The organism is Fervidobacterium sp. (genome assembly GCF_059913585.1).
This window is the reverse complement of the sequence record NZ_DBOLZL010000009.1, coordinates 1-57,671: the sequence shown is the minus strand read 5'-3', so window position 1 is coordinate 57,671 and position 57,671 is coordinate 1. Positions and strand designations below refer to the sequence as shown.

Below are 57,671 nucleotides of genomic sequence, written 5' to 3'. Positions count from 1 at the left end.
TATAAGGTATTACCCAAGTCCTGTAGTAAATATATCAAAATTAAACAATCAGATTGTTGTTTTTCACTTTAACGGAACAGTCGCCGTGTTCGATGGAAAAGTTTGGGAAGTTCAAAGAAGTGATGTCTTTCCACTCTACTCAGGCTTAGTTATCGACTCACAGATTATCATGGGGGGCTCGAAATTGAGAATTGGTAACAAATCCAAAGAATTTGAAGCCTTTATTGTGGATTTAGCAGAATTTCGAAAAACAAAAAACAACATTTTCGCAAGCTTATCAAACGGTATGGTCGTTCAAATCGAGGACAGTAATGTTGTTCGTAGGTTCTCAAGTCAAATAAGCACTATTTCAACAATTTACGCAGATGATTTAGTCATTTGCGGACACGAAGATGGAAAGGTGAGTTTGTGGAACTACAATAAAAAACAAGGTAAATTTGAATTATCAATGATTTTCGACGACCATACAGATGCAGTAAAGAGTATTGCAAGATACGAGAAATATATAATATCCGCATCAAACGATAAAACCATTAAAGTATGGGATTCCAAAACCGGAAAGTTGCTGAATATTTTAACCGGTCATATTGGTTACGTATGGAGCATATTTGTGGTTGGTGATATACTTGTAAGTGGCGGCTGGGACGGCAAAGTTATATTGTGGAATTTAACGAACTTTCAAAAAATAAAAGTCTATGAGCTCCCAAAGCTTTCCATTACAGGTATTTTTGCATTTTCAAGTGACGAGATATACTTAACAACTTTGGAAGGTTTTGTGGTAAGCCTCAAAAAAGATAAAGTCACAAAAGTCAAAATCTCTGAGCAAACTCTCTGGTCTGTAGACAGTAATTATTCTGAAAACTCAAATCCTTCTCAAATCAAAATATACGTTGCTGGATGGGATGGAAGAGTGTATGTATTAGACAGAGAACTTAGAAACATTGGACAATTTAAAGGGCATAATTCAACTATTTTCAAAATTATGTTTTTTAACGGCAAGCTTTTTACCGCCGGAACGGATAATTTGATAAAGGTATGGAGGATAGTCAACGATAAACCAGAAAACATCGGTTCATACTCAAACTTTCGTCAATCAATTCTTTCTGTAGCAATTTCAAAAACGCTTGGTAAACTGATAACAACAGATGGGAAGGGCCTAATTTCTATCGACTTAGAAGAAATGTATAGATAGTAATAAATAGCGAGCAAAAATACAAAATCACAAACGCAAATTAGGGGAGGTAAAGAAAGCTATGGAAAAGACGATAACAACAGAGGTAGTATTCAACGGTATGCTATTAACAGTTCTAAGAGATGAGGTACTTTTGGAAAACGGCGCCATGAGTATTCGTGAGCACGTACTACACCCCGGTGCCGTAGCAGTCGTTCCAATAACAAGTGATGGAAAGATTATCCTGGTTGAACAATATCGGTATCCGATAAAACAAAAGCTATTGGAAATTCCTGCTGGAAAATTTGATAAACCAGGTGAAGATGCTTTGGAATGTGCTAAGCGCGAACTCTGGGAAGAAACAGGTTACACAGCAAGAAAATACACATATCTGGGATACATCTACACAACACCTGGTTTTTCCAACGAGATTATCCATCTATACCTAGCGCAGGATTTAGTTCCCGGAAACTCTAACCCAGATGAAGATGAAATTCTCGAAGTTCGAATTGAGGATTTTGATACAGTTGTGAAGAAATGTATAAATGGGGAGATAACGGATGCCAAAACAGTTGCTGGAGTCATGCGAGCATATTTTAAGTTAAGAGGTGAAAAGTGATGGTAAAAGTTGTCGTAAACGGCGAAGAAAAACTTTTTAACGCACAGGACTTTGAGAACTTCAACGCTTTACTCAAAACTATCGTCACTGAAGGGAAAGTTTTGAAAAGTTTGAAGATTAATGGCAAAGAAATTCCTGTTGCTTACGTAGAGGAACTCAAAAGCGCAAAGTTAGATGAAGAATTACTAATAGAAATTGAGACGCAAGATGCGGTTTCTTTTTTAAAAGAGACACTACAAGATGTACTGGGTTACATCCAACATGTTAAGGAACTCTTGCCACAAGTAGCAAGTAGCATAATAACAGGAAATGAAGCTGGATGGAAAGCAATAAAAGACTTATCAGAAGGTTTAGCAGCGATTGAAAACTTGAGAAGTTCGACAAATCAGATTACGAAATTAAACGAAAGCGAATTGGCTCTTGCAATAGATAGAAATGAAGTATCGAACATTCTCAGAGGAATGTTGGAAGCGCTTGATAAAAGGGATGTTTTTGAAATTTCCGATGTTGTAGAAAATAAAATACCAATGGTCTTAGACTACTATATAGAGTATTTCACAAAAGTATTGGAAGCAATAGCAAAGGTAAATTGATTTTGTTGTTGAGCAATTCACGAAATAGAAAAGGGAGGTATTGTGAATGGACTATATTGAACAAATGGTTTTAACTGCAAGCCCTGCTAAGCTTATAGAACTGCTCTTGCAGAAAGCAATAAGTGTCATAGATGAGGCAAAGAACTACATAGATGAAAAAGACTATAACAATGCGAATGCAAAGATTGTTAGGGCTCAAGATATAGTGATGGAGCTGAATTTGGCGCTCGATATGGAAAAAGGTGGAGAAATAGCTAAAAACCTCAGAGCACTTTACAACTACATGTACAGAACATTAGTTGAAGCAAACATCAAAAAAGATAAGAAGATGCTTGACGATGTTAAATCGCTGCTTGAAGATTTACTCTCAACTTGGAGAGAAGCTATGAAATTGGCAGGAAGCACCGCCAGTCAGATAGATGTTAACAAACCGAGGATAAATCTAACTTACTGATTTTCCGGAGAACCTGTTATCAATACCAAAGGACGGTTGTGAAAATGAAGATATCATATATTCTTTCAAACGTGCTTTTTTTAGGGTTTGTTGTTAGCCTTGTCGTAGCTATCGTATTTTTCGAAATCGGATTAAGAGCTTTTAGGAATTCGAACGAAAAGAAATCAAAAGAAAGCAATTCTCTAGGATTTCGCTGGCTTTTTTACGCTGGAGTACTACTCACACTTTCTATTCTATTTTCTTTAATTTAAGTTCAGGCTATAGTTGTTTGTAAAACTTATGATATAATAGAATAGCAGTCAACAGAAAACTTGGGGGTGAATCTATGGAGCTCAAGTTTCTTACTTTTTACTTAGGCGAAGAAGTTTTTGCAATTAACATCATGAAGGTTGAGCGTGTTAAAGAGTATGAAAAAACAACAAAAATACCAAACATTGCAGATTTTGTGGAAGGAATTATTAATCTCATGGGAGAAATCGTTCCTATTATTAATTTGAGAAAAAAGTTCTTGATGGATGACTTTGCAAACAAAGAAAAGTCTAAAATTATTGTCGTCAAACTTGAAAATGGTAAGAAGGTCGGGTTACTTGTAGACGATGTCAGAGAAGTGTTAACGGTCACCGAGGATATGATTGATGAACCTCCTGCACATGTAGCAGGAATGGCTGGTGCAAAATTCATATCGGGTGTTATAAAGTTGGAAAACGAGATGGTGTTAACCCTTGAAGTTGATAACTTGTTAACAACCGAAGAAAAAATTGCTTTGGCAAATATAGGATAAAGCATTCTAATTTATTATCTTAAATATCTCAAAATTCTTTTTGGTTTAGCCCAGGACTTGAAAAAATACAAAGATATGATAAAATCTATCATGCACATTTCAGAAATAAAAATGGGTGTGTAGCTCAGTGGAAGAGCACTTCCCTCACGAGGAAGGGGTCGTAGGTTCAATTCCTACCACACCCACCACTATCAAAAAGAGCGGCTTAAAGCCGCTCTTTTTCTATTCATGCGTTTTTATTCGTTTTCTTCATTTTTTGTTTGTCCACACGAGCCAAAGGTTTCTCATCACAGAGAAGATAAGATAAATAACCAATGCAACAAGGATTGTTGTAATTTCTCTATAAAATACTATATAAATTGGGGCTTTTATGTGACAGAACGAATTAAAAATAGATATGAACCCGAACGTCCCAAAGAATGTTAATATGCCACTAATAAATTCATTCTCGATATCACCAGCGATAAAAAACATTGGTAAAAACAGGAGTTCTTTTATCCTTGGTCTTATTATAAATAAGTTCTCGAGCGTAAGACGTATCTTTTCCTCAAGGTCAAGGACATAGCCGTAATTACCGCTACGCATAAGCATATACACTATAGCAATTCCACCAACGATACCTGTGGTAACAATATGCCAACGTTTAATCGAACTTTTTTGATAAAGTTCTCTAAATGTAAGTAATCCAACCAATAATGGTAACATCACGAGGGAGACTTTAACACCCCTATAGACTTCCAAGTCGTTCAAATACTCGAATGAATATAGCGAAAAGTTAGTGAGTAATCCTAGTATAAAAACATTTGATACTCTTGTAAATCGGTTATTGGATGAAAAGTAAGCAGCTAACGTTCCAAAAATGCTGACGATTGAAACAAAGAGCCAGTATTGTTTGAAAAGTGCGAATCCAAGAATTGTAAAAGGTGCTTGAAGAGCAACAAATACACCCAGAAGTATTCCTGAGATTTTTGCATTCCAGTTTGTGTTATCAGGCATCGGGATTCCTGACTGCACCTGGAAAAAATCACCAAACAATTCTAAAGCTTCTTTTGTGATTTGTGATTTTGGTAAAACGATGACATCAATACTTCTTTCCATCACTGCTCGCCAGAGTCGTTTGAAGAGTGAATAAGAGTTATATCTGGACAGCTCTTTTGGCTTCACGTAATGAACTTTGACAATTTTTTTGTAGCCTGTTGCTTTGTAAAAATTTCTGACAAACTCTGTGTCCCCGTAAAACTCCATAATTCCTACGTACCTGGTTCCTATCTTCTTATGAAACTCTTCTGTTCTTTCTTTAATCCCTTCCAATGGTATGATAATTTTTGCCTCATCATTAATTTCTTCACTTCCAGTATAAAACAATATTGATGGGTCATCATCAAAAAAAACGGAAACGGTTAAGTTATTTCTATCATTCGGTATCCTGACAAATATAAATACCGATAGAACAAGGGTAAAGACAGTGAGAATTATATTAATATAAGTCTCATTTTTTGCAAATAATGGAAGTTTCAAAACTAATCACCTTCCGCTTCCAAAAGTTTCAGAACGGTTTTTAAATCTTGGCTCAGGGATGCTTCAAATCTATAATGTTTCCCATGAAAATCAAAAACCATCTCTTTGCAATGCAAAAAGTGCCTTTTCAAACCGTACTTTTTTGAAAAGGCTCTGTTCAATCTAAAATCACCATAATCGTTGTCACAGACTATTGGAAACCCTTTCATCGAAAGATGTTTTCGTATTTGATGTTTCCTTCCAGTTTCTATCTTCACATCAAGTAACGTTAAATTGATATCTTTTCCATCGAGTTTGGTCGTAAATTTACGGACTGGTCTTATATGAGTAAGTGCTTCCTGGTCGTCAATTGGCAGGTCTATTGTCATAGCCTTTGGGGAGCCAAACACCAAAGCCGCGTAATTCTTCTCCACATCACGAGACGAAATCATTTCACTGAGTTCTCTTGCTACTTGCCTGCTTTTTGCAACAACCATGACACCTGAAGTTTCTTTGTCCAACCTATGCACAAGAAAAGGTTCAAACCCTTTTGTCGTGCCATAATACTTTAAACCTTCTATCAAAGAGGGTTTATGAACATTCTTTCCAGGGTGTACAGAAACACCGGCTGGTTTATTGATAGCTATAATGTTTTCGTCTTCGAATATGATATCTAAGTTCATTTTCGCTGGTTTGATTTCTTTATATTCACGTGTATATTTGGACAAATCCTCGTTTCTGATTTCTATCCTATCTCCAATTTCTATCTTCACAGAAGGTTCTTTAACCCTTTTCTCATTAAGATAAACTTTCCCAGTTCTTATGAGTTTGTATATTGCACTCAAAGGCACGTTTTTCAGGACATTCCTCAAAAATTTATCGATTCTTGAGTAGTAGTTATCTTCGTTTACTATCCATGAGTTCTTTACTGCGACGTCTGGTAAGCCATCTTTTTGGGTTCCATTTCCCATGTTTTCATTTGCTCCTCTCTACACAGTTACAATAGATGTTTATCGAGCAGTTCGGAAATTATTGTTGATGGTAAACTTGAAAACTTCCTGAAATTTTGTTCGTATTCAATTTGTGCGTGTTCTTCACTCGTGTCAACTATAACCTTTAGAGCACAGAATTCCACACCGTTTTGATGGCATACTTTCGCTATTGCGGCACTGTCCATATCAACAGCAAATGCTCCGTATTTTTCAAATAGTTTTCTTTTGAGGTCCTTATCACTAACTATAAGGTCTCCACTTACGATAGGTCCGAAATTTATCTTGTCGTAAACATCCGCAATCTTTTCCAAAAGTTTCGAAGAGCTTTCTATCCCAATTGGATTAGAAGCTTGAAAATCATGTTCGTAGAAAACACTACCACAAACTAAATCTCCAATTTTCAACTCCGGGTGAATCGCTCCGGCAGAACCACAATGAATTATGTAGCTGGGTCTAAATCTATCAATTATGGCTTGAGCTATCATAGCACTCTCAACTTTACCAACAAAACCATATATTGTGACTACTTCGTTACCTCCGACAATTCCCCTTGAAAAATTTCTCTTCACAAGCTCACCATTTTCAAGTAGGGGTAGCATTTCTCGAAAAACTCCAATTATCTCTTCTTTCAAAACACCGGTAACAACAACCATAAAAATCACCTCAACAAACAACTGACCTAAAAATTTTAGGTCCGGTTTCTGATAATCCCTTTGACCTACTGAATCTAATCCTTCCATCAAGCCTTTATTTTCCGCCCCTAATAGCTATGTGGAGCTCCACATCTTCGGCAACGAACAAACTAACTGGGAGTTTTATTATCAAACCTTCCGCAGTAATTTTCATGTCCTTACCGGTAATCACCGTTGGAGGTGTGATATCGATTTTGTATCCAAGCTTTTCAAGGTTCATAGCAATGCTTCCAGAAGTCATGTTACCTAGTTCGCCTATAGCACTCAGCGAAAGTTCATCAAGAGTGTTGTATTCCATTCCCATCATTTTTGAGACAATTCCTAGAGCAGTTTCTTCATTAAATGCGTAAACAAAGTTTCCCTCTATGTCACCGAGAAAACCAATCACTGTAACTATGTTGTACTTTGGAGTTATATCTTTTACAGCTTGAGGTTTACCAAATTGTGCTTGCATTTGCAAGACAGCCTCGTAAGTTCCCTGTGCTGCTGCCAAAACTGAGTTAACAATCCTCACATCAACCATTTTTCAACACCTCCCAAAACTTTTCAAACTCAATATCATACGTTAACTTACCATGCTTACCCTCTGAAACTTCTTTGAAAAAGAGGGTCTTTGCTTTTTCATAATCAACTTGTCCACCTTTTTTCAAAAGACCTCGAGAACGTCCGTATTCCTCCAGAAATTGAACGATATCTTTCTGAACCCCTGCTGCAGAAGCATAAATTTTAAAAGCGTAATCAAAGATTTCATCATCAACGTTTTCAATAGGTAAAGAACCTATAAGCAGCAGTTTTGCTGCTATATCCTTTGAAAATATCTCTGAATACAATATCCCAGGTGAATCCAAAACCGTAAACCCTTCGACATTGACCCATTGGACACCACGAGTAATACCAGGCTGGGCTCCTGTTTTTGCTTTGTGCCTGCCAAGTATCTTATTTATTATTGTTGATTTTCCAACATTCGGAACTCCAACAACTGCTATCCTTGGATTCGCATACTTTGTGGGAATAGATTTTAGAAATGTCAGCAGTTCTTTTCTTTTCGTATCCTTATTAACAAGAAGGGTCGGATATAACTTTGCTATTTCACAAGCCCATTTCTTATTGTATTCGGAATCCGCTAAGTCTGTTTTATTAAGCAAAAAGACACGCTGCTTATCTTTGAAAATTTTCATCTCAAAACTCGTGGTTGCAACAGGTGCGCGTGCATCAAGCACAATAACAACGATATCTATCTTTTTCAGATTTTCTCTGATTTGTCTTTTAGCTTTTTGAACGTGACCCGGATACCAAGCTCTGACATGTTCACCAGACTGATTGCTCACTTACTTAAACCTCCATTTTCTATAATCTCATCGCTTACTTATCTACTTATTTGGGACAACGAGGGTACCTACATTTTCACCACGGATAGCCCTAAGTAAGTTATTGTCCTCGAAAAAGTTCATAACAAGGATTTTCATTTGATAGCGTTTGCAGATAGAAAATGCTTCCGTGTCCATGATTTTTAAATCCTTCTCGATGGCCTCATCGTAGGTTATTACATTATATTTTACAGCATCGTTGTATATCTTCGGGTCTTTGTCGTAAATTCCTGAAACCTTCGTACCTTTTATCAACAATTCCGCTTTCATCTCAACCGCCCTGAGTGCAGCTCCAGTGTCGGTCGTAAAGAATGGGTTACTTGTTCCACCAGCAAAAATAACGATATACCCCGCATCAAAATAAAGGTCAATGTCGTCGTAGTTTATAAATTTTACACTTGGTAGGGTAACAATTTGAGAAACCACCACGGTTCTGATACCTGCATTCTCAAATCTATCTTTCAAATATAGTGCGTTAATTACCGTACCTAACATTCCAATCTGGTCTGATATCGTTGGTCTTACACCTTCGAAATCCCTTCCCCTAAAAAGATTGCCCGCACCAATCACAATTCCCAGTTTCACTCCATATTCAGAAACTTTCTTTATCTCCCTGATAAGATAATTGACATGCTCTTCGCTAAAGCCTTTCTGTGCTTCTCCACTGAGTACCTCACCACTTAGCTTGAGAAGAACTCGTTTGTACATTCATCATCCCTCCAAGAGTATGACGTTCTTTTTATCTCTGAAAAATTCGAGCACCCTTCTATCACTTGTCATCAATATTATCTGCCTCAGTTCCGACTCTTCGTTTAAGTATTCACACACTCTTTTCAATCTATCGTCATCCAAACGGATCAAGGTGTTATCTATAACCAAAGGCAAACTACCATCATAGAATGTCTTATAAAGAGCATTTTTAATGCAGAATATCAATAAGTCCTTCGTGGAACCGCTTAAAAACTCGTCAGGGTCCTTCATATCTCCTTCAACAACCAGTCTCACAGACAAATCTGGCAATATGACAAAATTCTTCTCGGCACCGGAAACCTTCGTAAAGAGTCTTGCAAATTCGTCGCTGAATATTTTATGGTAACTTTCGATAAAATTTGCAAGCCTTTCGTTGAGGAACTTACTTATCTTTGGTATTTCGTTAATCAAGTTCGATATTATCTTCGCCTTCAACTTAAACTCGTCCAATTTTTCAAACAACGCCTGGAGTTGTTTGAAGTCAACTTCTATACTATCATAAAGTTTTTTCATCTCTTTGAGCTCGTTCAAAAGGGCATCTTTAGTAGAATAAAGTTCACGAAGTAGAGCTTTCGTTTGATTTATGGAAGTATCAAGGTCCTCATTTTCTCTCTCTTCAATGACTTTTTGCAATTCAACACTTAACGTTTTTTTAGCATTCTTTAATTCTTGATAGTGTTCAAAGTGAGATTTAAAAGTTTCAACCTGTTCCTTGGTTATGCCAAATTTACTTAAAATCTCGTCCAAATTCTCGGCTATAGTCTTATATTCTCTTTGAACAGACAAATATTCCCCACGAAGTTGGGATAATCTTCTCTCGAGCGATTCCTTTTCGTAAAGTAACTCTTGAACTTCTCCAAATGTTCTTTGCAAATTTTCAACAGCGGAAACTATCATCTGTGCTGCACCTGTGACACCAAACTTTGAAAGTTCTTTGATAACTTCCTGCTCGATATCTTTCAGTTCATTGAGCAACCTTTGTCTCTCTATATTCTGTGCCTTCCATTCTAAAAACTCCGTATATTTTTTTCTCAGTTGCTTAATGTTGGTTATGCCATAATTTGCAAGCACTTTCCAAACGGAGGGTTGCTGTGGCTGTTTCATTGACACTTCAACTAAGCGTTCTTGAAGGACCTCTACGGAAGCCATCTTTCTTTTCCAATTGAACATGAGGAAGACGGCTAATGCTAAGAACACTACGGCAGGAGTATACATGAAGAGTGATATTCCTTTAAAAAGAAGTCCAAGAACAAACAAAACAAAACCCGCACTTGCTGAAACTACTGACAAATCTTTCGAATATTTAGCTGTCTGCTCATTTCTCTCTATTTCGTTTTGCAGGCTCAGTTTAGTAGATTCTATTTCGTTTATAGTTTCCTTGTATCTTTGTTCCTCTTCTTCCGCCTGTTCTAAAATGTTCTCATTTTCAAGAAATAACTTCCAGAGTGGGTCCTCATCAACAACGTTTCCCACCCTTTCGTTGTACATCTTGGTAAGCAACGAAAGATGTTTCAAGCGTAAACCAACGCTTTCTAAATCGTCGACTGAAGATGCTCCAAGTTGTTTAAGCTTTTCCTCAATATCCCTATCTTTCTTTTGAAGTACTTCCTTCAATTTTTCTTGCTCTGTTTCCAAAGCTTCCAAACGAGCCTTTATGGAATTTAATTTGTAAATAAGGTTCTGAGCTTCATCGACAACAGCAGTGTCTAATGATTCAATCCATAGATACTTCGTTAGTTCTGTTTCTATGGCCTCTATGTTCCTTTTAAGTTGCGATATTTTTGTCTCAAGTTCGGATTTTTTTGCATTCCTGAGTTCTTCCAAATTGCTTTCTGAGGCATTAATCTGTTCTTGCAAGTCTTTTATTCGCGTCTCAACATTTTTTATCTTCACAAAAAATGTATTCTTCTTATTTATCTTTTCCTCAACAACCGATATCATTTCCTCCGTTTTACGAATCTCTTCCGAGATTGCTAACAAACATTTGTTCATATCTAGTGTTTGAATTCTCTTTATTGCCTCTCTTAGGATACGTCCTTCAGATGTTTTCTCGGTCTTTTTCTTAAGTGTACTTTCCAAGATACCTCTGTCAACTTTTACAGCTTCAAGCTCGTCATCTTCCATTATAAACGCTATACTTTCGAGCAAGCTGATATCGTACTTTGGCACTTCTGCTGTGTCTTCACCAAACACATACTTCCCATCGGATGTTTCTAAATATCCGCCAAAAATGTTATGTCCCCACGGTCTGTATTTGAGCGCTTCGTTGCTAGGTTTACCAAGCGTGTATAACAAAAACCTTGCTAAAGTGGTTTTACCACTCTCGTTAGGTCCAAAGACGATGTTCAGCCCCGGTCCAAACTTGAATGAGGCGTTAACGAATTTTCCGAAACCGTCTATGTGGGCTTTTTTTATAAGCATATTTCTTCACCTCGAATGAGTTTCAGCACAACGTAACGTTGATTAGCAGTTTTCAAAGAGTTAATCAATTCGGATTCAAAGAAACTCTTGGGAAGGATTTCTACTTTAAATCCTTTAAACTTATCTTCCAAATCTTTTTCCGTAAGGTTTTCGAGCAAATATAAACATGTAGTGTAGTCACATTTAATAGTGGCTTCGCTTTCCACTTTAACCAAACCTATTGTTTCAACAGAATCAATAGCTGTTACCTTTCCGTCAATACGAACATGGGGGAGATTGTTAATAGGAGTGCTGTTGAAATCGAGGAACTTTTTTTCCAAATCGATTTCGAAGTTTTCGAAGATATTTTCTAGGATTTTATATACTTCTTCCAGAAGTCCGAAGCGACCGAGGGCGTTGTAGAACACGAACTTCGAGTTTGGGTACATCTTCGCAAGCTGGACCAAGAATTTCAATTTGCACTGAAATATCTGTTCTTGAAATCCGGAAAATCCTTCGTAATGCTCAAAAAGAGAGATGTTGTTGACCTCGACAACCACTTTTTATTCCTCCCAACGGACTATTTTGTTTATACTTACAATAGTTCAGCAGCTAGGCTTGCCAATTCGGATCTCTCACCTTTTTTCAAAAAGATATGGGCTGCGATAGGTTTTCCCAGAAACCTTGAAGCAGCGTAAACCAACCCATTACTACTTTCATCAAGATAAGGAGTGTCTATCTGATACGGATCACCGGTTAGAACCACTTTTGTCCCTTCTCCTGCTCTTGTTAGTATAGTCTTAACCTCCAAAGGGGTTAAGTTTTGAGCCTCGTCGATGATTATAAACTGGTTTGGGATAGACCTTCCTCTTATGTACGTTAGTGCCTCAAGCTCAACAATTTCTTTCTTCATAACTTCTTTTAAACTAACATTGTTCAATCTACACAAATACTCAAGGTTGTCCATAACACCACTCATCCAAGGAGAAATCTTTTCCTCAAGCGCGCCAGGTAGATACCCTATGTCCTTACCACCCATTGGTATTAACGGCCTTGCAACTATTATTCGTTCATACAAACCTTCCACAAGAGTCTTTTGAAGTGCAGCAGCAAGTGCGAGGAATGTTTTTCCAGTTCCTGCTATACCAATCAATGACACTAGCTTTATATCGTCCTCTAATAGTGCGTCTAAAGCAAAGAGCTGTTCTTTGTTTCTAGGGCTGATACCAAACACTTTTGATTTAAGATTTATCTGCACAAAATCTTGACCATCGAACCTGAAGAAACCTTCTTTGCTTTCAACGTATTCGTTAACATAAAGTTTTTCTACGTTCAGCTCTTTTAAAGAACCAACAGAAACATATCCTAGTGGCAAAAGAGATAAATCGCTCTTGTCCGTAAGATAGTCTTCCGCTTGTAAACCAAGAGCCAGTGCCTTTAAACGTAAGCTTATGTCTTTTGATACTATTATCGTGGGTTCTGTTCTTGTGGTTTTTAGAAACATCGCGTAGCTTAATATCCAATTGTCCACGTACTTTTCAAATAAAAATTTCACCTGGTGTCTATCAAAATCACTCTCACTAAGCACCGGTATTATTACTTTGCCACCGCTGTCTAATTTAACTCCATCGTGAAGGTTACCTTTTTTTCGTAGTTCTTCCAAGACCCTAATAGCTGTTCGAGCGCTTTTTCCAACTCGTCCTTGTTCCTTTTTGAGCTTATCTAATTCTTCTATGACGGGCAAAGGGATGAAAACATTATTATCCTCGAAAGAATATATAGCTTCCGGGTCATGTATCAAAACATTGGTGTCTAAAACGTAATTCTTAACCATTAGTATTCCCTCCCCATCCACCGCCTCAGAAATTCGTGGATTCTCTCCCAGCCGAACATATCAAAAAACTTGATAAACACATTTGCAGTCACAAGTGCATCATCATATGCTCTGTGTGTGACCTTGTGTGAAATTCCCATCTCTATCGCCAGTGTTTCCAGCTTTTTTCCCCTGCCGTATACTGTTTTTGAAATTTCCAGGGTATCTATGTAATATACGTCCAGCGGTAGCTGTCCAACTTCTTTGGCAGCGTAATCGAGAAAAGTCAAATCAAAACGTGCGTTATGGAAGACCAGCACGGTATCTCTGGAATACTTTCTAACAACGGCCAGTACATCCTCTAATCCAGGCGCACTTTGTATGTCCTTTACCGAAATTTTGTGTACGCTCTGCGCGTAAGTCTGAATGCTGACCTTTGGGTTAACCAAAGATGTGTAAATCCAATCTTTAACTATTTTTCCCTTGTATATCGGCACGATTGCTATTTCGATAATGCGATCCCCACCTGACGGGTCTATTCCCGTCGTTTCTATATCAACAGCGCAATACACATTGTCATCCCATGCCACGACTCGGTTCTCCTTTTCATTTTAGCTTTTTTCAACCTTTTCAATACTAATGTCGTAGCGTATTGCTTACGTAATTAACTCTTCTCCTCCACCTCTTGCAATTACAATTTCGCCCGCTTCTTCAAGTCTTCTTATAATATTAATTATCTTTTGTTGAGCTTCCTCAACATCTTTTACGCGAACAGGTCCCATGAATTCAATTTCATCTTTCAGTAGCTGCTGTGCACGTTTCGACATATTATTGAATATCTTCTGTTTCAGTTCCTCAGACGCACCCTTAAGAGCTACAGCAAGGTCCTGCGTGTTAACTTCCCTGAGGACAAGCTGTATAGACCTGTCGTCAAGTTTAAGAATATCTTCAAAGACAAACATCCTTCTTCTGATTTCTTCGGCAAGTTCTGGTGATTCGTACGTTAGTCTTTCCATAATGGTCTTTTCAGTTGACCTATCAAGATTATTCATAATCTCGGCTGCTGTATCCAGGCCACCAACAGCACTAAGGGTTTGAGTTGTAACACCGGCGAATTTCTTTTCAAGCAACTTTTCAACTTCTTTGACAACATCAGGAGACGCACGTTCCAAAAGAGATATTCGCTTGATAACTTCTATTTGCAAATTCTCAGGGAGAGCACCTAAAACTTGTGCAGCGACGCGAGGTTCAAGAAAACTAAGAACCAGTGCAATCGTCTGGGGATGCTCTGATTGTAGGAAGTTAACAATTTGCACAACGTCAGCATTACGCATAAACTCGAATGGCTTCACAGATAGGTTCGAAACAAGCCTTTCGATAATCTGCATAGCCTTTTCTGGTCCAAAAGCTTTTATGAGCATTTCTTTAGCATATTCAATACCACCAGTTATTATCATTTCTCTTGCTTTTGTCAAATTCTGGAATTCTTCGAGAACAGCCTTGCGTTCTTCGTTTGTAACCTTACCAAGATTCGCAATCTCTATCGTCAGCATCTCTACTTCTGATTCTTCGAGATTTTTCAACACTCTTGCCGCCTTCTCAGGACCCATAGTGACCAACAATATGGCTGCTTTACGCCTTCCTGTCAACTTTCCAGCCATAATCTCATCCTTTCTCAGATATCCAAACTTTTAAAACCGTAGCCACATCTTCAGGAGAGGTATCAGCAACTTGTTGCAAATAAGCTTTGAGTTGTTCCAAAAGCGCTTCTTCCTCCGCACCAGCTGGCATTTCTTCTTCCGTAATTGCTTCCAATGTTCTTTGAGCCTCTTCCTGTAAAGCCCTGTATCTTTGCTCCATCAACTTTCTCGCTTTCACTTTCTTGAACTGTATTAATCCAAGGTAAGTTGCAAAGAATATTAGCACAGATGCAAGCATCAGGAGAACCAACCTGGTTCGTAACTTTTGCAGTTCCGTAGTTGCTTGCACCTGCTTGTAGAATTCTTGTTCAAATTCCCTACTGAACGGTAGGAACGCAACAGCGTAAGTTACTGAACCTTCTGGAGTATTTGCGTCTATGCTTTTTTGAATTACCGAACTGATAAGTTTTTCAACTTGGTCTTTTGATGTCCTCTCGAGAACCGTAGAGGAAGAGTCAATTATAACGGAGAGTGTTATGTTCTCTATCTCACCCTCGGAGTTTTTCACAATATTCTCGACAATCTGGTTCAGTTCGTAATTGACTATTTCGTGGCTTTTTTGGTAATACCCTTGGGTTGTAGGAGATGTAGACTCATAAGTTGTTGGTGGGATGTTCGATTCCGTCCCCACAGGACCTCCTGACGTTGGTTGACTGGTTGAATACTCTTGCTCAGTTTCTTTACTTCTCACCAATCCTTCCTTTTTGTTCGGTGCTGTATAGGTTGTTATTTGCTTTTCTATCTTTTCCCAGTTCAACTTAATGTCCGGTATAACTTCTACACGTCCTGGTCCAAAAACGTTCTCAAGAGGGACTTTTATTTTCTGCTTGTAGTAATTTTCCAAGCTCACCTTAAGCTCCATCTTTGTCGAAGCCAATGCTGTTGATGTATCCAAATTTAAGAGCGTTGTCAAATCTCGACCGGTTTGATCTATAACCCTGATATTCTCAGGTTTGATTCCTTCGACAGCACCCTGAACTAACGAAACTATACCTTTCACTTGTTCTTTCGTTAAGGACTGTCCAGGTTTCATAACTACCATTACGGAAGCCCTTGGTTCTGACATTTCTCCTCGGACGTAGTAAGTGTACTTTGGTAGAGTTAAAACTACCCTTGCACCATCTACACCTTGAATTGTAGAGATAGTTCTTTCCAATTCTCCCTGAAGAGCTATCTGGTATCTAACTTGCTTATCAAAACTTGTTGCACCAAGATTGTTTTGGTCTAGAATTTCGAATCCTCGAGACGTTCCTGCAAGCACACCAGCTGACGCTAATCGCATACGCACTTCGTAAACATTGTAATTTGAAGGTATCAATATCTTGTTTCCAGCTTCTACTTTATACGGAATGCCCAAAGATTCTAGTTGTTGCAAGATAGGACCTGCATCTTCTTCTGTCTTTGTGGTGAGTAACAAGACATACTTAGGAGCATTTATTATAGCAAGTAAAATAATAGCCATTATAACAGAAACGGCTACCATAACAATTATTAACTTTTGCGATTTTGGTGCTTCTTTCCACCTTTGAGGTATCTTGGAAAACCAGTCCAAAAATTTTCTAAACCATTCCATGGATTCACCACCAAAGAAAGATTATACCATACAATCGACGAAAATTTACACTAAAGTAAAGATTTTTGTATTAACAAAACGAAAAAAGGTACTATAATTATAATACCAAAGTTTTGAGGTGATTGCAATGTGGAAAGTCAATGTGAAAGATTTAATAAAAGAACGCCGAAAAGTTGTTGAAGGGACATACGCTCCGGAATTCATTGAACTACACACTGGAACGTATAAGGTTTTGCATGGCGGATTCAAAGTAAAAATGGTCCTTACATATGCTGACAACAAGATATTACTTGGTGGCTATGCACGCGGGTATGTCGAAAGACCATGCGACAGATGTTTAAAACTTTCAGAAATGTACATTGACGGAATCATAGAAGCGGTGTATACTTTTGAGAAGAAACCACTTTCAAAAAATGAAGAACTGAAAGATTTGGCTAACGAAATATTGTTGACTGGTGATATAATTGACCTGGAAGAACGCATCGTAGAAGGGATAGTCAGTAGTGCGCCTGATGTTTTTGTTTGTAGTCCGGATTGCAAAGGTCTATGTCCATATTGTGGTGCGGATTTAAACGAAGAACCAAACCACACATGTAAGGCTATGGAGGAAGAACAGGTAGACCCAAGATTCGCAAAATTACTGAAAATAAAGCATACACAGGAGGGATAAGTATGGCTGTACCAAAGCAGAAACGTTCAAGAAGCAGAACACATCACAAAAGGGCAAAGATTTACAGAGCCTTCAGTGTCGCAGTAACAACTTGTCCAAATTGTGGAGCACCAAAACAACCACACAGAGTTTGCTTAAACTGCGGTTACTACGGAAAGAAGCAGGTGTTTGAGGTAGCGAAATGATACGAGTAGCATTGGATGTAATGGGTGGAGACAAAGCGCCGGAAGAAATAAAAGCCGGCGCTTTAATGTTTGCGGAAGAGATTAAAAGTTATAAGAAAAAAGTTCACCTAGTGCTTATTGGAACGGAAGATGCTGTATCTGACTTGAAAAATCATAAACTGGCGGATTATTTCACGTTGGAAATAGTCAAAGACTACTTACCAATGGACATAAAACCTACTGAAGCCCTACGAAGAAAAGAAAGTTCGATGTATGTTGGTGCTCAGTTACTAAAAGAACGCAAGGTGGACGCTTTTGTCAGTGCAGGAAACACAGGAGCATTGTTAGCTTGTGCAACCCTTGTTGTCGGGAGGATTGAAGGAATAGACCGCCCTGCGTTAGCTGTTCCTATTCCTTCTCTCAACGGGTTTACAGTCTTGATAGACGGTGGTGCAAATGCAGAAGTGCGCCCAGATTATTTGATTCAATTTGCAGCAATGGGTGTTGAATATGCAAGAATACTTGGCAAACATTCACCTAAAGTTGGACTGTTAAACGTTGGAACTGAAGAAAACAAGGGAACAGATATGCATAAATTGGCTTATCAAATGCTGAAAGAAAAATTAGGTCCTATGTTCCACGGAAATGTTGAGGGGAACGACATAAATCTTGGAACTGTTGATGTCGTAGTTACCGACGGTTTTACAGGAAACGTTGCGATGAAAACAATGGAGGGTGTTGCAAAACTAATCTCTCAAACAATAAAAGATGAGGCAAAGAAAAGCATAGATGGTATCATAGGTGCGCTTATTTTTTCCAGAGTACTGAAAAAGTTAAAAGAAAGGTTGGATCCTAGAACATACGGTGGGACGTTCTTCTTGGGAGTCAATGGGATAGTTGTAAAAGCTCACGGTAATTCTGATAGAGTCGCTATTAAGAATGCACTAAAAGTTGCAACTCAAGGTGTCGAAAAAGAATTAATTAAAAACTTGGAAGCTCAATTAGCGAGGTGGAAATAAGTTTATGTGTGGAATAGTTGGCATCATTGGACATGAATTCAAAGTGGCCGAACTCATAGAAGGTCTGAAAAAATTGGAATACAGGGGCTATGATTCCGCTGGTATAGCAGCGACGAACGGTAGTCAACTGATTGTTACAAAAAGTGTTGGTCGTGTTGACTCACTAAAACATGTCATTGAAGAAGAAAAAGTAATAAAAAGCGGTATAGCGCATACTCGATGGGCAACACATGGTGCGCCTAACGACACAAACGCGCACCCACACACGGATTGCAGTGGAAAAATTGCAGTTGTTCATAATGGAATCATTGAAAACTATCAAGAACTAAAAGCGGAACTTATAAAAAGGGGCCATAAATTTAAATCAGAAACTGACACAGAAGTCATCAGCCACTTAATTGAAGAGAACTTCAAAGGTAACTTATTCCAAGCAGTTTTGGACACTTTAAAAATCCTGAAAGGCGCCTTTGCAATTGCTGTTATCCATTCTGATATTCCAAACGTCATGGTTGGGGCAAGAAAAGGTAGTCCACTTGTAGTTGGTTGCAACGACAAATACTGTGTTTTGGCATCAGATGTCACACCAATAATCAAATACACACGCGATGTTATATTCCTCGAGGATGGAGACGTGGTCTACATCGAGGGTAATAAAATAAAAATCACTGACTTTTCAGGGAACACACTCATTAGAAAACATACACACATCACATGGGATGAATCGGCAGCGGAAAAGGGTGGATTCAAACATTTTATGTTAAAAGAAATCCACGAGATTCCAGAAGCTATAGAAAGTGCTCTTGTTGGAAGAATAGATTCTAACTACACTCCCAGCTTACATGAACTTGATGAATTCAACTTAGAAAGAGTAAAAAGGATACTTCTTGTTGCGTGTGGAACGAGCTATCACGCAGGTCTTGTTTTCAAATACTTTGCCGAAAAATACCTAGATGTTGACGTCCTTATAGATGTGGCTTCCGAATTCAGATACAGACCTATTAGAATCACTGAAGATACTATAACAATCGCCATTTCTCAATCAGGAGAAACAGCTGACACACTTGAGAGTGTTAGAGCTGTAAAAAAGGCCGGAGGAAAGGTTATCGCTATTTCAAATGTTGTAGGCTCGACAATTACAAGAGAAAGCGACGTAACCTTGTATATGAATGCAGGTCCGGAGATTGGAGTTGCAGCATCGAAAACTTACGTAAATCAGCTTGTATTACTTTATTTACTTGGTTTGTACATAATTAAAAAGCGAGGTCTTTGGAACCAGGAACACAGCGAAATCGTCAAACAAATTGTCGACTCACCAAAAACCCTTAAAGGAATAATCTCAAACAAAGAAATAGAAAATGTATCAGATAATTACAAAAATTACCATCACTTCATGTACATAGGCAGAGGCATAAATACCGCAACGGCACTTGAAGGTGCACTTAAACTAAAAGAAATTAGTTATATAAATGCGGTTGGTTATCCAGCTGGCGAGCTAAAACACGGACCGATTGCACTTTTGGACCCAAAATTCCCAGTCTTTGCCTTTGCGCCAAAAGACAGCCTCTATGAAAAGATGCGAAGTAATATCGAAGAAACAAGGGCAAGAAACGCAAAAATAATAGCAGTTGCAACTCAAGGAGACGAAGAAATAAAGAAAATTGCACATGATGTCATCTACGTCCCAGAAGCACATGAAGACCTCTATCCTTTGATTTTTGCACCTGTAATCCAACTGTTCGCTTACTACATTGCCGACAAACGCGGTTATGACCCAGATAAACCCAGGAATTTGGCAAAGAGCGTTACCGTAGAATAACACAGGTTCGTATTCTGACAAAGAAAAACATAACACCGTGGAAAAATTAAGAGGGGATGAAATTATTATGTCCCCTCTTTTTGTCAAAAAACATAAAGTTTATATACTCTTAACTTAATTTGCTTTGTAAAAAACACTTTTTGGTATATAATAAAAAAGAGCGTGCAGGTTAAAAAGGTTAATGCACGTTAAAACCGAACCGAAGAATATAACAGAGCACAGGGAGGTAAAGTATGGCACAAAAGTTTTGTTCATTTTGTGGACGAGCAGCGGATAAAGTAGAAAAGCTTATCGCAGGACCCGGAAACGTCTATATTTGTAGCGAGTGTGTCGAGTTATTCCACGATATCCTTCAGAGCGATAAGAAGATAAAACCAACAAGCTTTGGCTCAAGAGACAGAAAGGAACTACCAACCCCCTCACAGATAAAAAGCGAGCTCGACAAATACGTTATCGGTCAAGAGCGAGTTAAGAGAATACTCTCAGTAGCGGTTTATAACCACTACAAACGTGTGTTCTTTGGCAAAGATACGTCAGACGTAGAGATTGAGAAATCAAACATAATTCTTATCGGTCCAACAGGTAGTGGAAAAACACTTATGGCAAGAATTCTTGCAAAGATACTCGATGTGCCTTTTGCTATAGCCGATGCCACACCCCTTACAGAGGCAGGTTACGTTGGTGAGGATGTTGAAAACGTAGTTCTTAGATTACTTGAAGTCACGAATTTTGATGTTGAGCGTGCACAGTACGGTATCATATATATCGATGAAATCGACAAAATAGCAAGGAAGTCTCCGAATCCTTCGATAACAAGAGACGTAAGTGGTGAAGGTGTCCAGAAAGGATTGTTGAAAATCGTTGAAGGAACGATAGCTAACGTGCCACCACAGGGAGGAAGAAAGCACCCATACCAAGAATTTATCAAAGTGGATACGACAAACATCCTCTTCATCGTTGGTGGAGCATTCGATGGGCTAGATGAAATAATCAAAAGAAGGATAGAAGGTAGTGCGATTGGTTTCAACGCACCTGTGAAAAGTAAAGAGCAGATGAGACTTGGTGAAATCTTAAGACACGTCACCCCTGATGATTTGGTCCAGTACGGTCTAATGCCAGAGTTTGTTGGAAGATTCCCAGTAATCGGGACACTTGATGATTTGACCGTCGATGACTTAGTCAGGATACTCAAAGAACCGAAGAACGCAGTTCTCAAACAATACAAAAAACTCTTTGAGATAGACGGTGTTGAACTGGAAGTTGAGGAGAGTGCATTGTATGCCATAGCCAAAGAAGCTCTGAGACGTGGCACAGGAGCAAGGGCTCTCAAGAGTGTATTCGAAGAGGTTATGATAGATATCATGTTCGATATTCCTGATTTGAAAGCCGTTGAAAAGGTTGTCGTGACCGAAGAATGCGTCACTAAGCGCGAACGACCAAAGATATACATGAAAGAATCGGCTTAATCAACTTTCAACAAATACATGCTCAAGCTTAAACAAGACGAAGGTGTTGTAGATGATAGTACTTGGGATTGAGACAAGCTGTGACGAGACATCAATTGCTTTGGTTGAAGACAACAAAGTTATAGCAAATCTTGTTTATTCACAGATACTTACGCACAAAAAGTTTGGTGGAGTTGTGCCAGAAATAGCAGCGAGGGAGCATTTAAAAAAGCTCCCCGCTCTTTTTAATCAATTGTTATCTGAAACCCAGGTGGATATTTCGCAAATAGACGGTATCGCCGTCACAAAAGGACCGGGACTTATAGGTGCTTTACTTGTCGGTGTATCGTTCGCTAAGGGATTGGCACTGAGATACAATAAAAAACTTGTTGGGGTAAACCACATAGTTGGACATGTTTATGCAAATTATTTAGCATATTCTGAGCTAAAACCTCCATACATTGTTCTTATGGTTTCAGGTGGTCATACACTCATACTGAAAGTTGAAAATGACTCAAACATAAAACTCATTGGTAGAAGTGTTGATGATGCTGTTGGTGAAGCTTTCGACAAAATAGCAAGACTTTTAAATTTGGGTTATCCCGGTGGTCCCGAAATCGATAGAGCTGCGAAATTGGGGAATCCTAAGGCTTTCCACTTTCCAAGGCCAAAGATGTACGATGCAGACTACGATTTCAGTTTTTCTGGACTTAAGACCGCAGTGCTCTATGAGATTAAGAAACTCAAAGAAAGCGGTGTTTCTGAACTACCAATCAACGACCTTGCAGCAAGTGCCCAGGAAGCGATGATAGATGTGTTGCTTTACAAAGTAACAAAAGCGGCAAAGGACAACAATGTGGATAAAATAGTCTTGGCTGGTGGGGTTGCTGCAAACAGCAGGTTGAGGGAAAAATTAAACGAATATGCTTCTGAGATTGAGTTTTATATACCTCCTCTTGAATTTTGCTCAGACAACGCAGCCATGATAGCAAGGGCTGGGATGGAGCTGTTGAAAAAAGGTATCGACGATGGATTGATGCTTGAGCCCGTTCCAAATTTATTTGAGATGAATGAAATTATTGTCAGCTCTTAATCCTAAGTAGTGGTGATACGAGTGTGAATTATATCGTTGAAGTCGAAGCAGAAGTATTGAAAAGCATAATCAAGAAAGCAGACAAAGTTTGTGGCACGTTAGAACCATCGATGAGAAAGTTGGTATTTCTCTCAGAAGATGAGAGGTTGTATATTATTGCATCCGACGGTTGTCTCAACGGGTATTTTCCTGTTGTCCCATTCTATTCCAAGATAGCCTCTCCTTTTGAAATCCCTCTTGATGTTGTAAAACATTTTGTATCAGAGCTCAGCGGAAAAATCAGCTTGCATTTCCAAGATGGTGTGCTTAGTTTAAAATCTCAGAATGAAACGCTGAGACTTAGGATTGCACCGTTTCAAAAAGATAGAGAAGAGAAAGTCTTTGTCCCAAAACATACGGAAGGTGCTGTTTTTTCGAAAAGAAAACTTTTATCCGAGTTAGATTTTGCATCGTCGTTTCTTGAAGAAGGGAGCTATGTAGACCTATATTTTTCTCGAAACGCTCTCGAGGTTATATCGCAGCACTACGGACTTGTTGCCTACTCTCGCTTAGACGTTGAAAGGAATATGGAAAATCCTGAGTCGGTCTCTGAACTTAACATAGGCAGTTTTTCAATTCGTATACCATACGTATCCGCAAGGCATTTGATTAAAGTTCTTGAAATCGAAGAGACTAACCAAGTGCACTTCTCGTTCGACCCAATCAAGAACAAGGTAGTTATCTTCTCAGGTGATATGTTCACAATGTGTGCAGATATTCCTGAGGAAACACCTCACATGCTTAGAAACTTGTGCATAAGATTTGAACCAAAAATCAGAATCTTGTCTTCTTTACTCCAAAGATTGTTGAGAAGGTCGTTGATTGCAGGAAGGTTTTCGGATGTGGAAATATACTCAAGGCATGGGGAAATCGTCGTTGTTTCACAACACGGTTCAATTGCATACAGAGGTTCGATACCAATCGAAGGAGAAAGTGAAGAAATACGATTCTCTTTTCAAACCAAAGCATTCATGCTCAGAAGCGTATTGAATCGAATAGGAAGCCAATATGTGCTTATCGATAATGTAAATGAATATGTCCTTCTGGCTCCACCATCACTCTCCAGATTCCTGGTTGTTAGAAATCAGGGAATTTAATAACTGCAATGCTTCTAACCTTTTCTCTACGTTGTTTTCAGATTTAGTTTCTTGCGTGATTACCTTTCCTCCAAGACTTCTGTAAATCATATCGCTCAGTTCCTTTAAATCTGTCCTCGCCGCCTTTAACGCATACTGTTGCAAAAGCATCTCTCTGAACCATCTTTCACCAAAACTCTCCTGGATAAGCCCACTCTTCGGGACAGTGTTATACATCTTCTTGAAAACCTCGTATATATACCACGCTGCGAACTCCTCAGAAACCTTTCTGAGCTGTTTTTGATATTCTTCTGATTTCGTATCTACGCTGGGGTGCTTTTTTGGATTCAAAATCTTTCCGCTTTCAGGCTTTTGATTTTCAAAATTGATAATTTTACTCACGTTGTTGACTTTATTGAATTCTATAGCCATGTTCAACCCCTCTTGAATAAATTACATAATTCTCAGTTGTGCGTAAATCACACCAGCTTTGTGCAACTCTTGAATAATCGCAATAATATCCTGGGGTGTCGCGCCAACTGATTTTAAGGCCGTTATGAGATTACCAATCGTAGCTTGCTTATCGCCAATTTGCCCGTTAGATATAACAATAACGAAATTACCATACGAAAGCACAAAATCAGCAATCTTCACATCGCCACCAAACACCACGGTCCCAGTTCGTTCGTTTATTACCACCTGTGCTGGAGTATCTATAGGAACTTCAATCTCCTCAAGTAATGCCAGAAACGCTATCACATCGTCAACGAAAGCATTTGGAACAGTTACCCTTACACTCGCCCCATCGATAGCTTTTGCAATATTTGCTTTGAATGTAGTATTTATAGCAGTGGCTGTTCGTGCAGCTGTTGTGAAGTCAGGCCTATCTAACAATATCGTTATGGTATTTTCATCGACTATGTTCATAGGTATTTCCCTTTCAACAAGTGCGCCGTTTGGAATATAGCCAACTACTGTAAAGCGCTTTTGCAAGCTCGCAGAGCCTTTTGCATCCTCTCCACCGACAGATATCGGTCCTTGTGCAACCGCGTAGATATTACCATCGGCACCGTAAAGTGGAGTTTGTAAAAGAACACCGTTACGCAAACTCTTCGCATCGTTTATACTCGCCACAACGACATCCAGCCTCATCCCCGGCTTGTAAAACGGTGGTATATCGGCAATAACCATAACAAGTGCCGCGTTTCTACTCTTCAGGTCGTTGGGATTGACTGCTATTCCGAAATTCTTCATCATATTTACCAAAAGCGAAGAACTGAGTGACCCACTATCGCCCGTCCCATTCAAACCCACAACAAGCCCTATGCCAAACAACTGGTTATCCCTAGCACCACGAAACTTAGCAAAATCCTTGATTCTAACATTTGCTGAGAACAAAATTGTTGAAATTAAAACTAGGAAAAGCATAATGAATATTGTCTTTCTCACCATACTCATCATACTCATCATACCCCATGCCTCCATCAAGTCTCAGATAAACTGAATCTAAAATCTAAACAAGTTTGCAATTGCAGAAAGGAGTAGCCCTAGCCACGAACTCTGTTGTGGATCATCTTGAAAAACGATTTTGCCATTTTCCCAAATTTGTGCATTGATAAGGTCTGTTGAATTAACTATATTACCAGGCTTTATTGCATCAGGATGGACCCAACCAGTTATGATAATCTCCCTGAGGTCATTCCCAACTTTAATTTGTTTACGTCCTTCGAGGAATAACTTCCCCTGTTCATCGACCTGCTTTACAACAGCAGTCAGCTCCAAAACAGCGTTTGCCTGACTTTTGTTGTCACGCTTATCCGTTGCTGAACCATTCGTTGGTAGATACTTGCTTAAATCAAGCCCCACAAGTTTTGTCCCCGTATTTATCGCATTTAGAAACGCATTTGTCAAAGAATTGACTTGCGATGAAGTTGAAATCCTTGGCGATTCATAGACCACGATTGTAACGTAATCTCCAACCCTGGAAGGTTTGTATGTCCCTATAAGGTTTTTAAACTGGGGATTGGTCGAAGACGTGTAAAGAGAAGTTGCGTATAGACTGGATGCCAAGAAAAATATCGCAAAAAGTGATATTATTAAAATTTTATTTGAGATGCATATCCAGAACTTCTTCTGCATATCTACTTCACCTCCAACACAATTACAGTTCCATCTTGTTGAACAGTTCCTTTTATGATACTTCCATTATCTAGATTCTTCACAGATATGACATTCCCAACATAGCCGTGCTCCAACGCTTGGGCAAGAACAGAAACTGTGACACCTCCCACAATACTGTAAGCTTTTACAATCTGACCTTTTATAACAGTGGGAACATCTTTTGTATATCTCATATCAAGTATTTCACCCTTTATAAAGACCTTGTCTGCAAGCAAAGGCAAATCTTCTTCAAAAATAGGAACTTTGTTCAATGCCAGTACATTCTTTTCGTTATAAACCACATCTTTAACCCCAATTATTTCTCCCCTTTCTATCTTTCTACCTGCAACTGCAACTTTCCTTAAAAGAATCGCTTCATACATGAGAGAAACATATCCAACCGTTCGGTTACCTTTCCTCAGCGTAATTCTGACGAATGGAGAACTCTTATTCGACACTTGAACAGAAATAGAATAATTATCATGCTCTATGATTTGTCCAACTTGACTTTTCAACCTGAACTGCGTTCCTTCTGGATACCGTTTTGAAAGTTCACTCAGCACAATACTGTTTATATTATCGACAGTTAAAACCTCGCCGGTAGCACTTTGAAGGGCACTTTCCTGTGGTTTAGCTTCAATTACAATTGGAACGTTGTCTATTTGAGCTTCAACGTTACCAACACGCTTTTTGATTAAATTGACAAGATAACGCTTATTTAAAGAAAGCGAACTATTAACAGGCACATATGCAACGATTATCTTTTCAAGTACCTCTTTTGGAACATCGGTTTGAGAAGCTTCAACAAGCTCGAGCATAGTCACAGGTCCTCCGGAAGTTGTAACAGAGGATTTGAATGAGACGGAGTATGAATAACTTCTAGATACGATGAATAAGAAGAAAAATATTATCGCTATTAATAAATTTATACGAGTCACTACTTTATCACCTCAGTTACTTGACTTAAACTCTATTTATCATTCCATAATAAACTTTGAGGATCCTTAAATAAAAAAAGCGCACACTGAGTGCGCTTCTGCTGGTTTCACAGAGCAGCGTATCACACATCCAAATCAACTAAACTCAGCTGTCTTGCATGTCTCATAATGTATCCTCTGCGTTCTTCTGCATCTTTACCCATAAGAATTTCAAAGAGATTGTCCGCTTCTTCCGCATCTTCTATTGTTATTCGAATTATCTTTCTGGTCTTTGGATTCATAGTTGTCTCCCAAAGTTGTTCTGGGTTCATTTCTCCAAGACCTTTGTATCTTTGTATTTCATACCGTTTTCCGTTTATGCTCGCAAGCTTTGCCTTCAGTTCTTCATCGGAATACAGGTAGACAGGCTTTTCTCCACTGACTGTTAGTTTATAAAGTGGAGGCATTGCAACGTATATTCTTCCGTTTTCAAGTAAAGGTCTCATGTACCTATAAAAGAGTGCCAAAAGTAGTGTTCTAATATGTGCACCATCGACGTCAGCATCGGTCATTATTACTATCTTTCCATATCTCAACTTTGATTCGTCAAAATTATCTCCGGTCCCGGTTCCAATAGCTGTGATTATATCTCTAATTTGTTCATTTTTGAGAAGTTTTAGTGCATTGCTTTTCTCAACGTTAAGTATTTTTCCTCTCAATGGCAAGATTGCTTGGAAGTTCCTGTCTCTTGCCTGCTTAGCACTTCCACCTGCTGAGTCACCTTCAACAATGAAAAGTTCTGATTCTTCCAAGTTTTTGGTTATGCAGTCTGCAAGCTTTCCAGGCAATGTCGATGCACCAAGACTACTTTTTCTTTTTACAGCCTCTCTTGCACGTTTTGCAGCCTCTCTTGCCTCACGTGTTTGCTGTGCCTTTTGGATTATAACCTTCAAGACAGACTCGTTAACTTCAAAGTAATCTGTTAGCTTGTCCCTAACAACTTTTGCGACAGCATCTTGAACTTCTTCGTTACCAAGTTTGGATTTCGTCTGTCCTTCAAACTGAGGTGTTCCCATCATCAAGACAGCTATGACTGCCGTCATCCCTTCACGCAGGTCTTCACCTTTGAACGGTTCACCTTTTATCATATTTTTCTTCTTTCCAAGTTCGTTAACAACTCTTGTGAAAGCTGTTTTAAAACCTGTCACATGCGTGCCACCGTCGACGGTCTTTATGTTATTCACAAACGAGATAATCTCCTCAGTATCACCATCGGTATACTGAAAAGCTATTTGGACCTGAGTATCTTGGACACTGCCTTCTATGTAAACTACTTCGTGGAGCGTTTTTTCTCCTTTGTTTAAGTAGGATACAAATTCTTTCAATCCTCCTGAGTAATGAAGGGTTCTCTGGATATTGTTTCTCTCGTCAATAAATTCAATAGTGACATTTGGATTTAAAAATGCCAAGTCTCTAAGTCGTGTGAGTATCGTGTCTGAATCGAATTCAACGGTTGTGAATATAGTTTTATCCGGTTTGAATCGAACTATCGTTCCACGTTTCGTAGTTTCACCAATAACCTCTACTTCTGTTACTTTTTGACCTCGTGCGTAGCGTTGGCGGTAGATTTTACCATCTCTGTGAACTTCAACTTCCATCCATTCTGAAAGTGCGTTCACAACGGAAGCACCAACACCATGTAAACCTCCGCTAACTTTGTAGCTCTCTTTTGAGAATTTACCTCCAGCATGAAGAGTGGTCATTACGACTTCCAGTGCACTGGTTCCTGTTTCAGGATGTATATCAACAGGTATTCCTCGCCCGTTGTCTTCAACTTCAACAGAACCATCGGCCTTTATAGTCACTTTAATTTTGTCACAGTAACCTTGGATGGCTTCATCTATACTGTTATCAACAATTTCGTACACAAGATGGTGCAAACCTGTCTTCCCCGTAGACCCGATGTACATACCGGGTCTTTCGCGAACAGGCTCAAGACCTTTCAAAACCTTTATGTTTTGTGCAGTGTATTGATTTGTCATTTCTTCTTTGTTCACAACGTTATCCACAATTGCCACCTCCAATTTAAAAAACTCTTCTTAACCCCTACGTTCAACTTCAATCTTCAAATCTGAAATTGCCAGCCCTAAGTGCTGTTCTATCCTTTTTTTGACCTGACGTTTCATCTTCCTTAGTTCATTAACCCACATTATATCGTCACACACAACCGTTACTACCCCTGAATCGAAGTTTTTGAAAGCGCAGTGCTTTGAAATTGCACTGCCGAGTATCTGCGTAGTTCCATCCTCCAATAAAGACATGATAAGCAACTTTCTAAAGAATTCGTTGCTCTTTGCTAAATCTTCAAATACTCTTTTTAGAGTAAGCATTTTACATACTCCTCAAATTCTTTGGCTAGATTTTCAGAAAGGCTTGTACTAAGAGTTTTTAATGTGCCAATCTGATGAACTGGAACAATACCTCTGCTTGTGTGTGTTAAGAAGACTTCGTCAGCGTAGAATATTTCATATGGTTCGACGTATCTTTCTTCGACACTGTATCCTTTTTCTTTTAAAAATTTTAACACATACATACGTGTAATTCCGTCCAAAATACCAGAATCTAATGATGGGGTTACAATCTTATTGTTCTTCACTAAAAACACGTTACTAAATGTCCCTTCACAAAGTTGTCCTTTACTACCAAGTAAAAGCACATCGTAATTATCACCTTTTGTAAGTCTTGCAAGGTATATATCTGGTCTTCCTATAGATTTCAAATCTGGAGGAATGCTATTTGCATCCGCTCGTCGGACGGTTGTGAAATCTATCTTAACGTAATCAATTTCAAAATCTTCGGTAGATTCCTGAAGAACGTAACTAATCAATCTACCGTCGTATACGTATACTACTCTTATTCTTTCTGAAAGATTGTCGTATATTAGCTTTTCAAACTCCTTATAAGTAGGAGGTTCTATCCTTAAGTATCCCAATGATTTACAGAGTCTACGGTAGTGTTCACTAATCGCAAATGGTTTTCCATTGTAACTCCTAAGAGTTTCGTAAACAGCTATTCCCCTTGTTAATGCTTCAAGAATTTCACTCGTTTGATGCGTGCTTTTGAACAACCTTCGACACCACGCCTTCGTTTGTAACAGAACATATCTTTACTTTTGAGAATTCTCCTGTAACACCACAGTTACTTTCGTGGAGTAAGTAGTATTCATCATATCCATAAGCAATTCCATTCTGGACACCTTCGACCAATACGATGGTCGTCTTACCTACAAGCTTCTTTCTATACTCGTATGCAACATTATCTGCGTGCTTGATAAGAATCTCTGCACGCTCTTTCTTGATATTTCCTGGAATTTGGTTTTCAAAACGTGCAGCAGGTGTATTAGGTCTTTGCGAATACCTAAAGGTATGGACTTTGCTGAACTCTACAGTTTTAACAAAATCTAAAGTTTCTTTGAATTCCTCTTCTGTTTCTCCAGGAAAACCAACCATTATATCGGTTGTGATAGAGAACAATGGGTCAAATTCTCTGAGTTTGAGAACTCGAGAGATGAAATCATCCGCCGTATAGTTTCTACCCATCCTTCGCAACACACTTGTGCTTCCACTTTGAGCAGGGATATGCAAATGATTACAAATTCTCTCTTCTTGAGCAATAACTTCTATCAACTCATCTGTCAAATCCTCAGGATTTATCGAGCTCAACCTAATTCTGAAATCCCCTTCAAGCTTTGCAATCGTTCTGAGTAATTGTGCAAGATTTAAACCTAAATCTGCACCATATTTTCCTAAGTTTAAACCTGTTATCACTATTTCTCTGTGTTTTTTGCTAACAAGCTTTTCTATCTCTTTGACGACAACTTCCAACGGTTTGCTTCTAATCTTCGTGCCTCTCAGAGAACGTATAACGCAGTATGTACATCCATTGTTACAACCATCTTCAACTTTCACAAAAGCTCGGGAACGCTCAGTTACCGAGTTTTCAACAATTTCAAACGATATATCATCCTCTTCCCAGTAACGTGAGTTGAAATAACCGCCTACTTCGTTTATAAAGCTCAGTATACGCTTTTTTTCAAGGTTTCCTAACACTAAGTCTACACCCAGATTTTTGTATTCTTCAACTGTTCTGGGAACTTGAACATAGCAACCTGTGAGTATTATTTTAGCATCTGGATTGAGCTTTCTTAAATGCCTTACTGTTTGTCTAACTTTTCTCTCTGCTTCGCTTGTGACAGCGCAACTGTTGAGTATATAAACCTCTGCTCCCCTGTCTTCGCCATAAAGTACCACATAACCCGCGTTTTCAAGCATTTCTATCATTAATTCACTTTCGTATTGATTAATCTTGCAACCATGAGTAATTACCGAAACTCTCATCAGCGTTTCACCACTCCTGTCCAATCAAATGTTTTTACCTAACTTCCTCGGGTATCTCAGCATTAATAGCTCTCTGCAAAATTGCAACTCTTGTAACATAACCAAGCAGTACGTTGTTCGCATCAACAACAGGAATCATCTTATAGCCTTTCCTCATTATCATATCTGACACATAAAGCAACGTATCGCCAGGTTTGACGGTGAATACAGGCTTTGTTGCGTATTTACCAATGGGCTCCTTGGCTACCTTCTTCAAATTTTTTATGAATAAGTTCGTATCTGGCAAAAACGCTGCTGTTTGAAGTAAATTAAAATAGCTTGGCAAACACGCCTTGATTATATCATCTTCGCTTACAAATCCGACAACTTTCAAATCTGTGTCTACAACGCAAACACCTGATAGTCCAGTTTTGTTAAGTATTTCTATAACCTCTTCAACGGTGTCATTTTCGAAAACGAAAGTTAAATCGTAGGTCATGAAATCCTTAACCTTGAGATTCTGCATGTTATTCCACCCTCTCAGTTGTGATATGGGCTAGGAATTCTTCAATTTGACCTACTGATGGAGGTTCTTTACCCAAATAACTCGTCTTTGCAACGGCCGCCGCGTAACCATACCTTGCCATATCAAGACAACACTTGTTTTGAAGACGCGCATACACCATTGCAGCAACAAACGTGTCTCCGCTACCAAGTAGGTATGAGTGGTCTATCTGAATTTTTGGTGAGAACTTCCAAACACCGTCTTCGTTTGCAACAAAATCGTATATCGTTTTGTATGACAATATAACCAGTCTTGCTCCTTGTTTAACAAAGTCTTTCGCTGCCCTTACATACTCCTGCTCGGTGCTCAAAATATTTCCAAGCACTTTTTCACTTCTTCGCATGTCGTATTTCAGAACGTCTGGAAATGCAATTTTTATGGAATCGGCTATAATCTCATCGCGCGCTTCCCAAAAAACAAATTTATTGTATTTCTTTGCTATCTTCGTCAGCTCGCCGTAGATACTGTTTGGCACACCTCTTGGAATGCTCCCTGAAATCACAACTACCTTTACCTTCTGCACCAGCACTTCGTATCTTTTTATAAACTTTCTAACGTCTTCCTCACTTACAGTCGGACCTTCCGAGTTTATCTCTGTTAGTGTATGGTTTACTGTATCCTCGATAGCTATATTCTCACGAGTTTCGTCGTTTATCCTCAAAAAACTTGTGGTTATAAGCGTACTTTTCTTCCGTAACTCAGAAAGTAATACATTACCAACATAGCCACCGAGAAAACCTGTTGCAATAGAACTAACACCGTAATGAGACAAGATAACAGCAACATTAACTCCCTTTCCACCAGGGCTCATTGTATTTTTTTCATTCGGAACAATATTCAATTTGTCAATTTTAAAATTGTCAATAACAAATTCACGATCCAAAGCTGGATTAAGACATACAGCCAAAACTTCCATAATTCATACCCCCAATACATACTCTTTGGGATCCCCGTAGAACTTTACCTGTCCGCTTTTCATCACAATGAGCACATCACCTAAACCTATAAATCTTTTCAGTGTTCTTGTCGCCAATATTATAAGCTTGTATTCGGAAAGTCCTTTAAGCATTCTTGTAACTGATTCTACATGCTCGTCATCAAGATGGTCGAGCAAACAATCGAGTATAAGTATTGAAGATTGTCTAAGAGAGGAAACAAAAAGAAGCAGTCCAATTTTTTCCAGCACATACAAAGAAGAAATTGGTGTTTTTTCGAATTTATAAAGAGCCTTTAACACTCCAAAATTATCAAGCTCTCTAGCGTGGTCTTCTATTTTGAATTTATAACTCGAACCAAAAACTAGTCTAATGAGTTCTTTGAAGTTGAGATAATCAAGCGATTCGAGAAAGTTTGTATCCAAGTAAGTAACTATCTGCCTAACTTCTTTTTCATCCATTTGAAAGATGCTTCGGTCATCAAAATATACGTTCCCTGCGTATTCTATATTTGGGTAAACTTCTTGGTTCAGCAGGGCAAAGCTCCTGAGGAACGCGGACTTACCGGAACCCCTGGGACCATACAAAACTGCAAGTTGACCGACATTGAGAGATACATTCACATTTTCAAATAGCACACTGTCTTCTACTTTCGCACCAAATTTTTCACAGGTTACATTTGTTATCTTACTTTGAGTCTTTCTTTTTCTCATCCTTCTTCACCGTGTCCTTTAATCTTTCCTCCAGTTCTGATTTTGCTTTTTCATCACCCAAGTTGGCAAGCTTTATCAGTTCGTATTGAGAAAGGGTTTTTTCTTTCTTCAACTTGACGACCTTTTGCACTTTACCAGCTCCTTTTGATTAGTTCTTCTTTTTTTGTATTATACCATAAAACCCAGGTTCTTGCACCGACCGACAGATTAACATTCTTAGGCTCAGGTTAAGAAAGGTGAACAAAAAGTAAAAAATGGGCTACGCAAACTGTAGCCCATTTTAATACTGTCTTTTTTCGTTACGTTTTGCTTTTTGCCCATTCGTGTTGTTTTATGCTTGCTGTTTAATAAACTCTCCCAATCTCCTCATGCCCTCTTCTATCTTTTCAACTGATGTAGCAAAACTGATTCTCACAAAACCTGGCATTTCAAACGCACTACCTGGAACTGTTGCAACTAATTTTTCTGAAAGTAGCCGCTTACAAAATTCTTCATCGCTACCATCAACTTTGAAGAAAAGGTAAAACGCACCTTTTGGCTCAACAAATTCTAATCCGTAGTCTTTTGCAAATTTCAATACAACCGCTCTTCGCTTTTTGAATTCTTCAATCATGGGGGCATTATCCGTGTTACATGCCTCTATTGCCGCGTATTGAGCTGGGGTATTTATATTCGAACTAACATGACCCTGGATTTTGGAAATCCTCTTTTTTATCTCTTTGTTCTTAGTTGCCGTGTAACCTACACGCCAACCTGTCATCGCGTGGGATTTACTGAATGCGTTGACGTATATAAGTAGTTCATCCTTTACAAGCCCATACATAGAAATGTGTTTTCCTTCGTAAACAAGGTCATCGTATACTTCATCACTAATAACAAATATATTTCTCTCATTCGCTATCGTTGCAATGAGTTCGAGCGTTTCCTTATCATAAATGCCACCCGTTGGATTGTTTGGTGAATTCACGAGTATGGCTTTGGTCCTCCCCGTTACGTGTGAGATAATTTCCTCCTTTGTAGGGATAAAACCGTTTTCGAATCTCGTTCTAACAATCACTGGTTTACCTCTTGCTATCAACACTTGCGGAACGTAGCTAACCCATAATGGAGCGAACATCAAAACTTCATCGTTCTCTTCAAGTATTGCAGAAAAAGCGTTGAAGAGTGCCTGCTTGCCTCCGTTGCTAACAACAATTTCATCGGGAGAGTATGATACACCCTTCTTTTCTTTCAAGTATTTCGATATTGCTTCGCGTAGCTGAGGTATACCGTTACTGTCTGTGTACTTTGTGAACCCTTTTTGCAAAGCTTCAATAGCTTTATCAACTATATTTTTCGGTGTTGGAAAATCTGGCTCTCCAACGGTAAAGTTAATTACGTCTTTGCCTTCGGATAAGAGTTTTTTTGCTAGTGCATCAATCTCCAGTGTTTTTGACGGTGCTATACATTCTGTAGGATGCATTTAATAACACCACCTAATTTGCACGTTTTGTGTGTTTTGATGTTTGACTTACTCTCTTACTTTTTGTATCTGAATATTGGGAATTTCGTTGCCGAGACATCATCTAACCTTTTAACAGGGGTTGTGTATGGAGCCTTTTTAACAAGTTCTGGATTGCTGTGAGCTTCTTCGTAAATTTTTTCCATGATTTCCACAAACCTGTCAAGAGTCATTTTGCTTTCGGTTTCCGTTGGTTCTATCATCATCGCTTCGTGAACGATAAGTGGGAAGTAAATAGTAGGCGCGTGCATTCCGTAATCAAGTATTCTCTTTGCAATATCTAATGTCTTCACACCTGTTTTCCTTGCGAATTCCTCGTTGTCGATTACAAATTCGTGCATGCAAATTCCATCGTATGCAACTTTGTAAAGCCTTGAAAGCTTCTTCCTTAAATAATTTGCGTTTAGAACAGCCATTTCACTTACGTGTTTTAGTCCTTTGTTTCCCATCGTAAGGATATACGTGTATGCTTTAACCATTACTAAGAAATTACCGTAGAAGCTACGCACCATACCTATGGATTTTGGTAAATTGTAGTCCAAATCATATCCATTTTCCGTCTTTCTCACAACGGGCACGGGTAAGTAAGGTGCTAAATGTTTTTTAACACCTATTGGACCACTTCCAGGTCCACCCATGCCATGTGGTGTGCTGAACGTTTTGTGGAGATTTAGATGAACAATATCGAATCCCATATCTCCAGGGCGGGTTCTACCCATAATTGCATTCAGGTTTGCTCCATCGTAGTAAAGTAGTGCACCAGCTTCGTGTGCCATCCTTGCTATTTCAAGTATGTCTTTTTCAAAAAGACCCAATGTATTCGGGTTTGTAAGCATTATTACAGCAACGCTGTCGTCCAAGTGTGCTTTCAACTCATCGAGGTTTACACATCCATCTTCGCCAGATTTTAATTCAATAACCTCGAATCCTGCCATTGCAGCAGATGCAGGATTCGTTCCGTGCGCACTATCTGGAACAAGCACTTTTCTTCTCTTTTCAAGCTCGCCTTTATCTTCAAAATAAGCCCTCGCAACCAAAAGCCCTGTCAGTTCTCCATGTGCACCTGCTGCTGGTTGGAGTGTCATATCATCGGTTCCTGTTATCTCACAAAGCAGTTCCTTTAGATGTCCCATGAGCTTTATCGCACCGGTAATTGTTTCCCTTGGTTGGAACGGATGGAGGTTTGTAAAGAGTGCTGCCATGTCTTCGTTTATCTTTGGATTGTACTTCATTGTACAAGAACCAAGAGGATAGAAACCTCTATCAACAGAATAATTCTTAAGTGCAAGGTCTGTGTAGTGCCTTACAACATCCACTTCGGATACTTCAGGAAGCATTGGAGGTTTTTTCCTCAGTAAGTGTTCTGGGATTTCACATTTAACTTCTTCGATATCGTAAACAGGTAATTCGTAACCTTTTCTCCCTGGAACGGATTTTTCAAATATTGTCATTTTGACATCACCTCAACAAGTTTCATCATGGATGTCCTGGTGTTAACTTCCGTTGCACACACAAGCGCGCTCGGTCCAAGTGATTTGTATACCCTGTCTATTGGTATCGGACCGAGTATACCTTCCTTAACCATAGCATGCCACTTTTCCCTATAATTCTCTGGTACCTTAATCACAAATTCGTTGAAGAATTCACCTTTGAAAATCCTCTGGAATCCTTTTTCTTCGAGCATCTTGGCAAGAACGTGCGCGTTGTTGTAAGACCTCCAAGCAACTTCCTTTAGCCCTTGTGGTCCCATCGTGGAAAGATAAATTGCGTTAATTAAAGCTATATATGCCTGGTTGGAGCAGATGTTAGATGTGGCTTTTTCTCTTCTGATATGCTGTTCTCTTGTTTGAAGTATCATTACATAACCTTTCTTACCCTCTATATCTTTTGTTTCTCCAATAAGCCTTCCAGGCATCTTCCTTACGTGTTTTTCAAGTGTTGTGAAAAAGCCTATGCCTGGTCCTCCAAGGTTTGGAGTAACACCAAGCGCTTGCCCTTCACCAACAACGATATCAGCTCCAAACTTCCCTGGTGCTTCCAGCAACGCTAAGGATACCGGTTCCGCCACAACTATGAACACAACATTCTGAGGCACAAGCTCCCTGATAGTTTTTAAGTCTTCAATAACTCCAAAGAAATTTGGATACGCAACTGCTACCGCTGCAACGTCCTCGGAAAGCAAATTCTTCAAGTTGTTAATATCTACTTTTCCAGTCTCATCGTATTTAATTTCCAAAATTTCAATCCCCTGAGGTTTGGTGTAAGTCTTGGCAACCGTTCTGTATTCGGGGTTTATTGACTGTGCAACAAGCATTTTGGTTTTTCCAGTTATTCTTGTTGCCATCAACAAGCTTTCTGCAAAGGCACTCGCACCATCGTACATGGAGGAGTTCGCCACTTCCATGCCTGTTAATTCACACATCATGGTTTGGTATTCAAATAACATTTGGAGGGTGCCTTGAGAGACTTCTGCCTGGTAAGGAGTGTAAGCGGTAACGAAGTTAGGATTTGAAGCCAAGTGTTTAACGACCGTAGGAATGTAGTGGTAATACACACCTGCGCCTAAGAAGACGTTCTCAGGGTCAAACGATACATTCTCTTTAGCCAAGCTTTCGACTATTTTCCTTACTGTAAATTCATCCCTACCTTCGGGTATGTTGTAACCATCTATTGTTTTGGGCACATCGACGAACAAATCATCGATACTGTTAACACCTATTTCTTGGAGCATTTGTTTGATTTCTTCCTCAGTGTGCGGTATGTACCTGTGCACGTAACTCACTCCCTTCTAACTTCCTGCTCGATTTCAAATTGTTTACTTTCGTGACCTTACACTACCACGATAGAATGGAGTTTTAACAACCGTTCCGTCTACATATTTGTCTCTTATTAACACCTGAACAATATCTCCAAGTTTGATATTCGCATCTACAAGAGCAAAGGCTATTGGCTTGTTCAACGTTGGGGAGAACGTTCCGCTTGTTATGTAACCTACTTTTTGCCCATCTTTGTAAACTTCCATGCCATGTCTTGGGACAAGCTTTGATTCGAACGTCAACCCTCTGAGTCTTCTTTTTAGTCCTTCCTCTTTTTGTTTGAGTAACGCTTCCTTGCCGTGGAAATCACCTTTTTCAAACTTTACTGCCCAGGAAATTCCCGCCTCGAGTGGTGTTACTGTTTCATCCATATCGTTTCCATACAACAAAAGCCCTGCTTCAAGTCTAAGAACATCTCTTGCACCCAACCCAGCTGGTTTTATACCAGTCTCAAGTAATTTGCGCCAAACAAAGGGTGTCTCGTTGGCAGGTAGGTAGAGCTCAAAACCATCTTCGCCTGTGTAACCAGTTCGTGAAATAATACCTTTCACTCCAAATATTTCACCTTCTGCGAAGGAATAAAATCCTATATCTTCGAGATTAAGATTTGTATGTGGTTGGAGTTGTTCTTGGGCTTTTGGACCTTGAACGGCAATCAGACCTGTCTCGTCCGATATATCTTTAAGGGTAACGTTGAATTTCTGTGCCAGGTTCGATAAGTGATTGAAATCTTTCGTTATATTCGCTGCGTTCACTACGAACATAACCTTATCAGGTGCAATTTTGTACACAAGTAAATCATCTACGAATCCACCCTCTTCATTACACATTGCTGTATAGATGACGTCTCCAAATCCAATCGAACCAAAATCGTTAGTTACTACATAATTTGCAAAGTTTATAGCATCTGGTCCTTCACACAAAAATTCTCCCATGTGAGAAACATCAAACATTCCAACTTCTTTTCTTACCATGTTTACCTCAGCAACAATTCCCTCGTATTGCAATGGCATGTAATAGCCTGCAAATTCTACCATCTTTGCTCCTAACTTTACGTGGTCTTCATACAACGGTGTGTATTTCACCTTAGTTCCCTCCTTTTGAAGTAAATTACAGGCTTCATCGTAATACTCCTCAGGCACTAATACCTCGCATTGAGCACTACTTCCAAAAATCGGATGAACAAACACGTCCGTCTTTTGAATAATCACCGGGATACCATATGCCTCTAAAAACTTCTCAACAAGTTTTGCTTCTATTTCGCCTATTGTACTTTTGATTATCTTCCACATGACTGACACCATCTCCAGAAAAGAGTTAATCTTCTCCTCAAAATCTATTTTAGTTTGCAACTCTAAGTTTTTCAAAACACCCTTATTCTTCCCAGTAACGTTTAGGAACGATTTTTAAGTGTGAAGCGTCTTTTTTGTATCGTCCCACCTTCGCACACGGTCTTCCGTTAACTTCCACAATGTCTGCAGTGATATCTATTTTCTTCTTCAAAAGTTTCGAGCCAACACCGTAGACATCTACAGGAACCCCTAATGATTCAAAGAGTTTTATCTTTTCCTCGTCAAACCCACCTGAGACAACTATCTTTAAATCCTTTAATCCGACCTTGTCAAATTCATTTCTTGCCTTCCAAACAAGTTCAGGACACACACCAAACGATTGAGGACCGATTGGAGTAACTGATTTATCTCTTAGATTTCCCGAAGTGTCGAATCTAACTCCCCAGATTTTGTTTTTGCCAGGTCCTATTATTGGCGATGGATCCGTCTCTCCAAGGATGAAAGGTTTCCCCATCACGTGTTCGTAATGCTTTTTAACAACTCTGAACGTTGTCCCGATAACATCGTTGTCCCAGTCTACAAGGACTATCCTGTTCACATTTTCCGGCATGTATTTGTCAAATGCAATAGCTGCGTCTTCAGTGCTACCATCGTATGCTGCGATTAATGCGTGTGGTATAGTTCCCATGGATTCAACTCCCCAGTAATCCGCGTTCGCATCGGTCGATACCCCGAACGCACCTGCTTTAAGCGCAGCGTATCCATCCGTTGCTTGGACCCAGTAATGGTCAAAACGAGCACTGAAGAAAAGTATAGGTTTTCCGTTTGCCGCTTCAACAACTTTCCTAACAGCAGTCGCTGTGCTCGTTGCGCGGGCTATGACTCCAAGTAAGACGGTTTCAAGGTAACCAAAGTAGACAGGGTCACCTTCGATAGTCATCAGTGGCTCACCTTCAGGAACAAATTCACCATCGTAGACTGCTCTCACTTCTATCTCATCCCACTTATCAACCCAAAGGTCGTTCAATTTCAACCTAATGTCCCATTTCTTCCTTGTAAGTTCTACAATCTCTTCCACATTTCCTTCAACAGATAAGCTTTGCATCGCTTTGTCAAGGCTGAGAATTTCGTTGTAGAGTTCTTTTGCCTTTCCTTCATCTTTGTAATACCCTGTGCAATACCTAAGGATAGCCAACGCTTCATCAACTCCGCAAACTATTGCGTTGTCACGTGGAAAGAATTGGTAATACACTCTTGGGTGTCTGTTGTCCTTCTTTAAAACTTCAACGTATCTAGTGAAGTATTTGTCCGAATAATATCCCATCCTTATTCTATCAATAGGAACTTTAAAGACCTTGGGATGTAATCTTTTAAAATTCGTATTCTTCTGCTCGCTCATCGTCTTACCTCCCTTTCAGAACATTGCTTGTTTTGTAATCGATACAAACTCTGCATAATGTACAACGCTCACGACAATCTATGGTAGTCTCACCTGAAAAGTATTTCTGATACTCGCTCCAAAGGAAGTTTTTATCAACTCCGCTATCGAGATGGTCCCACGGAAAATCTTCTAATCCGTAAGGTCCCATGTAACGTGATATATCTATTTCTTCAAAAAGTTTTGACCATTTTTCGTATGAGAAATACTCACCCCATTCATCATAGTAACCAATTTTGTATGCCTTTTCAATGACTGGAAAGAGCAATCTATCACCACGAGAGAGTATACCTTCGACGAAACTTTTTTTTCCATCGTTAATGTCCAATTTTCCAAATTTTCTGTATGGATTCAATATGCCTTTCACCATGTCCATGTATTCTGGTGGTTGGAGTTTTGCAAACTGAAACGCCGTGTGTGGTTTTGGGATAAGCAAGTTTATCGATGCCGTTATGTCCATGAAACCAACTTTCTTGATAGCCTTTACAAGTTCACCTATTTCCCGTATATCTTCTTCAGTTTCACCTGGGAAACCAACCATGAAGTACAGTTTTATTCTTCTCCAACCTGCTTTCTTAGCTTCTTGAGCAGTTCTTAATATTTCGTCATATGAGATTTGCTTGTTTATCGCATCTCTCATCCTTTGGCTTCCAGCTTCAGGAGCAAAAGTTAGACCTGTTTTCCGAATTGTGGAAATTTTCTCAGCCAGTTGTATATTGAAAGCATCAACACGGGTCGATGGTATGGAGAGTGATATTTTCTTCTCTTTTACATACGGAAGAAATTCATCAACTAATTCGTTAATCTGAGAGTGGTCTAACGCGGACAGCGATAATAGTGAGACTTCGTCATATCCTGTACTTTCTATTAGCTTTTTTGCAATTTCAACAACCGTATCGAAACTTCTTTCCCTCACAGGTCTATAGACATACCCTGCATGACAAAACCTACATCCACGAGTGCACCCCCTGCTGATTTCCACAACAACCCTATCATGAACACTCTCAACATGCGGAACTATTTTTCTCTCAAAATGTTTTACACTATCCAAGTCCTTCAGTATGTTCCTCTTGACTTTTGCTGGCACAAAATCGTATTTTGGCACAACCTTTCGACCAGTGTATGAATAAAAGATAGGAACGTAAATTCCTTCAATCTTTGAAAGTTCTTTTAGGCGCGTTTCTCTATCGAGTCCTTTTGTTTCTTTTACAACCCTAAGAAAATTTTTAAAATTCACTTCACCATCGCCCAAGTATACAGCATCGAACGCTTCGGCAATTGGTTCGCAGTTGAACGCTACAGGTCCTCCACCGACAACTATTGGGTCACTATCCTTTCTCTCGTGGCAACGAATGGGAATACGCGAAAGTTCCAACAACTTGAGCACATTTGTATAGGATAATTCGTATTCAAGAGAAATTCCGAGCACGTCCATTTCATAGATAGGAGTTTTCGTTTCAAGTGTAAAGAGTGGGATGTTGTACGTTTCCATTTTTTCAATCATATCGGTCCATGGTAGAAATGTACGTTCTGCATAAACAAAATCCAGTTCGTTCGCAAGCCAATAGAGTATCTCAAGCCCATAGTGTGACATTCCAACTTCGTAGACATCCGGAAAAGCTAAAGCGACACGAAGAGTATCCTTTTTAACTTCTTTAATTACGCTGTTGTATTCTCCACCAATGTACCGTGCAGGCTTGGAGATTGTGTTTAAATGTTCAGAAAGAAATCTAAGAATTTCGTTACTCAAATGTACCACGGTATACCTCCTACAACGTCAATCTATTAGATAATTAAAAGATATAGAAATCTTCGCAACACCAGACACATTTAACTCAACCTCTGCATAATCTGCCGACTGTTTGACGATAGTTCCAGTCGTGATAGAGAGGTTTGAAATACCTTTTGCTTGTATGACCACCTTTGTAAGTCCATGCCCTTTTAAATTTAACTCTCCAGTTATATAAACCCTTCCTCCCACTTTTGTTGACTTAGTAAGTGTCCAGGAATGAAAGACTTGCCAACTCTTCGAAACAAAGACACTCCCCTCTTTGTTCAAATCAGGCATCTGCGTAACTCCAATAGGAACAACATAGTCCAGAATGTCGCCGTAAACGTATAACTCTCCGGCGGGGAGTTCTTCACCTGTTTTCAACTCAACAACGTAATCGGCAGGCTGCCAGTCGTAGCTGTAATTGTAAGTTAAATTTATTCTATTGACATCCTTTCTAGCTACCTTGATAATCTTATTTTTGATATTTAACCCCTTATCCAAGCCTTCCATGTTTCCCAAAATGAAAATCTTTCTACCAGCCGAAATTGTTTCTAGCGCCTCTACTGACTGTGCTAAAGCCATTTTGCTATAAGTCGTTGCTCTTGTTTCCTCTGGAGCCGTGGATAGAATAACATACGCCTTTTCGATAGGTGCTCTAAGTTCAAAAAACTGTTCAAGTATGTCTTTCTTTAAACTGTAGTATATCCTGTAAGAACCAGGGATTTTGAAAAGCACATCCGCCTTTTCACTGATCCTAAGAATATTTTCAGTCTTTCCTTTCTCAAGCACCTTTGCGAGTCCAAAAGCGGTATTTGCAAACATGTCGCCTGTCTCAGAAAGAAGATAGTTTTCCACTATTCTGTAAGTTCCAAGCGGTAATGTTGTAGGCAGTTCGTACTTTGTTTGTGTTACTTTTGATTCAACGTACCATTTCAATGCCGATGTTTGTAAGACCTGCCAGTTCTCCGGGATAACAAAACCATCTTCGACATCTTTGACCAGCCAACCATAATAATTGAACAAGACAAGCACATCGGCAGATAGATTGACTGAGAACACGACCAGCATAGTTGACATAACTAACAGAGTTAACAGACATCTTGACGCTTTTCGAGGAATCAAAAACCTTTTGGTCATACCAGACCACCTCTTTGTTTTTTGTTTTTAGTGTTCTTCACGCCATATACAAACTATTTGCCCGAAACCTTATTACTCATGGTAATCGAACTCAATGTAGATACTCTCTTCTCCTTCAAACTCCAACTCTACTTCCACATAGTCTGAACTTTCTTTCGTTACCTTTCCTTTTGAAACAACGAGTTTGTTTATTTCTCTGAAATTAAAAATAATCCTGACAGGTCCTTTACCCCTTAATTTTAGTTCGCCTCCAACGTAAACTCTTTTGTCAATTTTTGTGGCTTTCTTTAAAAGCCAAGAATGATACACTTGCCAACTTTTGGAAATGTGAATCAGTTCCTCTTGTTTAATATCGTCTATCACTACACGCTTGATAGGTATCGACTTCCCAAAGACGTCGGCATATACATACATCATTCCACCGATGAGTTCCTCATTTGTTTTTATCTCAATACAATAGTCCGCAGGTTCCCAACTGTAAAAGTAGCGGTAGTTAAACTCAACGATATTTAAATCCCGTCGCTCAACTATCAGCTCTTTAGCCTTTAAGTTCAATCCTTTCTCTAAGCCCTTAAGTTTTCCAAGTGGAATTAATTTTCTTCCAGTGCTCTCATCTTCACTTTCCAAGTCATCCGGGAACATCCTTGGAGCTTCCTCGGCCATGCGGAGTGCAAAATAATCTCTTTTTGACTCTCCCGGAGCATTTGAGATGATAACGTAAGCCTCCTCAACAGGCGCGTTAAGTTGAAGGTATTGTTCGAGATTATTGCCATGGAGTATGTAATAAACCTTGTAGCTTGCAGGTATTTTGAACAGCCCTTCTGCCTTTTCATCTGTTCTCAGCATTTTCCTCGAATGTGCTTTCTCAATGACTTTTGCAATGCCATATTCCAACTTTTTAAAAACCTCTCCGCTTTCGCAGATAAGATAATCCTCTTCAAGTCTATAAATACCAGGTCTTACTTCCGCTGGGAATTCATACTTTTCATCCATCTTTTCTGTCTCTAAGAACCACTGGGAAGCCGAAACGTGCAAAACATCCCAGTCGTCAGGTACGAGAAAACCGTTCTCCACCGATTTGAGTAATAAACCATATGAACTAAACATTATCAAAACATCAATCTTCTCACTGTCATCGGGACCTCCCATAAACATTCCCCCTTGGTATTTTAGACATTCACTGTTTGCGGAGCCCCGTCAAATGAATTAATGAGACATTATAAAATTAATGATACATCAGAGTATATCAGCATTACAAAACTTACTCCAACGAGTATCAGAAGCAAAATTGCCATTGCTTTCCAAAATCTCTCCGCACGATACGATGAGTAAACAGGAACTGCGTATCCAATGAGCATACCTGATAGTAACCCACCTATATGTGCTGCGTTATTTATACCAGAACCTGGTATAAATCCTAGTGCGACATTTAATATTATTATCGGCAGGAAAGCGCTACCTGTTATCGGTTTCAAAAAGAAAGGTGTATCTTTTCTAAAACCAGATGCAAAAAGTGCTCCAACCAATCCAAAGATGGCACCACTTGCACCTACCGATAGTGCATCATGGTAGAAAAAGTGAGTAGCTATATTACCAGTTATACCTGTTAAAATAAAATAGGAGAGGAAACGGTATGTACCGTAAATCCCCTCCGCATAGCTACCGAGTATGTAAAGAGCATACATATTGAACGCCAAGTGCAGAAATCCGCCATGCATGAACATTGCTGTTACAATTCTCCACCATTCACCTCTATCAACAAGCGGACCGTATTGAGCACCGAACAATAAATAAGACATCTCACCCATTCCGAAAAACGTCTGAGCAATGTAAAATGCAAGCAAGATTATGGAATCTAACAGTATGATATACCTGTATAACTGCCTTCTTGAAGCTATTTTATCAAGGAATCTGAACATAATACTCCTCCATTAAATGAAATTAAGCCAGTGGGTTGTATTTCGCAATTATCTCGTTCGTTTTTTCTTCTCTTAAACTTTCGACTTTTTGCCATACCTCATTCATAGCTGTTTTAAGCATATCGTTGAACATCTCCAAATCATCTAATAAATCCTTATCATATACGATGTCTCGTATTTGCCTATCACACGTTGCCACGATTTTAAGTGCACCACCGCCGACTTCGACCTCTACCTGTTCTTGAGCGAATGATTCTTCCAAGTTTTTGAGTTCTTCCTCCATCTTCACCTGTAGCCTCTGAAGTTCAGCAAAGTTCTTTGGAATTCCTGGTGCACCACCGCCACCACCAAGGTTTCTTCCGCCAAAGCTTTTCAACTTTTTCATACTGTTATCCTCCTTTTTGTGATTTTTAAGTAGTATTATCTGTCCGACATCTCGTATATCCTAAAGTTATCAGTTCTGAGCAACTGCTTTTTCGGGGTAACTAAAAGGACCTCTGCACCGTATTTTGGGAAAACGGTTCGCGTAAATAACCACCTATCTTCTCCCAGCACAAACGCTGCGGTTGAAAACGCATCGGCAATAACAGGGTCACTAGATATCACTGTTGCACTGATTGCTTTATTTGAAGGGTAGCCTGTTCTTGGGTCCAGTATATGGTGGTACCTCACATTATCAACGATAAAGAACCTCTCGTAATCACCACTTGTGGCTACAGAACCTTCACTCAGGTAGACTATCGTTATATTTTCTCCTGGCTGTCCTCGAGGGTCTCTGACACCTATAACCCAATTTGTTTTGTTGTATTTTGGACCAAGAATCATTATCTGACCGCCTGTTTCCACAAATCCATGACACGATTTATCGAATTCCTTAGCTATTTGGTAAGCACGTCTCAGCGCATACCCTTTAAGTATGCCACCAAGGTCTATCCATGCACCGTTCGTTTTAATCTTCTTGTTAACATAATCAATTGCTATCTTTTGATAACCGGAGTTTGAAGCTGCTTCCGCAATCTCACGGGCACTTGGAACTGTGAATGTTCCTGTTGCCTCTCTTTCTGTAAACTTGCTGAATCCCCATAGCTGGATGAGTCGTCCCAATGCAGGGTCAAATGCACCTTCTGTATCACGGGCAATTTTAAGTGCCAAATCTATCACCGATAATGTTTCATCATCAACTTCAACCCAATCTTCTGAGTGGTTCAGCTTGTATATAATAGATGACTCAATGTATGGGTCAAATTTCTTTTCTAATCGTTTCATCTCGGCAAATATCGCTTTGGAAATGGTCGAAGGATTGACCTTTGAAGAAATCCTGATGCGAACGTAAGTTCCAAATATGTAATCTTCAAAATCTGAATACTGACCTGTTTTTCCAGAAACAAAGAGCAAATAGATAGCCGCGATAATTATGAAAAAAACAATAACCGAAAATACAACGATTTTGTTGAGTATCATGATTTCTTTAGGATCTGGTTGTTGCACGTCTTACACCGCCCTTCTTCATCCAAATTTACAATCCTCACATCATAGCCTCTTCTAATTATAACAAGACTTCCGCACTTTGGACAATATGTACTTTCATATCGCTCATCCCAAACATTACCCAGGTACACGTAATTCAGATATCTTTTGGCAAGTTTGTAAGCTTCTATTAGGAATTCCACTTTCGTTGGAGGCTCACTGTATCTATATGCAGGATGGTAACGAGAAAGATGGAGCGGAATATCGCTGGATATCTTTGCCAATGCCTTGAATTCTTCTTCAAGTTCATCGAAGTTGTCGTTTCCTGATGTAACTATCAGTGTAGTAACCTCTACGTGAACACCTGCGTCATGAGCCTTTTCTATAGTCCTCAGCACATACTCATACCTTCCACCACAAACTTTTTGATAAAAATCGTTGTTAAAGGCTTTAAGATCTATGTTCATTGCATCGATGAAAGGTATCAATTCTTCGAGTGGTTGGTCGTTGATGTAACCATTTGTAACCAATACGTTCTTGAGATTTTTAGTTTTTGCCAGTTTGGCGGTCTCATATACAAACTCATACCATACTATCGGTTCGCTGTACGTGTAAGCAATACCTATGTTTCCTTCGTGTTTGTATTCTGTTGCAATATCAACTAAATCTTCTGGAGTTATCTTTTTAACGTATGGAGGTCTTTGTTGGGAAATCTCCCAATTTTGACAAAACTGGCATCGAAAGTTGCAACCCCAAGTGCCCACGGATATTATCAAGCTACCCGGGCAGAAATGGAAAAGAGGTTTTTTCTCTATTGGGTCAAGTGCTATCGAACTGACTTCACCATAGTTCAATGAATATAATTTACCATTTACGTTTTTCCTAACCTTGCACACTCCAACAGCGTTTTCTTTTATTACACAACTATGCGGACATAAACCACATCGAACCATATTATTATTTAGCTGTTCGTAAAACATCGCTTCTTTAAGCTTTATAAACTCAGGCACACTAGCATATTCGTGGATGCTCATTCATACTCACCACCTTTGTTAACTTTTAACAAATAACGTCTTAAAAGAGTTTTTAAGAGGTCTTGCATTTTGTATTATTTCACCATTTGGTAAAACGATTCTTTCATATCCATTGCCAGCTGTTGCCTTGGATATTTCACTTTTCAAAGGTTCTTCGTCAAGTACGTAATCTATTTTTAGCTTTCCCAATTCGTATGTGTTTGGGTATATTAGTGTATATTCACCGTCTGGAATATGAGCCTTAAAAACACTCCTTCCATCGGTTCCAAAGCCTGCTTTTACCGCTACATGGATGCCAAACGGTAGTCCCAAGCTATACGCAAGTGAATAAGGAGCTAATAAATTCTCAACCTTTGTTGGGGGAGTCAACGCTACCTTCAAAATATCGTACTCCATCTGGGTCCGTTCCCAGTCATCTTCAACCTTTACCTCTTCCTTTTGTATCACCTTTCCGAAAAGCTTGCTACCAATTTTAACAACCTCTGGGTTAATACCACTTTTCAAAGAGCGTAATTTTTGGATAGCTTTTCTTCTGCTTCCAAATATCTCATCGAATGTTCCTATCTTTATTAGTGCCTCTATTGTGGAAAGTGAAAACCCGGATTTCTCTACAAACTCTTCAAATGAATCGAACGTTTGAGTTTGTAGGATTTCTGCCTTTTCCGGAGAAATCCCAGGGACAACATAGAGCGGCATCACATATGTTTTTTCTTCTGCCTCTTCGGTATTTTGAGCAAGTGAAGACCCGATGTTCACCTTAGGTGGATGTATCGTGAAACCGAGTGCTTGTAAATTGTAAAGGGCTGTAGGTAGAATAGTTGTGTCGTGCTTCAGATAGATATCGTAAAAAAGCTTTGGATAATTGATTTTGAAATATGCCATGAGGTATGTAATATGCGCATACGCTACCGCGTGAGATTTGTTAAACGCGTACTCTCCCAAACTAAGTATAACTCTTGCTAGTTCTTTACCCTCACTGCCGTAAATTTCTACAAGTTTATTTGTGAGTGTTTCGTATATTTCTCTAACCTTGCTTATATCCTTTTTTGCTATCGCCTTTCTCAGTTCATCCGCCTGAACACTTGTCAATCCTGCTAAGTCCATTGCGATTTTCATCACCTGCTCTTGGTAGATGGGAAAGCCGTAAGTGTCACTTAATTGTGGGACTTTGAATTTCACCTCTTTTTTCAATTTGAGTTGCCTTATTTCTCTGGTTACACCAGCTTTAATAGGTCCTGGTCTATTGAGCGATATTGCTAAAACAAGTTCCTCAAACTTTTTGGGTTTTAAATCTCGAACAACTTGCTTAGCTATTAAACTGTCTAGTTGGAAAATATTATCCGTAAAGCCAACAGATATGTACTTGTAGGTCTTTTTACCTTCGCCGGTTTTTTCAAATTCAGGTAGCATGTCGTAAAAGTCGTTCAATTCACCATTCTTAGAAACTACAGAAAAACTCCATAATCGTTTTGCTTCTTCTTTTATGTGCTTTAAAATGGTTAGCGTCTTTAAACCAAGAATGTCGAACTTCACATATCCTAGCTTTTCCAAATCTTTCATGTCCCACTCTATCGTTTCCGTACCGGGGGCAAGAGGAAGGTCCATTGGGGTCGTTGAAATTATAACACCAGCTGCATGTGTTGTTCTTTGAACAGGAATATCAGATAGGTAATCTGATAAAGGTCCGTATTCATTCAATACCTTTTCTGGCATTGTTGCGAACGCACTTATATTGTAAACATTTGCAAATTCCCCTTTTAGAATACTTATCAGTCTTTGACGCTGTATATCTTCGACGTCTAAATCAATATCTGGATAATCTCTCCTACCCTCGTTCAAAAACCTTTCAAATAACAGCCCGAATCTCATAGGGTTTACCTTTGTAATTCCAAGCCTGTAAGCAAGTAAACTACCGACAGCACTTCCCCTTCCCGGTCCAACCTCTATGTTATTTTCCCTTGCTAAGTCCACTATACGTTTAATTGTGTAAAAATACCCCTCGAATCCAAATTTCTTGACTAATTCAATTTCGTGTTTGAGCCTGTCGTAATATTCCTTCTCGTTTTTCAAAAGTTCGAGGAGCACATCCTTTGATTTTTCATAATGTAACGTTTGAGTGCTCTTCAAATCGTATCTGAATTCGCCTCTAACTTTGAGTTCAAAATCTTTGAAATCTGTCACCAACGAAACTTTCTCAGGAGCTTTTCCAAAATATTCTACCAATGCCTTAAAATAGGACTCCTGCCCCGGCAGATAGTAAATCGGTGGCTGGGAGATGGACTCGAAGTTATGCTTAAGAAGTTCCACAAGCTTTGGAGTCCTTCCATAGGTACTGTATATGCTAAACATCTTTTTCAAATCGTTAGTGTCTTTGGCAATATAAGTCTCCGTATCAACTCTAAGTCCTACGATACCTTTCAATTTGTAAATCATAGCTGTTTCCAAAAATTTAACGACACCACAGAATGTAGTATCAGAAAGCACCACCTGGTCAAAACCGTTCTCCAGGCACCATTTAAATAATTCTCCAAATTTTATCACAGAACCTTCAAAAGAGTAAGGCGAAGCAACGCAAATAGTTATAAATCAACCACCTCAAACAATCGGTATCTCAGATATATTTTCACTGGTAAGATGCATTTAAGATTTCGCGTCTCAACTCTGGAAGCCTTGGATTTCTAAACACACCGTATCCCATCACCAGAATATCAACGCCTGCTCTAACAAGTTCTACGGCGTTTTCGTTTCCTACTCCTCCATCAACTGCTATCCTAAAGTTTAGTTCTCTTTCCTTCCTAATACCATTAAGCCTTTTTATTTTATCCATCATCGTTGGAATGAATTTTTGTCCAGAAAAGCCTGGATTGACTGTCATTACCAATATACCATCAACGTAGGGTAGTATTTCATCTAATGTGGACAACGGTGTTGCCGGATTGATAGCAATGAAAGCCTCCGCTCCCAAAGACTTTATATACTCAACCGTTCTGTGTAAATGGTAACATACCTCTTGATGGATTGTAACTCTTGTAGCTCCTTTTTCGACGAAACCTTTGATAAGTTCTGTTGGATTTGTAACCATGAGGTGTGCATCGATGGGCATATTGGTAAATGTTCTAAGAGCTTCTATCATTGGAAATCCAAAAGTTAAATTCGGAACAAAATGCCCATCCATGACGTCAAGGTGTATTTCATCTATCAGCTCCTGCACTCTTTTAACCTCTTCACTAAGGTGTGCTAAGTTGGCTGCAAGTATAGATGCACTCACAATAGCCATAGTTTATCCTCCTTTTCGAACAGTTATTACACTCATCGTGGTTATTAAATCTAAATTGAACCTTCGTGATACACATCAGAAAAATAAAACGTCATATCTTAATAGAAATCTTCCCTCTTTTCTGATATAATTATACACGTGGAAGCTAAAAATACAAATATTTTGCGAGGTGAAGGTGTGTCAGTAAGGAGAATCGTTGTGCCTGATGATGTTGCTATGATAGAAGTGCTTGGACAATACGATAACAAGGCACGGTATCTGAGAAGGAGATACAACGTGGAAATCTCTGTTGTGGACAACGAAATCAGGGTGAAAGGAGAAGATGAGAGGTCGCTTGATATTGTTGAAAAGGTCCTAAGGGAAGTTATCAATATAACGCGCGATGGTCACTTACTTGACTGGACAGAATTTGAATACATTGTTGAAGAAAACGAAAAGATAGAAAATCCAAGGGAAGTATACAAAAAATCCGTTGGAAAGGTAAAAGCTAAAACAGAAGGTCAAAAAAGGTATTTAGAAGCCATAGAGAAAAATGATATAGTCTTTGCAATAGGTCCCGCAGGCACGGGTAAGACGTATCTTGCATCGGCTGTAGCTGTAGATTATCTAAAATCAGGAAAAGTGCAAAGGATTGTCCTCACAAGGCCTGCGGTTGAAGCTGGAGAGAAACTTGGATTTCTTCCTGGCGACTTGACAGAGAAAGTAGACCCTTATCTCAGACCTTTGTACGACGCACTTATTGACATGCTCGGAATCGAAAAATTCATCTCTCTTAGGGAGAAAAACGTTATAGAAATAGCACCACTGGCATATATGCGTGGCCGAACACTGAATAACGCTTTTATAATACTTGATGAAGCACAGAATACAACGTACGAACAAATGAAAATGTTCTTGACACGCATGGGGTTTGGTTCAAAAGTCATAGTTACTGGCGATATTACGCAAATAGACATAGAAGAAAGGTCAGGACTAGTAGTAGCGCAAGAGATACTCAAAGACATAGAGGGTATTGCGTTTGTTTACTTAACTGATGCTGATGTTGTAAGGCATCCTCTCGTTAAGAAGATCATAAGAGCCTACGATAACTTTGAAAGAATGGAAAAGCAAGAAAAAATGGAGAAGCAAAAGAACAAGTAGATGAATTATCAGAACATAAAAACGATGTTCATACGAGGAGAGAACGGGAAGAATGGAACAACGAACTCACAGGTCAGAAGTAATGCTAAGTGAATCTTTCATGTACGATGGAGTAATTATAGCACTTATCATAAGCGTTGCAAATAACCTTTACGACCTCGGAGTCCTTGACCTTGCAAATGAGTTCATCTTGATACTAATCATATGGTACGGCATTATAGAACATTTCATCCGAAACTCCAATGTCATCAACTTCGATATCAGGTATAGATTACTTTTCTACACGACACTGCTTGGCGGGGCTGCTTTAAATACTATAGTTTATAAAACGTACGGTATCAGCTACATACCAATCATAATTGCTCCAATGATTATTACACTTCTTGTCGACTATGAGTTCGGTGCCAGTGCCGGGCTAATTCTTTCGCTTTCAACTGCATTTCATCACCACGATTTCTTTATGTTTTTGCACCTTTTCCCTCAAGTGTTTATCTCTACATATCTCCTAAAGAACACAAAGAATAGAATCCAGGTTGCAAAAGCGGGTTTAATATCAGGTATTGTTAGCTTAGTAATGATTCTTCTACAAGAACCAGTTAGGCATTTTTACTTCTCTATGAGAGACTATATTGTGATATTCCTGAACCCCATATTCTCATCTATCGCCGTTGTTGGTATTCTGCCGTATATTGAAATAACAACACGAATTTACTCAAACATTGGGCTTGCTGAAATTGCAACAATTAACCATCCCTTGCTTAAAACTCTTTCACTACATGCACCCGGTACTTATCAACACAGCTTACGTGTTGCTGAACTAGCTGAACATGCTGCAGAAAGTATAGGCGCAAATTCTGTACTTGTCAGAGCTTGCGCACTTTACCATGACATCGGTAAGATAAGAAACCCTGAGTTTTTTGTAGAAAACTTAAAATCACCTGAAGAAAACCCGCACAATACTTTACCACCTGACGTTAGCAAGAACATCATTATGAAACACGTTACCGATGGTATCGAAATCGCCCGGAAAAACAGGTTACCCATCCAAATAGAACTAGCAATTCCTCAACACCATGGGACAAGGGTACAGAAGTATTTCTATATAAAAGCTTTGACAGAAAACCCTAATACCCCCATAGAAGAATATCGCTACCAAGGTCCCAAACCAAAGAGTAAAGAAATGGGTATTTTGATGCTGGCTGACATTGTTGAGGCAACATCAAAGAGTCTCAAAAACACTTCACTCGAAGAAATAAAAAAAGTCATAGAAAAGACTATAATAGAGCTCTTTGAGGAAAATCAGTTCGACGAAACCGGTTTAACATTGGGAGAATTAAGAGCCATAATGGACAGTTTCTTAAGTGTCTTCCAAAGCCTTTCAGTACAAAGGATAGAATATCCAACGATAAATAAAGAAATAGAAACTATAGGATAAAAAAATAAAGCAACGAAAAAATAGGATGGTGATATTCTTGGAAGAGTTAGTTAGGTTTTTCGAAGTACCTGAAGAGGTGGAAGAAATAATAAGTTCCTACAAAGAGAAACTTTCAGAAATCGTTGAAAAGGAAATTGGGAAAGTTTACATCCAATTTGTTTTCGTTGATACCGAAACAATCTCAGAGATGAATATGGATTACCGAGGAAAGGAAGGACCAACCGACGTACTAACATTTGTTTATGGGAACTCTAACAAAGAAGTTGAAAGTCTAGGCGAGAAAGAATTTGAAAACACAACAGAACCATACGCCGAAGGATATATATGCTTAGATATTGTTAAGAAAAATGCTGAGGAATACAACAATACATTTGAAAAAGAACTCTTGACGGTGGTTGTTCACTCTATTTTGCACATGGCTGGTTACGACCACGAATACGATACAACAAATGCTGAGGAAATGTTCAGAAAGCAAGAAATGTACCTTAAGAACTTGCTCAGTAAATAAACGTTAACTACTCAGCCATAAGGTTTTTGATGCCCCATTCAAGCATCTCCGCATGCTTTCGTTCGACAAAATTCGGGTCAGACTCGAGTTCATAGGGGCTGAGTTCTCCGTTTATAAGTCTTCTTATTTTATCGATGTAATCTCTCATTTTTTTCAAGCTTTCATGAGAACCATAATCACCATGTCCCGGAATTACGTACTTTGCTTGTGGCATGTTATCTAAGGTCTTCAACCATATGTTCAAATTGCTGTCAGTAACTATCTCTGGATGTATATCATTAATCACAGTATCACCTGTTATTAAGACTGATTCGCTGGGTATATACACGTAAGATGAGTCTGGCGTATGTCCTGGTCCGTGGATAAAGATTATCTTTAAGCCATCTTCGTATTCGAAGCGGTCCTGAAAGAGTACATCGGGCAGTTTGGGTTCCATGTACTCAATACCCAAACTTTCAAAATACGAAGCATCAAATTGCTCCATTTTTCTTCTTGTAAGTTCGTGTGCTAAAATAGGAACGTCAAAAGCAACATTTCCGAATGTATGATCTGGATGGTAATGTGTATTAAAAACAAGACTTATATTTTTCATCGTAAAGTCACGAACGAATTTTGCAATGCTTTTTGCTTTTTCTGGGAAAAGTGAAGTATCAATCAAAACAACACCTTTTTTTCCAATGATTATCACATTATTTGCAGCTTCTTCGTGCTCGATTAAATACACATTTTCAGTAACTTTTTTTACCACTTTGCAACACCTCAATAATCATTTATCATGTTGATGATGTGTTTTCACATAAATTTTTCTCCAAAGGAGTTGGTAATTCCTTGAAAGTTTTACTATCTGGATACTACGGTTATGGTAACTTCGGCGATGAATTGATGCGATTAAGCATGGAGGATTTCTTAAAAAAATACAGAATTGACTATATCATCGCACTACCGAAAAGAGTAAATAAGGATTCAATATCTCGGTTCAATTTACTTGAACTTATTGGTGCAACTTTTGATACTGATGTTCTCATATACGGTGGTGGAGGATTACTACAAGATATAACAAGCTCAAAGAGCTTTTTGTATTACATTTCCTCGATACAAATAAGCTTTCTTTTAAATAAACCTGTTATTTTGTTTGGTAACAGCTTTGGACCTATTAAAAAGTCTTTGGATAGATGTTTGTTAAATAAAACTCTCAAAAACGAAAAGATTTATATCTTTGCAAGAGATTTAGTCTCTTACAGATTCGCAAAGCGCATTAACAAGAATACAGTACTCTCTTGCGACCCAGCCGTTAGATTTCTCAGCACGATTGACACTTTACCAGAGAAAAAATACGATTTGATTCTTGTTCCAAGAAATATTCAGAATGTTGACAAATACGACATACTGCTAAAGTATTTCAGTAACATAATTGTCTGCCCAGCGCAGAACACTGATATAAACATTGCAAAAATAGTAAGCAAAAGATTAAATGCTGACTATTTCGATAACCCTGATGATGTTAATTCGGTTTTATCATATTTATTATCGTCCAAATTTATAATCTCTGAAAGATTTCACCCCACGGTCGTTGGTGCGTATTTCGGTATTCCTTTTATTTCTCTGGAAAATTCTAAAGCGGAAAGATTCTTTAGAAAGTACACAAGCAGGAAAGAATTCTTCGCAAAAGACATGATTGACATTTATCAAAAGCTTAAAAGCGTTTCAGAAAATCCGTTGTATCTCAAAGCGGAAATGGATAAAGAGTGTGACGAGTCATTCAAAAAACTTTATAAAGTACTAATTAAAATTAAATCATTTGGGTCAACTTTTTGACATAGTACAATTAATTTTGTCCACTTGTCACTTCTAATTTTTATTGTTCCACCTTTGAAGCACAAGTGAAATGAAATGTAGTTGTTTTTTGTATTCTAAATTTTACTATTTGTTATCTTTTTTTTTGCTAAAAAAAGCGTATAATTAACAGTGACTTTAATGCTGCTGATTTCAAAACAATATCTTTGACTGCACAGAATGAATGCTATGTTCAAATTCTGTATCGGAATAATTCCTTCAGAAAGTTTTTAGTATTCGATGTAACAAATTTAAGTAACCGTTATGGAAAAAATGTGGGAACAAAAGTTCTCAAGGTTAGTTTGTTTTTTGGAAGTTTCAATACTTTTAGTTAACATTATCTTATAAAACAAAGGGGTGAGTCGGATGAAAACTTTAAGAGGTAAGATGCTTTTTTTGATTCTTGTTCCTCTCATAGTGATTTTGATAGTTGCTGCGTTAGTGCTTTATTCAAGTGTTAGTAAGATAGTGACCTCTACGGTTGAAGAAACAACCGTTCAGACGACCCAACAAGCAGCTGCAAGAGTTAATGAATGGGTTGAGAAAATTATAATACTTACGAAATCACTCGCTCAAACAAATGCTGTTAGAAACGCTTTACTGACAAACGATACTACTATTCTCACACAAGACATAGCAAATCGAATAAAGGAGTACAGTTTCGTAGAAATGGCTTTGATAGCATTTCCCGATGGTACAGCACCAAACACACTTGGAAAGTCTTCGAATATATCTGATAGACCATATTTCAAAAAAATCATGCAAGAAGGTCACGAGTTTGCTGTAAGTGATGCACTGGTATCAAAATCTACAGGAAAAAATGGTTTCATCGTCGCACATGCTGTAAAGGATGAAAATGGTAATAAGATAGGACTCTTTGCACTTATGATAACTCTCGATACTTTAAGTGAATTTTCATCCGAAATCAAACTTGGCAAGTCTGGTTATGGATACATTACGGATTCTACGAGCTTGGTCATTGCACATCCAAAGAAGGATTATATAATGAACCTGAAGCTTTCAGAAGCATCAAAGATGGGATTTAAAGGGTACGAGGAAATTGCACAAAAGATGATGGCTGGTGAAGCTGGTTTTGGAAAGTTTGTATCCCCCGATGGTGCTAAGAAATTTGTGTTCTTTGCACCTATAAAAATTGCACAAGGCTGGAGTTTTGCAATTAGTATTGAAGAAAAGGATTTACTTGCAAAGGTAAATAAAGTTGTCGTGACGATTTTAGTTACCTTTGCTACACTTATAATCATAATAGCTGTTGTTATATATTTCGTTGCTCTTTCCATCTCTAAACCCATCAAAGTACTTGCTGATAAAGCCGTTGAATTTGGTAAAGGTGATTTAACTGTAAGTTTTGAAGCCAAAGGAAAAGATGAAGTTGCGCAGATGGCACTTGCTCTACAACATATGGCTGACATGCTTAGGGAATCGATGAAAAATATAATGGGTGGTTCACATGAAGTCGCACAATCTTCAGAGTCCCTCGCAAGTACTTCAGAGGAATTAAGTGCTACTTCAGAAGAATTAGCTTCCCAAGTTGAAGAAATAAACAAAGCCTTGCAAAATGCTTCTGCTTCCATTGAAGAGACAACAAGTGGTATTGAGGAAATATCGGCAAGTGCTCAAAATGTCTCAAAGGCAGCTCAGGAACTTTCCGAAAAGGCTATGCTCGTGAATAGTGCTGCAAAAGAAGGTGAA

Annotated in this window: 57 protein-coding genes and 1 tRNA gene (1 of these 58 running past the window's edge); 19 read left to right on the top strand and 39 right to left on the bottom strand. The window is 38.8% G+C overall.

The window, feature by feature from the left end; genetic code table 11:
• The 7 genes from AC3M61_RS02050 to AC3M61_RS02020 form a co-directional block, all read left to right on the top strand.
• A protein-coding gene (locus AC3M61_RS02050; protein WP_500779279.1) for a hypothetical protein crosses the window boundary here: on the top strand, nt 1–1,192 show its final stretch. It extends 1,427 nt beyond the left edge of the window; only the last 1,192 of its 2,619 coding nucleotides appear in the window; its start codon lies off the left edge, out of view; the stop codon is at nt 1,190–1,192.
• Nucleotides 1,193–1,253: 61 nt separating this feature from the next.
• Nucleotides 1,254–1,790: an NUDIX domain-containing protein gene (locus AC3M61_RS02045; protein WP_500779278.1), complete on the top strand. Its 537-nt coding sequence runs from the start codon at nt 1,254–1,256 to the stop codon at nt 1,788–1,790.
• Nucleotides 1,790–2,383 carry a DUF8042 domain-containing protein gene (locus AC3M61_RS02040; RefSeq protein WP_500779277.1) on the top strand — a complete coding sequence of 198 codons (594 nt, stop codon included), beginning with the start codon at nt 1,790–1,792 and terminating at the stop codon, nt 2,381–2,383. The genes AC3M61_RS02045 and AC3M61_RS02040 overlap by 1 nt, the downstream gene beginning before the upstream one ends.
• Before the next feature lie 46 nt (nt 2,384–2,429).
• Nucleotides 2,430–2,837, top strand: coding sequence for a flagellar export chaperone FliS (gene fliS / locus AC3M61_RS02035; protein WP_014451582.1), 408 nt, complete (start codon nt 2,430–2,432; stop codon nt 2,835–2,837).
• Nucleotides 2,838–2,881: 44 nt separating this feature from the next.
• Nucleotides 2,882–3,088, top strand: a complete 207-nt coding sequence (locus AC3M61_RS02030; RefSeq protein WP_500779276.1) for a hypothetical protein — start codon at nt 2,882–2,884, stop codon at nt 3,086–3,088.
• Nucleotides 3,089–3,162: 74 nt separating this feature from the next.
• Complete coding sequence (locus tag AC3M61_RS02025; protein ID WP_500779275.1) at nt 3,163–3,618, top strand: chemotaxis protein CheW; 456 nt, start codon at nt 3,163–3,165, stop codon at nt 3,616–3,618.
• Nucleotides 3,619–3,731: 113 nt separating this feature from the next.
• Nucleotides 3,732–3,806 (top strand) — tRNA-Val (locus AC3M61_RS02020).
• Between the two features lie 61 nt (nt 3,807–3,867).
• On the opposite strand, the gene AC3M61_RS02015 is transcribed toward AC3M61_RS02020, so the two are convergent.
• The 12 genes from AC3M61_RS02015 to fliF form a co-directional block, all read right to left on the bottom strand.
• Entirely contained in the window at nt 3,868–5,136 is a 1,269-nt protein-coding gene (locus tag AC3M61_RS02015; RefSeq protein WP_500779274.1) for a DUF5693 family protein, read from the bottom strand.
• A 2-nt stretch (nt 5,137–5,138) separates the two neighbouring features.
• Nucleotides 5,139–6,086 carry an RluA family pseudouridine synthase gene (locus AC3M61_RS02010; RefSeq protein WP_500779273.1) on the bottom strand — a complete coding sequence of 316 codons (948 nt, stop codon included), beginning with the start codon at nt 6,084–6,086 and terminating at the stop codon, nt 5,139–5,141.
• Nucleotides 6,087–6,112: 26 nt separating this feature from the next.
• Nucleotides 6,113–6,847: a 5'-methylthioadenosine/S-adenosylhomocysteine nucleosidase gene (gene mtnN / locus AC3M61_RS02005; RefSeq protein WP_500779272.1), complete on the bottom strand. Its 735-nt coding sequence runs from the start codon at nt 6,845–6,847 to the stop codon at nt 6,113–6,115.
• Between the two features lie 7 nt (nt 6,848–6,854).
• Complete coding sequence (locus AC3M61_RS02000; protein ID WP_500779271.1) at nt 6,855–7,322, bottom strand: chemotaxis protein CheX; 468 nt, start codon at nt 7,320–7,322, stop codon at nt 6,855–6,857.
• On the bottom strand, nt 7,315–8,127 hold the full coding sequence (locus AC3M61_RS01995) for a GTPase (RefSeq protein ID WP_500779270.1): 813 nt from the start codon (nt 8,125–8,127) through the stop codon (nt 7,315–7,317). Before AC3M61_RS01995 ends, AC3M61_RS02000 begins: the two co-directional genes overlap by 8 nt.
• Before the next feature lie 42 nt (nt 8,128–8,169).
• Nucleotides 8,170–8,874 carry a UMP kinase gene (gene pyrH, locus AC3M61_RS01990; protein WP_448379387.1) on the bottom strand — a complete coding sequence of 235 codons (705 nt, stop codon included), beginning with the start codon at nt 8,872–8,874 and terminating at the stop codon, nt 8,170–8,172.
• Nucleotides 8,875–8,877: 3 nt separating this feature from the next.
• Nucleotides 8,878–11,337 carry an ATP-binding protein gene (locus AC3M61_RS01985; protein ID WP_500779269.1) on the bottom strand — a complete coding sequence of 820 codons (2,460 nt, stop codon included), beginning with the start codon at nt 11,335–11,337 and terminating at the stop codon, nt 8,878–8,880.
• The gene (locus tag AC3M61_RS01980) at nt 11,328–11,876 is read right to left on the bottom strand and encodes a hypothetical protein (protein ID WP_500779268.1); all 549 of its coding nucleotides are present in this window, start codon (nt 11,874–11,876) and stop codon (nt 11,328–11,330) included. Before AC3M61_RS01980 ends, AC3M61_RS01985 begins: the two co-directional genes overlap by 10 nt.
• 35 nt (nt 11,877–11,911) lie before the next feature.
• Nucleotides 11,912–13,150: a PhoH family protein gene (locus AC3M61_RS01975; protein WP_500779267.1), complete on the bottom strand. Its 1,239-nt coding sequence runs from the start codon at nt 13,148–13,150 to the stop codon at nt 11,912–11,914.
• Nucleotides 13,150–13,719, bottom strand: coding sequence for a 3'-5' exonuclease (locus AC3M61_RS01970; protein WP_500779266.1), 570 nt, complete (start codon nt 13,717–13,719; stop codon nt 13,150–13,152). Before AC3M61_RS01970 ends, AC3M61_RS01975 begins: the two co-directional genes overlap by 1 nt.
• A 66-nt stretch (nt 13,720–13,785) precedes the next feature.
• A complete protein-coding gene (fliG, locus tag AC3M61_RS01965; RefSeq protein WP_500779265.1) occupies nt 13,786–14,790 on the bottom strand; it encodes a flagellar motor switch protein FliG in 1,005 nt (334 codons plus the stop codon).
• 4 nt (nt 14,791–14,794) lie between these two features.
• Nucleotides 14,795–16,402, bottom strand: coding sequence for a flagellar basal-body MS-ring/collar protein FliF (gene fliF, locus AC3M61_RS01960; protein ID WP_500779264.1), 1,608 nt, complete (start codon nt 16,400–16,402; stop codon nt 14,795–14,797).
• Nucleotides 16,403–16,529: 127 nt separating this feature from the next.
• Between fliF and AC3M61_RS01955 the strand changes: the two genes are divergently transcribed.
• The 7 genes from AC3M61_RS01955 to AC3M61_RS01925 all read left to right on the top strand — a co-directional run bounded on the left by AC3M61_RS01955 (nt 16,530) and on the right by AC3M61_RS01925 (nt 23,745).
• Entirely contained in the window at nt 16,530–17,072 is a 543-nt protein-coding gene (locus AC3M61_RS01955; protein WP_500779263.1) for a YceD family protein, read from the top strand.
• Nucleotides 17,073–17,074: 2 nt separating this feature from the next.
• Nucleotides 17,075–17,257, top strand: a complete 183-nt coding sequence (gene rpmF / locus AC3M61_RS01950) for a 50S ribosomal protein L32 (protein ID WP_014451598.1) — start codon at nt 17,075–17,077, stop codon at nt 17,255–17,257.
• Nucleotides 17,254–18,255 carry a phosphate acyltransferase PlsX gene (gene plsX / locus AC3M61_RS01945; RefSeq protein WP_500779262.1) on the top strand — a complete coding sequence of 334 codons (1,002 nt, stop codon included), beginning with the start codon at nt 17,254–17,256 and terminating at the stop codon, nt 18,253–18,255. Before rpmF ends, plsX begins: the two co-directional genes overlap by 4 nt.
• A 4-nt stretch (nt 18,256–18,259) precedes the next feature.
• Entirely contained in the window at nt 18,260–20,071 is a 1,812-nt protein-coding gene (glmS, locus tag AC3M61_RS01940) for a glutamine--fructose-6-phosphate transaminase (isomerizing) (RefSeq protein WP_500779261.1), read from the top strand.
• Nucleotides 20,072–20,304: 233 nt separating this feature from the next.
• A complete protein-coding gene (clpX, locus tag AC3M61_RS01935) occupies nt 20,305–21,537 on the top strand; it encodes an ATP-dependent Clp protease ATP-binding subunit ClpX (RefSeq protein ID WP_500779260.1) in 1,233 nt (410 codons plus the stop codon).
• 52 nt (nt 21,538–21,589) lie between these two features.
• A complete protein-coding gene (tsaD, locus tag AC3M61_RS01930; RefSeq protein ID WP_500779259.1) occupies nt 21,590–22,609 on the top strand; it encodes a tRNA (adenosine(37)-N6)-threonylcarbamoyltransferase complex transferase subunit TsaD in 1,020 nt (339 codons plus the stop codon).
• A 23-nt stretch (nt 22,610–22,632) separates the two neighbouring features.
• Entirely contained in the window at nt 22,633–23,745 is a 1,113-nt protein-coding gene (locus AC3M61_RS01925) for a hypothetical protein (RefSeq protein ID WP_500779258.1), read from the top strand.
• Here AC3M61_RS01925 and AC3M61_RS01920 read toward each other — a convergent pair.
• From AC3M61_RS01920 to rpe, 26 genes are all read right to left on the bottom strand, one after another.
• Complete coding sequence (locus tag AC3M61_RS01920; protein ID WP_500779257.1) at nt 23,704–24,156, bottom strand: rod-binding protein; 453 nt, start codon at nt 24,154–24,156, stop codon at nt 23,704–23,706. The two genes, AC3M61_RS01925 and AC3M61_RS01920, sit on opposite strands and share 42 nt — an antisense overlap.
• 21 nt (nt 24,157–24,177) lie before the next feature.
• Entirely contained in the window at nt 24,178–25,173 is a 996-nt protein-coding gene (locus tag AC3M61_RS01915; protein WP_500779293.1) for a flagellar basal body P-ring protein FlgI, read from the bottom strand.
• A gap of 57 nt (nt 25,174–25,230) precedes the next feature.
• The gene (locus AC3M61_RS01910; protein ID WP_500779256.1) at nt 25,231–25,863 is read right to left on the bottom strand and encodes a flagellar basal body L-ring protein FlgH; all 633 of its coding nucleotides are present in this window, start codon (nt 25,861–25,863) and stop codon (nt 25,231–25,233) included.
• 2 nt (nt 25,864–25,865) lie between these two features.
• The gene (gene flgA, locus AC3M61_RS01905) at nt 25,866–26,822 is read right to left on the bottom strand and encodes a flagellar basal body P-ring formation chaperone FlgA (protein WP_500779255.1); all 957 of its coding nucleotides are present in this window, start codon (nt 26,820–26,822) and stop codon (nt 25,866–25,868) included.
• Nucleotides 26,823–26,944: 122 nt separating this feature from the next.
• Complete coding sequence (gyrB, locus tag AC3M61_RS01900) at nt 26,945–28,843, bottom strand: DNA topoisomerase (ATP-hydrolyzing) subunit B (RefSeq protein ID WP_500779292.1); 1,899 nt, start codon at nt 28,841–28,843, stop codon at nt 26,945–26,947.
• 57 nt (nt 28,844–28,900) lie between these two features.
• Nucleotides 28,901–29,191 carry a DciA family protein gene (locus AC3M61_RS01895; protein WP_500779254.1) on the bottom strand — a complete coding sequence of 97 codons (291 nt, stop codon included), beginning with the start codon at nt 29,189–29,191 and terminating at the stop codon, nt 28,901–28,903.
• Entirely contained in the window at nt 29,179–29,928 is a 750-nt protein-coding gene (locus tag AC3M61_RS01890; RefSeq protein ID WP_500779253.1) for an aminotransferase class IV, read from the bottom strand. The genes AC3M61_RS01895 and AC3M61_RS01890 overlap by 13 nt, the downstream gene beginning before the upstream one ends.
• Nucleotides 29,900–31,201: a tRNA (N(6)-L-threonylcarbamoyladenosine(37)-C(2))-methylthiotransferase MtaB gene (gene mtaB, locus AC3M61_RS01885; RefSeq protein ID WP_500779291.1), complete on the bottom strand. Its 1,302-nt coding sequence runs from the start codon at nt 31,199–31,201 to the stop codon at nt 29,900–29,902. The genes AC3M61_RS01890 and mtaB overlap by 29 nt, the downstream gene beginning before the upstream one ends.
• A gap of 31 nt (nt 31,202–31,232) precedes the next feature.
• Nucleotides 31,233–31,703 carry a CBS domain-containing protein gene (locus AC3M61_RS01880; RefSeq protein WP_500779252.1) on the bottom strand — a complete coding sequence of 157 codons (471 nt, stop codon included), beginning with the start codon at nt 31,701–31,703 and terminating at the stop codon, nt 31,233–31,235.
• Nucleotide 31,704: 1 nt separating this feature from the next.
• Nucleotides 31,705–32,658, bottom strand: a complete 954-nt coding sequence (locus AC3M61_RS01875) for a 1-phosphofructokinase family hexose kinase (protein ID WP_500779251.1) — start codon at nt 32,656–32,658, stop codon at nt 31,705–31,707.
• A gap of 3 nt (nt 32,659–32,661) precedes the next feature.
• On the bottom strand, nt 32,662–33,390 hold the full coding sequence (locus AC3M61_RS01870) for an ATP-binding cassette domain-containing protein (protein WP_500779250.1): 729 nt from the start codon (nt 33,388–33,390) through the stop codon (nt 32,662–32,664).
• Nucleotides 33,365–33,520: a hypothetical protein gene (locus tag AC3M61_RS01865; protein WP_500779249.1), complete on the bottom strand. Its 156-nt coding sequence runs from the start codon at nt 33,518–33,520 to the stop codon at nt 33,365–33,367. Before AC3M61_RS01865 ends, AC3M61_RS01870 begins: the two co-directional genes overlap by 26 nt.
• 201 nt (nt 33,521–33,721) lie before the next feature.
• Nucleotides 33,722–34,852 (bottom strand): aspartate aminotransferase, encoded by a 1,131-nt coding sequence (aspC, locus tag AC3M61_RS01860; RefSeq protein WP_500779248.1) that lies wholly within the window; start codon nt 34,850–34,852, stop codon nt 33,722–33,724.
• Nucleotides 34,853–34,908: 56 nt separating this feature from the next.
• On the bottom strand, nt 34,909–36,342 hold the full coding sequence (gene gcvPB / locus AC3M61_RS01855) for an aminomethyl-transferring glycine dehydrogenase subunit GcvPB (RefSeq protein ID WP_500779247.1): 1,434 nt from the start codon (nt 36,340–36,342) through the stop codon (nt 34,909–34,911).
• Nucleotides 36,339–37,664: an aminomethyl-transferring glycine dehydrogenase subunit GcvPA gene (gene gcvPA / locus AC3M61_RS01850; protein WP_500779246.1), complete on the bottom strand. Its 1,326-nt coding sequence runs from the start codon at nt 37,662–37,664 to the stop codon at nt 36,339–36,341. The genes gcvPB and gcvPA overlap by 4 nt, the downstream gene beginning before the upstream one ends.
• 42 nt (nt 37,665–37,706) lie before the next feature.
• Complete coding sequence (gcvT, locus tag AC3M61_RS01845) at nt 37,707–38,999, bottom strand: glycine cleavage system aminomethyltransferase GcvT (RefSeq protein ID WP_500779245.1); 1,293 nt, start codon at nt 38,997–38,999, stop codon at nt 37,707–37,709.
• A gap of 82 nt (nt 39,000–39,081) precedes the next feature.
• Nucleotides 39,082–40,398 carry a nicotinate phosphoribosyltransferase gene (locus AC3M61_RS01840; protein WP_500779244.1) on the bottom strand — a complete coding sequence of 439 codons (1,317 nt, stop codon included), beginning with the start codon at nt 40,396–40,398 and terminating at the stop codon, nt 39,082–39,084.
• Nucleotides 40,399–40,402: 4 nt separating this feature from the next.
• Nucleotides 40,403–42,196: a TIGR03960 family B12-binding radical SAM protein gene (locus tag AC3M61_RS01835; RefSeq protein WP_500779243.1), complete on the bottom strand. Its 1,794-nt coding sequence runs from the start codon at nt 42,194–42,196 to the stop codon at nt 40,403–40,405.
• 18 nt (nt 42,197–42,214) lie between these two features.
• Nucleotides 42,215–43,348 carry a hypothetical protein gene (locus AC3M61_RS01830; protein WP_500779242.1) on the bottom strand — a complete coding sequence of 378 codons (1,134 nt, stop codon included), beginning with the start codon at nt 43,346–43,348 and terminating at the stop codon, nt 42,215–42,217.
• A gap of 72 nt (nt 43,349–43,420) precedes the next feature.
• Nucleotides 43,421–44,497, bottom strand: coding sequence for a hypothetical protein (locus tag AC3M61_RS01825; RefSeq protein ID WP_500779241.1), 1,077 nt, complete (start codon nt 44,495–44,497; stop codon nt 43,421–43,423).
• Between the two features lie 68 nt (nt 44,498–44,565).
• Complete coding sequence (locus AC3M61_RS01820) at nt 44,566–45,267, bottom strand: rhomboid family intramembrane serine protease (RefSeq protein WP_500779240.1); 702 nt, start codon at nt 45,265–45,267, stop codon at nt 44,566–44,568.
• Nucleotides 45,268–45,289: 22 nt separating this feature from the next.
• Nucleotides 45,290–45,652: a YbaB/EbfC family nucleoid-associated protein gene (locus AC3M61_RS01815; protein WP_500779239.1), complete on the bottom strand. Its 363-nt coding sequence runs from the start codon at nt 45,650–45,652 to the stop codon at nt 45,290–45,292.
• Nucleotides 45,653–45,687: 35 nt separating this feature from the next.
• Complete coding sequence (locus tag AC3M61_RS01810; RefSeq protein WP_500779238.1) at nt 45,688–46,755, bottom strand: FAD:protein FMN transferase; 1,068 nt, start codon at nt 46,753–46,755, stop codon at nt 45,688–45,690.
• Entirely contained in the window at nt 46,725–47,768 is a 1,044-nt protein-coding gene (gene amrS, locus AC3M61_RS01805; protein WP_500779237.1) for an AmmeMemoRadiSam system radical SAM enzyme, read from the bottom strand. The genes AC3M61_RS01810 and amrS overlap by 31 nt, the downstream gene beginning before the upstream one ends.
• An 18-nt stretch (nt 47,769–47,786) precedes the next feature.
• Nucleotides 47,787–50,309 (bottom strand): helix-hairpin-helix domain-containing protein, encoded by a 2,523-nt coding sequence (locus AC3M61_RS01800; RefSeq protein WP_500779236.1) that lies wholly within the window; start codon nt 50,307–50,309, stop codon nt 47,787–47,789.
• Between the two features lie 82 nt (nt 50,310–50,391).
• Complete coding sequence (rpe, locus tag AC3M61_RS01795; RefSeq protein ID WP_500779235.1) at nt 50,392–51,045, bottom strand: ribulose-phosphate 3-epimerase; 654 nt, start codon at nt 51,043–51,045, stop codon at nt 50,392–50,394.
• A 177-nt stretch (nt 51,046–51,222) separates the two neighbouring features.
• Here rpe and AC3M61_RS01790 point away from each other — a divergent pair, with 177 nt between their 5' ends.
• Genes AC3M61_RS01790 through ybeY form a run of 3 tightly spaced genes read left to right on the top strand, consistent with a single transcriptional unit; the run spans nt 51,223 to nt 54,128 of the window.
• Nucleotides 51,223–52,185, top strand: coding sequence for a PhoH family protein (locus AC3M61_RS01790; protein WP_500779234.1), 963 nt, complete (start codon nt 51,223–51,225; stop codon nt 52,183–52,185).
• A gap of 52 nt (nt 52,186–52,237) precedes the next feature.
• Entirely contained in the window at nt 52,238–53,620 is a 1,383-nt protein-coding gene (locus AC3M61_RS01785; RefSeq protein ID WP_500779233.1) for an HDIG domain-containing metalloprotein, read from the top strand.
• 37 nt (nt 53,621–53,657) lie between these two features.
• Nucleotides 53,658–54,128 (top strand): rRNA maturation RNase YbeY, encoded by a 471-nt coding sequence (ybeY, locus tag AC3M61_RS01780; RefSeq protein ID WP_500779232.1) that lies wholly within the window; start codon nt 53,658–53,660, stop codon nt 54,126–54,128.
• A 7-nt stretch (nt 54,129–54,135) separates the two neighbouring features.
• On the opposite strand, the gene AC3M61_RS01775 is transcribed toward ybeY, so the two are convergent.
• Nucleotides 54,136–54,876, bottom strand: a complete 741-nt coding sequence (locus AC3M61_RS01775; protein ID WP_500779231.1) for an MBL fold metallo-hydrolase — start codon at nt 54,874–54,876, stop codon at nt 54,136–54,138.
• 80 nt (nt 54,877–54,956) lie between these two features.
• On the opposite strand from AC3M61_RS01775, the gene AC3M61_RS01770 reads away from it, so the two are divergent.
• Together AC3M61_RS01770 and AC3M61_RS01765 are read left to right on the top strand one after the other, a co-directional pair.
• A complete protein-coding gene (locus tag AC3M61_RS01770) occupies nt 54,957–55,943 on the top strand; it encodes a polysaccharide pyruvyl transferase family protein (RefSeq protein WP_500779230.1) in 987 nt (328 codons plus the stop codon).
• Between the two features lie 384 nt (nt 55,944–56,327).
• Nucleotides 56,328–57,671: methyl-accepting chemotaxis protein (locus AC3M61_RS01765; RefSeq protein WP_500779229.1), on the top strand; the 1,344-nt coding region annotated here is incomplete at its 3' end.

Coding starts and splice junctions, on each gene's coding strand:
- AC3M61_RS02045 (WP_500779278.1), top strand. CDS start 1,254: ATGGAAAAGACGATAACAACAGAGGTAGTATTCAACGGTATGCTATTA.
- AC3M61_RS02040 (WP_500779277.1), top strand. CDS start 1,790: ATGGTAAAAGTTGTCGTAAACGGCGAAGAAAAACTTTTTAACGCACAG.
- fliS (WP_014451582.1), top strand. CDS start 2,430: ATGGACTATATTGAACAAATGGTTTTAACTGCAAGCCCTGCTAAGCTT.
- AC3M61_RS02030 (WP_500779276.1), top strand. CDS start 2,882: ATGAAGATATCATATATTCTTTCAAACGTGCTTTTTTTAGGGTTTGTT.
- AC3M61_RS02025 (WP_500779275.1), top strand. CDS start 3,163: ATGGAGCTCAAGTTTCTTACTTTTTACTTAGGCGAAGAAGTTTTTGCA.
- AC3M61_RS02010 (WP_500779273.1), bottom strand. CDS start 6,086: ATGGGAAATGGAACCCAAAAAGATGGCTTACCAGACGTCGCAGTAAAG.
- mtnN (WP_500779272.1), bottom strand. CDS start 6,847: ATGGAAGGATTAGATTCAGTAGGTCAAAGGGATTATCAGAAACCGGAC.
- AC3M61_RS02000 (WP_500779271.1), bottom strand. CDS start 7,322: ATGGTTGATGTGAGGATTGTTAACTCAGTTTTGGCAGCAGCACAGGGA.
- pyrH (WP_448379387.1), bottom strand. CDS start 8,874: ATGTACAAACGAGTTCTTCTCAAGCTAAGTGGTGAGGTACTCAGTGGA.
- AC3M61_RS01985 (WP_500779269.1), bottom strand. CDS start 11,337: ATGCTTATAAAAAAAGCCCACATAGACGGTTTCGGAAAATTCGTTAAC.
- AC3M61_RS01975 (WP_500779267.1), bottom strand. CDS start 13,150: ATGGTTAAGAATTACGTTTTAGACACCAATGTTTTGATACATGACCCG.
- fliG (WP_500779265.1), bottom strand. CDS start 14,790: ATGGCTGGAAAGTTGACAGGAAGGCGTAAAGCAGCCATATTGTTGGTC.
- fliF (WP_500779264.1), bottom strand. CDS start 16,402: ATGGAATGGTTTAGAAAATTTTTGGACTGGTTTTCCAAGATACCTCAA.
- AC3M61_RS01955 (WP_500779263.1), top strand. CDS start 16,530: ATGTGGAAAGTCAATGTGAAAGATTTAATAAAAGAACGCCGAAAAGTT.
- rpmF (WP_014451598.1), top strand. CDS start 17,075: ATGGCTGTACCAAAGCAGAAACGTTCAAGAAGCAGAACACATCACAAA.
- plsX (WP_500779262.1), top strand. CDS start 17,254: ATGATACGAGTAGCATTGGATGTAATGGGTGGAGACAAAGCGCCGGAA.
- glmS (WP_500779261.1), top strand. CDS start 18,260: ATGTGTGGAATAGTTGGCATCATTGGACATGAATTCAAAGTGGCCGAA.
- clpX (WP_500779260.1), top strand. CDS start 20,305: ATGGCACAAAAGTTTTGTTCATTTTGTGGACGAGCAGCGGATAAAGTA.
- tsaD (WP_500779259.1), top strand. CDS start 21,590: ATGATAGTACTTGGGATTGAGACAAGCTGTGACGAGACATCAATTGCT.
- AC3M61_RS01920 (WP_500779257.1), bottom strand. CDS start 24,156: ATGGCTATAGAATTCAATAAAGTCAACAACGTGAGTAAAATTATCAAT.
- AC3M61_RS01910 (WP_500779256.1), bottom strand. CDS start 25,863: ATGCAGAAGAAGTTCTGGATATGCATCTCAAATAAAATTTTAATAATA.
- gyrB (WP_500779292.1), bottom strand. CDS start 28,843: ATGACAAATCAATACACTGCACAAAACATAAAGGTTTTGAAAGGTCTT.
- AC3M61_RS01895 (WP_500779254.1), bottom strand. CDS start 29,191: ATGCTTACTCTAAAAAGAGTATTTGAAGATTTAGCAAAGAGCAACGAA.
- AC3M61_RS01880 (WP_500779252.1), bottom strand. CDS start 31,703: ATGCAGAATCTCAAGGTTAAGGATTTCATGACCTACGATTTAACTTTC.
- AC3M61_RS01875 (WP_500779251.1), bottom strand. CDS start 32,658: ATGGAAGTTTTGGCTGTATGTCTTAATCCAGCTTTGGATCGTGAATTT.
- AC3M61_RS01870 (WP_500779250.1), bottom strand. CDS start 33,390: ATGAGAAAAAGAAAGACTCAAAGTAAGATAACAAATGTAACCTGTGAA.
- aspC (WP_500779248.1), bottom strand. CDS start 34,852: ATGCATCCTACAGAATGTATAGCACCGTCAAAAACACTGGAGATTGAT.
- gcvPB (WP_500779247.1), bottom strand. CDS start 36,342: ATGACAATATTTGAAAAATCCGTTCCAGGGAGAAAAGGTTACGAATTA.
- gcvT (WP_500779245.1), bottom strand. CDS start 38,999: ATGTGGAAGATAATCAAAAGTACAATAGGCGAAATAGAAGCAAAACTT.
- AC3M61_RS01840 (WP_500779244.1), bottom strand. CDS start 40,398: ATGAGCGAGCAGAAGAATACGAATTTTAAAAGATTACATCCCAAGGTC.
- AC3M61_RS01830 (WP_500779242.1), bottom strand. CDS start 43,348: ATGACCAAAAGGTTTTTGATTCCTCGAAAAGCGTCAAGATGTCTGTTA.
- AC3M61_RS01825 (WP_500779241.1), bottom strand. CDS start 44,497: ATGGGAGGTCCCGATGACAGTGAGAAGATTGATGTTTTGATAATGTTT.
- AC3M61_RS01820 (WP_500779240.1), bottom strand. CDS start 45,267: ATGTTCAGATTCCTTGATAAAATAGCTTCAAGAAGGCAGTTATACAGG.
- AC3M61_RS01815 (WP_500779239.1), bottom strand. CDS start 45,652: ATGAAAAAGTTGAAAAGCTTTGGCGGAAGAAACCTTGGTGGTGGCGGT.
- amrS (WP_500779237.1), bottom strand. CDS start 47,768: ATGAGCATCCACGAATATGCTAGTGTGCCTGAGTTTATAAAGCTTAAA.
- rpe (WP_500779235.1), bottom strand. CDS start 51,045: ATGGCTATTGTGAGTGCATCTATACTTGCAGCCAACTTAGCACACCTT.
- AC3M61_RS01785 (WP_500779233.1), top strand. CDS start 52,238: ATGGAACAACGAACTCACAGGTCAGAAGTAATGCTAAGTGAATCTTTC.